The organism is Planococcus sp. 11815 (assembly GCF_051096385.1).
Taxonomy (GTDB): Bacteria; Bacillota; Bacilli; order Bacillales_A; family Planococcaceae; genus Planococcus; species Planococcus citreus.
Window position 1 is genome coordinate 1 of record NZ_CP096991.1, and the last position, 57671, is coordinate 57671.

The following is a 57671-nucleotide window of genomic DNA, read 5'->3' on the forward strand; positions in this document are numbered from 1 at the left end:
TTGGAACACTTAGACGAAATTTGGTCGAGTGTCTTAGCCCAAGTCGAGAAAAGAATCTCCAAGCCCAGTTTTGAAACTTGGCTCAAATCTACCAAGCTCTTGTCCTATAAAGAAGATACTGTGACCATTTCAGCCCCAAATTCATTTGCGCGCGACTGGCTTGAAAACCATTATGTGCACTTGATCACCGGCATTTTGACAGATCTGACAGGGGACGAAGCGCTTATTAAATTTGTGGTGCCAAAAGATCAGGATATGGATGATTTCCAGCTTCCCGCTCCCCGTGTCAAACCGGGGCAGGCGGAGCAGCAAGAGTTTTTGCCGGGCATGCTGAACCCGAAATATACCTTTGACACATTCGTCATCGGTTCCGGCAACCGCTTTGCGCACGCTGCATCGCTGGCTGTCGCCGAAGCACCGGCAAAAGCTTATAACCCGCTTTTCATCTATGGAGGCGTAGGACTTGGCAAGACCCACCTTATGCACGCAATCGGACATTATGTCATTGAACACAACCCAGACGCCAAAGTGGTTTATTTGTCGTCGGAAAAATTCACCAACGAGTTCATCAACTCGATCCGTGACAACCAGACCGTCGATTTCCGCAATAAATACCGCAATGTCGATATTTTGCTCATTGACGATATTCAATTTTTAGCCGGAAAAGAGCAGACACAGGAAGAATTCTTCCATACATTCAATACGCTGCACGAAGAATCCAAGCAGATCATCATCTCGAGCGACCGGCCGCCAAAAGAGATCCCGACACTCGAAGACCGCTTAAGATCGCGCTTTGAATGGGGATTGATCACCGATATCACGCCGCCGGACTTGGAAACGCGGATTGCCATTTTGCGCAAAAAAGCCAAAGCGGACGGCCTGGACATCCCGAACGATGTCATGACCTATATCGCCAATTCAATCGATTCCAACATCCGCGAGCTCGAAGGCGCCTTGATCCGCGTCGTCGCTTATTCCTCCCTGATCAACCGGGACATGAGCGCAGAGCTTGCGGCAGAAGCCTTAAAAGACATCATGCCGAACTCCAAACCGAAAGTGATCACCATTTTGGACATCCAAAACGCAGTCGGCGAACAGTTCAACGTCAAATTGGATGATTTCAAAACGAAGCGCCGCACGAAGGATATTGCGTATCCACGTCAAATCGCGATGTATTTATCGCGCGAAATGACGGATTTCTCGTTGCCGAAAATCGGCGAGGAATTCGGCGGCCGCGATCACACGACGGTCATCCATGCGCACGAAAAGATCAACACGATGCTGAAAGAGAACCAGCAGCTTCAGCAGGATATTAAAGAAATTCGATCTGCACTCGGGAAATAAGGCTGTGGATAACCCCCGATTTTCTTAAGCAGTTTATGCACAGTTTGTCTACATGTGGATAAGCTGCTTTTATTGCTCATATCGGGCTTATCCACATATTCACAGCCCCTACTACTATTACTGTCTTTAAGTACTAATAACTAAAATATATATATAAGCGAGGTTCGAGAATGAAATTCGAGATAAAACGTGAGCGATTAGTTGAAGGTTTAAACGATGTAATGAAAGCAGTCAGTTCAAAAACAACGATTCCGATTTTGACTGGGATCAAGATGGATGTTTCTACAGAAGGAATGCGCTTAACAGGAAGTGACTCAGATATCACGATCCAAACTTTCATCCCAGCAGAAGAGGATGGAAAACAATTGATCGATGTCACTGAAGGCGGAAGCATCGTCCTTCAAGCAAAAGTATTCGGGGAAATCGTCCGCAAATTGCCGACTAATGAAGTCGAAATCGAAATCAACGGCAATTTCCAGACGCATATCCGTTCAGGAAAATCCGAATTCCACTTGATCGGGCTTGACGCAATGGATTATCCACAATTGCCGGATATCCAAGACGACCGCATTTTCACGATTCCAGCGGATTTGTTGAAAACCATCAATAGAGAAACGGTATTTGCCGTGTCCAGTTCTGAAACGCGCCCGGTACTTACTGGCGTTCATTGGGAAGTAAAAGACGGGGAGCTGGTTTGTGTTGCAACCGACAGCCACCGTTTGGCACGCCGCAAAACGAAACTCGAAACTTTACCGGAAGGGGAGTACAGCGTCATCATTCCAGGGAAAAGCTTGAATGAATTGAACAAAATCCTCGATGACACGTCCGATCCGGTTGAAATCGTCATGACCAACCAGCAAGTGTTGTTCAAATCCAAGCACATCTTGTTCTTTTCCCGTCTATTGGAAGGAAACTACCCGGATACATCACGCCTCATCCCGTCTGAATACAAAACGACGGTAACGGTAAACGGCCGTTCATTGCTTCAGGCAATCGACCGTGCGTCACTACTTGCGCGTGAAGAACGCAATAACGTCGTGCGCTTCTCTACAAACGAAGGCAGCGAAGTGGAAGTCTCCTCGAATTCCCCGGAAGTCGGGAAAGTCGAAGAGCAATTGCAGGCACAAAGCGTCGACGGCGAAGAGCTGAAGATTTCCTTCAGTGCGAAGTTCATGATGGATGCTTTGAAAGCGATCGATGGCCAAGATGTCGTTATCCAGTTCACTGGAGCGATGCGCCCATTCATTTTGAAATCGGCCTTGGATGACTCAATTCTTCAGTTGATTCTTCCTGTCCGGACATATTAATTAGCATCAAAACCCTCAGGATAGCCCATAAAGGCTATCCTTTTTACTTATGAGGGCAAATAGGGTAAAATAAAGGGATAGACTACGAATCGAAGGATGAGTGCATTTTGAAGGAAATCGGTATTGAGACAGAATTTATTACATTGGGACAGCTGCTTAAAATGACAGACACAATCAGTTCAGGCGGAATGGCCAAATGGTTTTTAAGCGAACATGAAGTATTCGTGAACGGAGAAGCGGAAGACCGCAGAGGGCGCAAATTGCGTCCGGAAGATACTGTGAACATACCGGGGACGGGGGAATTCCGCATCGTTGTCGCCGAAGGCATGAGCTTCGATGCGGATTGACAACCTCGAGTTAGTCAATTACCGCAACTATGAAACGCTTAAGCTCGACTTTTCGCCGGAGATCAACGTCTTTATCGGCGAGAACGCGCAAGGCAAAACCAATATCATGGAATCGCTCTATGTTTTATCGATGGCGAAATCCCACCGGACGAGCAATGACAAAGAATTGATACGCTGGGACGCGGAATATGGTAAAATTAAAGCTGATGTGCTCCGGAAATATGGCAAACTGCCGCTTGAAATCAGCTTTTCTAAAAAAGGCAAAAAAGCGAAAGTGAACCACCTGGAGCAGAGGCGGCTGAGCGATTATATCGGCCAATTGAACGTCGTCATGTTCGCTCCTGAAGACTTGCATTTAGTCAAAGGCAGCCCACAAGTCAGGCGCCGCTTCATCGATATGGAAATTGGCCAGATTTCACCGGTCTATCTCCACGATCTCGTCAATTACCAGAAGCTGTTGAAACAGCGCAACCATATATTGAAGCAGCATTACGGCAAACAAGCGATCAATGACGTCATGTTCGAGGTGTACACCGAACAATTCATTGAAGCTGCTGTAAAAATTATACAAAAAAGATTCCAGTTCATGGAATTGCTGCAAAAATGGGCAGAGCCGATTCACCACGGTATTTCCCGTGGGCTTGAAAAACTGGAAATCCGCTACCAGCCGATTAGTGGGTTGAAGCCCGAATGGACGCCTGCTGAAATGGCGTCCTTTTTAGAGCAAAAGCTGCAGGAAGTGAAAAAGCGGGAACTCGACCGTGGCGTAACGCTAGTCGGCCCGCACCGAGACGATCTGCAGTTCATCGTCAACGGCTATGACGTCCAGACTTACGGTTCACAGGGACAGCAGCGCACGACCGCCCTGTCTTTGAAGTTGGCGGAAATTGAGCTGATCAAGCAGGAAGTCGGCGAAGCGCCGGTTCTCTTGCTCGATGACGTGCTTTCTGAACTGGACGATTACCGACAATCGCATCTGCTCAACACTATCCGCGGCTCCGTGCAGACCTTTGTCACGACCACTAGTGTCGAAGGCATCCAGCACGAGACCATTCAAAGCGCCCGTCTTTTCGAAGTATCGAAAGGAACGGTCAAGGAGTGAACATATATGTATGTCCAGATCGGAGCATCCCAATTGATTGCCGTCACGGAAATCCTTGCGGTGGTCCATCATGAACAGTATGTCCACTCTGCTTTTACGCGGCTTTTAGTTCCGCCTGAAGCAGTGAAATCCTACGTCGTCACTGATGATTTCGTCTACGGGTCCCCTTATCGGCCCCAGGCACTTTTGAATAAAATTCAGCAAAACAGGTTATAACCGGTCAATGGAAATAATGAGTTGTAAGAAAGAGCAGGTGAACGGAATGGCTATGGAAGATACGAATCTTGAGCAATCTTATGGCGCCAATCAGATTCAGGTATTGGAAGGCTTAGAAGCGGTACGGAAACGGCCGGGCATGTATATCGGTTCTACGGGATCGAGAGGACTGCACCATTTAGTGTGGGAAATCGTGGATAACAGCATCGACGAAGCCCTTGCCGGCTATTGCGATGAAATCCGCGTCACAATCGAAAAAGACAATTGGATCCGCGTGGAAGATAACGGCCGCGGTATTCCAGTCGATATGCAAGAAAAAATGGGTCGTCCGGCTGTTGAAGTTATCATGACGGTTCTTCATGCCGGCGGTAAATTCGGCGGCGGCGGTTATAAAGTATCCGGCGGCCTCCACGGCGTTGGCGCATCAGTCGTCAATGCTTTGTCCGAGACAACGGAAGTTTATGTGCACCGGGACGGCAAGCGCCACTTCATTCAATTTGAGCGCGGCGCAGTCAAAAAAGAACTTGGCGTCATCGGCGAAGCCGACAAGACCGGCACAACGATCCGTTTTAAAGCGGACGGGGAGATCTTTAAAGAAACAACGGTTTATGAATTCGATATCCTGGATCACCGCCTCCGCGAGCTCGCCTATTTGAACCGCGGCTTGAAAATCGTGGTCGCTGATGAACGGGAAGGCTTGGAGCAGGAAAAGAAATACCACTATGAAGGTGGGATCAAATCCTACGTCGAGCATTTGAATAAATCGAAAGACCCGCTTCACGAAGAAGCGATTTTCGTCGAGTCGGAGCGGGACGGCATCAATGTCGAAGTCGCGATGCAATACAACGGCGGATTTGCGGCAAATATCTTTTCATTCGCGAACAATATCAGCACCCATGAAGGCGGAACGCACGAATCCGGCTTTAAAACGGCGTTGACGCGCGTCATTAACGATTACGGCCGCAAGAATGGCTTGTTAAAAGACGCTGAAGCGAACTTGACTGGTGAAGACGTAAGGGAAGGATTGACGGCGATCATTTCCGTTAAGCATCCGGACCCTCAATTCGAAGGCCAGACCAAGACAAAGCTCGGCAATACTGAAGTATCGACCATCGTCAATAATTTATTCTCTAACGGATTTGAACGCTTCTTGCTGGAAAATCCATCAACCGCCAAGAAAATCATCGAAAAGGGCATCATGGCTTCCCATGCCCGGATGGCGGCTAAAAAAGCACGCGAATTCACGCGCCGTAAATCGGTCCTTGAAGTATCAAGTTTGCCAGGTAAACTCGCAGACTGTTCTTCGCGCGACCCGAAAATCAGCGAAATCTACATCGTAGAGGGCGATTCAGCGGGCGGATCCGCAAAATCCGGCCGAGATCGCCACTTCCAAGCGATTTTGCCCTTGCGCGGAAAAATCCTCAATGTAGAAAAAGCTCGTCTAGATAAAATTCTTGTAAACGCAGAGATCCGCAATATCATTACCGCACTCGGAACCGGCATCGGTGAAGAGTTCAATCTTGATAAAGCGCGTTACCATAAAGTCGTCATCATGACCGATGCCGATGTCGATGGCGCCCATATCCGGACCTTACTGCTGACTTTCCTATTCCGCTACATGCGTCCATTGATCGAAGCGGGCTATATTTATATCGCACAGCCGCCTCTATTCCAGATTAAACAAGGCAAGCATGTCGATTATGTTTATTCGGATGCGCAGCTGAAAGAAGCATTGGCAAAACTTCCGGGATCGCCTAAGCCGCACGTTCAGCGCTATAAAGGGCTCGGCGAGATGAATGCCACTCAATTATGGGATACGACGATGGATCCTGATTTCCGTACCTTGCTGCAAGTCACGCTTGAAGACGCGATGACAGCGGATGAGACCTTCCATATGTTAATGGGGGACGACGTGGAACCGCGCCGCAATTTCATTGAAGAAAACGCTAGTTATGTGAAGAACTTGGATGTATAACGCAACAAGAGTTGAGAGGAGGCTGCGGATATGGCGGAACGGCCAGGCAGCGGAGTAGAAGAAATAAATATCAGCACGGAGATGCGCACATCATTCCTTGACTATGCAATGAGTGTCATCGTTTCACGTGCGTTGCCAGATGTCCGGGACGGCTTGAAGCCGGTGCATCGGCGTATTTTATATGCCATGCATGACCTCGGGATCACAGCGGATAAAGGCTATAAAAAGTCAGCACGTATTGTCGGTGACGTAATCGGTAAATATCACCCGCACGGTGATAGCGCAGTTTATGAAACGATGGTACGGATGGCTCAGGATTTCAGCTATCGCTATATGCTCGTCGACGGCCACGGGAACTTCGGTTCTGTCGATGGCGACGCAGCAGCAGCAATGCGCTACACAGAATCCAAAATGTCAAAAATTTCCATGGAACTTTTGCGTGATTTAAATAAAAACACGGTTGATTACAAGGAAAACTATGACGGTCAGGAAAAAGAACCGATTGTCCTCCCAAGTAGATTCCCGAACTTGCTTGTCAACGGGACTTCCGGAATCGCGGTCGGGATGGCTACCAATATCCCACCTCATAATCTGGGCGAGACGATCGATGCGGTTCTGGCTTTGGCTGAAAATCCGGCTATTACGACAGAAGAATTGCTTGAGTTCCTTCCAGGGCCCGATTTCCCGACCGGAGGCATCATCCTCGGACGGAGCGGCATCCGCCGTGCTTACGAAACCGGAAAAGGTTCGGTGTTGATCCGTGCGGTCGTTGAAATCGAAACGAAGCCGAACGGCAAGGAAGTAATCCTCATCCACGAACTTCCTTATCAAGTCAATAAAGCGCGTCTGATCGAGAAAATCGCAGAATTGGTGCGCGATAAAAAAATCGACGGTATTACCGACTTGCGCGACGAATCCGACCGTAACGGAATGCGCGTCGTCATCGAAGTGCGCAGAGACGCGAGTGCTAATGTCCTATTGAACAATTTGTACAAACAGACAGCGATGCAGACAAGCTTCGGCATCAATATGCTCGCGCTCGTCGACGGCCAACCGAAAGTTCTTGGCTTGAAAGATGTTCTTTATCATTACCTGGAGCATCAGAAAGTCATTATCCGCCGCCGCACAGAATTTGACCTGCAAAAAGCGGAAGACCGCGCGCATATTCTTGAAGGCTTGCGCATCGCACTAGATCATATCGATGCCATCATTGCTTTGATCCGTGGGTCGCAAACGACTGAAGAAGCACGCAACGGTTTGATGAATGATTTCAATTTGTCCGAGCGTCAATCCCAAGCCATCTTGGACATGCGCCTTCAACGTTTGACCGGTCTCGAACGGGATAAGATTGAAGAGGAATACCAAGGGCTCATCGCACTCATCAACGAGTTGCGTGCAATTCTTGCGGACGAATCGAAGATCCTCGAGATCATCCGTGAAGAAATCCTTGAAATCAAAGAGCGCTTCAACGATCCCCGCAGAACGGAAATCACTGTTGGCGGCTCTGAGATGATCGAAGATGAAGACCTTATCCCACGTGAAGCTTCCGTATTGACGCTCACGCACAACGGCTACATCAAACGTTTGCCTGCCAATACGTACCGCAGCCAGAAACGTGGCGGACGTGGTGTACAAGGAATGGGAACCAACGATGATGATTTCGTTGAACATCTTCTATATACATCAACACACGATACGATCCTATTCTTCACAAGTGAAGGGAAAGTCTATCGCAAGAAAGGCTATCAGGTTCCTGAGTACGGCCGGACTGCGAAAGGTTTGCCATTAGTGAACTTATTGGAAATCGGCAAAAACGAAAAAGTAACAGCCGTGATCCGTGTTGAAGAATTCAGAGAAGATGATTTCTTCTTCTTCACTACACGCGGTGGCCTGAGCAAGCGGACTCCGGTGAGCAACTATGCGAATATCCGACAAAACGGGTTAATTGCCATCAACTTGCGTGAAGACGATGAATTGATTTCAGTCAAGATGACTGACGGCAACAAAGAAATTGTTATCGGAACCCGTGATGGTGCATTGATCCGATTCCCAGAGACGGATATCCGCAGTATGGGACGCGCAGCAAGCGGTGTCCGGGGCATCCGTCTACGTGAAGGCGATCAAGTCGTCGGGATGGAGACATTAGAGACGGATGATAAAATCCTGGTCATCACGGAAAATGGTTATGGCAAGCGAACAAAAGAATCCGAATACCGTGTCCAATCCAGAGGCGGTATGGGAATCAAGACCTGCCACATTACAGAAAAGAACGGGCCGCTAGTAGCTGTCCGTGCTGTAAATGGAACAGAAGACATCATGCTGATTACACAACATGGCGTGCTGATTCGTATGGATGTAGAAGATATTTCAACGACTGGAAGAAACACGCAAGGGGTCCGATTGATCCGTCTTGGAGACGAAGAGGTTGTGGCTACCGTTACCAAAGTGAAAAAAGATTTGGATGATGCAGAAGCAGCAGAAGTTGATGAAGAGACAGAACCAGTTTCAGAAGATAACGTAGAAGCACTCATCGAAGAAAGTGTAGAAGCAGATGTCTATACAGAGGATGAGGTTGTTGAAGATGAAACGGCGGATAGTATAGAAGAAGATCCGAAAGAAGAGTAATTTTGTAAGAGCTTGCCGATGGTTCGGCAAGCTCTTTTCTTTCTATTGAGAAAGAAAATTTCAGAAAGGAAAAGTTTTTTCTTAAAACTGTTGACGTGAATAATAAGGCGTGGTATATTTATCAAGTCGCCAAAACAAGGCGCACAACATGAACCTTGAAAACTGAACAGCAAAACGTCAACAATACAGTCGCGAGTGATCGCGGCAAACGTACTGATCAGCTTCGGCAGATCAAGCGAATCGCGCGTCTTTCGGGACGGCGATACGCCAGCAACTATTGAGCAATCAATACTACTCTATAATGGAGAGTTTGATCCTGGCTCAGGACGAACGCTGGCGGCGTGCCTAATACATGCAAGTCGAGCGGAGATAGTGGAGCTTGCTCCATTATCTTAGCGGCGGACGGGTGAGTAACACGTGGGCAACCTGCCCTGCAGATCGGGATAACTCCGGGAAACCGGTGCTAATACCGAATAGTTTGCGGCCTCTCATGAGGCTGCACGGAAAGACGGTTTCGGCTGTCACTGCAGGATGGGCCCGCGGCGCATTAGCTAGTTGGTGAGGTAACGGCTCACCAAGGCCACGATGCGTAGCCGACCTGAGAGGGTGATCGGCCACACTGGGACTGAGACACGGCCCAGACTCCTACGGGAGGCAGCAGTAGGGAATCTTCCGCAATGGACGAAAGTCTGACGGAGCAACGCCGCGTGAGTGAAGAAGGTTTTCGGATCGTAAAACTCTGTTGTGAGGGAAGAACAAGTACCAAGTAACTACTGGTACCTTGACGGTACCTCACCAGAAAGCCACGGCTAACTACGTGCCAGCAGCCGCGGTAATACGTAGGTGGCAAGCGTTGTCCGGAATTATTGGGCGTAAAGCGCGCGCAGGCGGTCCTTTAAGTCTGATGTGAAAGCCCACGGCTCAACCGTGGAGGGTCATTGGAAACTGGGGGACTTGAGTGCAGAAGAGGAAAGTGGAATTCCACGTGTAGCGGTGAAATGCGTAGAGATGTGGAGGAACACCAGTGGCGAAGGCGACTTTCTGGTCTGTAACTGACGCTGAGGCGCGAAAGCGTGGGGAGCAAACAGGATTAGATACCCTGGTAGTCCACGCCGTAAACGATGAGTGCTAAGTGTTAGGGGGTTTCCGCCCCTTAGTGCTGCAGCTAACGCATTAAGCACTCCGCCTGGGGAGTACGGCCGCAAGGCTGAAACTCAAAGGAATTGACGGGGGCCCGCACAAGCGGTGGAGCATGTGGTTTAATTCGAAGCAACGCGAAGAACCTTACCAGGTCTTGACATCCCGCTGACCGCCTAGGAGACTAGGCTTTCCCTTCGGGGACAGCGGTGACAGGTGGTGCATGGTTGTCGTCAGCTCGTGTCGTGAGATGTTGGGTTAAGTCCCGCAACGAGCGCAACCCTTGATCTTAGTTGCCAGCATTCAGTTGGGCACTCTAAGGTGACTGCCGGTGACAAACCGGAGGAAGGTGGGGATGACGTCAAATCATCATGCCCCTTATGACCTGGGCTACACACGTGCTACAATGGACGGTACAAAGGGCTGCAAACCCGCGAGGGGGAGCCAATCCCAGAAAACCGTTCTCAGTTCGGATTGCAGGCTGCAACTCGCCTGCATGAAGCCGGAATCGCTAGTAATCGCGGATCAGCATGCCGCGGTGAATACGTTCCCGGGCCTTGTACACACCGCCCGTCACACCACGAGAGTTTGTAACACCCGAAGTCGGTGGGGTAACCCTTACGGGAGCCAGCCGCCGAAGGTGGGACAGATGATTGGGGTGAAGTCGTAACAAGGTAGCCGTATCGGAAGGTGCGGCTGGATCACCTCCTTTCTAAGGATAATATCGGAACCGATTCTCACGAATCGGGTTGACGTTTTGCGTTCAGTTTTGAAGGTTCACTCCGCAAGGATTGACTTTCAAACTTGTTCTTTGAAAACTGGATAGATCGACATTGATTAAGAAACAAGCATCAAGTAGCGTGATCGCTTTGCGATCAACTTATTTTTTTTGACCATTCAGTGGTTAAGTTAATAAGGGCGCACGGTGGATGCCTTGGCACTAGGAGCCGAAGAAGGACGGCACTAACACCGATATGCCTCGGGGAGCTGTAAGTGAGCTGTGATCCGGGGATTTCCGAATGGGGAAACCCACTGTTCGTAATGGAGCAGTATCCATGTGTGAATACATAGCACATGAGAAGGCAGACTCAGGGAACTGAAACATCTAAGTACCTGAAGGAAGAGAAAGCAAATGCGATTCCCCAAGTAGCGGCGAGCGAAACGGGATCAGCCCAAACCAGAAGGCTTGCCTTCTGGGGTTGTAGGACACTCTATACGGAGTTACAAAGGAACGGATTAAGCGAAGCGACCTGGAACGGTCCGCAAGATAGGGTAATAGCCCCGTAGCTGAAAGTTCGTTCCCTCCAGAGTGGATCCTGAGTACGGCGGAACACGAGAAATTCCGTCGGAATCCGGGAGGACCATCTCCCAAGGCTAAATACTCCCTAGTGACCGATAGTGAACCAGTACCGTGAGGGAAAGGTGAAAAGCACCCCGGAAGGGGAGTGAAATAGATCCTGAAACCGTGTGCCTACAAGTAGTTAGAGCCCGTTAATGGGTGATAGCGTGCCTTTTGTAGAATGAACCGGCGAGTTACGATTGCATGCAAGGTTAAGGTGAGAAGCCGGAGCCGCAGCGAAAGCGAGTCTGAATAGGGCGAGTGAGTATGCAGTTGTAGACCCGAAACCAGGTGATCTACCCATGTCCAGGGTGAAGGTAAGGTAACACTTACTGGAGGCCCGAACCCACGCACGTTGAAAAGTGCGGGGATGAGGTGTGGGTAGCGGAGAAATTCCAATCGAACCTGGAGATAGCTGGTTCTCTCCGAAATAGCTTTAGGGCTAGCCTCAAGAAGAGAATCCTGGAGGTAGAGCACTGTTTGGACTAGGGGCCCATCCCGGGTTACCGAATTCAGACAAACTCCGAATGCCAGTGATTTATGCTTGGGAGTCAGACTGCGAGTGATAAGATCCGTAGTCAAGAGGGAAACAGCCCAGACCACCAGCTAAGGTCCCCAAATATCCGTTAAGTGGAAAAGGATGTGGCGTTGCTTAGACAACCAGGATGTTGGCTTAGAAGCAGCCATCATTTAAAGAGTGCGTAATAGCTCACTGGTCGAGTGACACTGCGCCGAAAATGTACCGGGGCTAAACGGATTACCGAAGCTGTGGATGGACATCGTAGATGTCCGTGGTAGGAGAGCGTTCTAAGGGCGTTGAAGTCAGACCGGAAGGACTGGTGGAGCGCTTAGAAGTGAGAATGCCGGTATGAGTAACGAAAGACGGGTGAGAATCCCGTCCACCGAATGCCTAAGGTTTCCTGAGGAAGGCTCGTCCGCTCAGGGTTAGTCGGGACCTAAGTCGAGGCCGATAGGCGTAGACGATGGACAACAGGTTGATATTCCTGTACCACCTCCCCGCCGTTTGAGTAATGGGGGGACGCAGAAGGATAGGGTGAGCGTGCCGTTGGTTGTGCACGTCCAAGTTGTGAGATGAGAAACGAGGCAAATCCCGTTTCTATGTACATCAAGCAGTGATGGCAAGAGGTTTAACCTCAGAGTCCCTGATTTCACACTGCCAAGAAAAGCCTCTAGCGAGGCGGGAGGTGCCCGTACCGCAAACCGACACAGGTAGGCGAGAAGAGAATTCTAAGGTGAGCGAGTGAACTCTCGTTAAGGAACTCGGCAAAATGACCCCGTAACTTCGGGAGAAGGGGTGCTCTGGTAGGGTGAATAGCCCGAGAGAGCCGCAGTGAATAGGCCCAGGCGACTGTTTAGCAAAAACACAGGTCTCTGCAAAACCGTAAGGTGACGTATAGGGGCTGACGCCTGCCCGGTGCTGGAAGGTTAAGGGGAGTGCTTAGCGCAAGCGAAGGTGCGAACCGAAGCCCCAGTAAACGGCGGCCGTAACTATAACGGTCCTAAGGTAGCGAAATTCCTTGTCGGGTAAGTTCCGACCCGCACGAAAGGCGTAACGATCTGGGCACTGTCTCAACGAGAGACTCGGTGAAATTATAGTACCTGTGAAGATGCAGGTTACCCGCGACAGGACGGAAAGACCCCGTGGAGCTTTACTGTAGCCTGATATTGAATTTTGGTGCAACTTGTACAGGATAGGTAGGAGCCAGAGAACCCGGAGCGCCAGCTTCGGGGGAGGCGTCGGTGGGATACTACCCTGGTTGTATTGAACTTCTAACCCACAAGCCTTAGCGGCTTGGGAGACAGTGTCAGGCGGGCAGTTTGACTGGGGCGGTCGCCTCCTAAAGAGTAACGGAGGCGCTCAAAGGTTCCCTCAGAATGGTTGGAAATCATTCGCAGAGTGTAAAGGCACAAGGGAGCTTGACTGCGAGACGGACAGGTCGAGCAGGGTCGAAAGACGGACTTAGTGATCCGGTGGTTCCGCATGGAAGGGCCATCGCTCAACGGATAAAAGCTACCCCGGGGATAACAGGCTTATCTCCCCCAAGAGTCCACATCGACGGGGAGGTTTGGCACCTCGATGTCGGCTCATCGCATCCTGGGGCTGTAGTCGGTCCCAAGGGTTGGGCTGTTCGCCCATTAAAGCGGTACGCGAGCTGGGTTCAGAACGTCGTGAGACAGTTCGGTCCCTATCCGTCGCGGGCGCAGGAAATTTGAGAGGAGCTGTCCTTAGTACGAGAGGACCGGGATGGACACACCGCTGGTGTACCAGTTGTTCTGCCAAGAGCATCGCTGGGTAGCTATGTGTGGCCGGGATAAGTGCTGAAAGCATCTAAGCACGAAGCCCCCCTCAAGATGAGATTTCCCATTGCGCAAGCAAGTAAGATCCCTCAAAGACGATGAGGTAGATAGGTTCGGGGTGGAAGCGTGGCGACACGTGCAGCTGACGAATACTAATCGATCGAGGACTTAACCAACAAACTGAAACGCAAGTTTCCCCAATGTCGATTTATCCAGTTTTGAGCGAACAAGCTCAAGAGTCCAGTGATGATGGCAAAGAGGCCACACCCGTTCCCATCCCGAACACGGAAGTTAAGCTCTTTTGCGCCGATGGTAGTTGGGGGTTTCCCCCTGTGAGAGTAGGACGTCGCTGGGCAAGTAGAAAGGCCGTTACCGGTTCATTCCGGTAGCGGTCTTTTTTGTATGAAAGTTTTTCTTATTTCTTGTGAAGATAGTTTTTCAAAGGTAGGCTAAAGATAAGGAGAGGTGGAATGAAGATGAGTAATTTATATACTTATGAAGTAAAGCAAGCGGATGGCAACATGGAACAACTAGAAAATTTTAAGGGGAAGCCATTGGTTATTGTCAACACGGCAAGCAAATGCGGGCTAACTCCGCAGTTTGAGGGTTTACAGCATCTGTATGAGAAATATAAAGATCAAGGTTTAGAAATTCTCGGGTTTCCTAGCGGTCAATTCAATGATCAGGAATTCCACACGCAAAAGGAAACACAGGAGTTTTGTCGTAAGAATTACGGAGTGAGCTTTCCCGTCTTTTCTAAAATAGACGTAAATGGAGAACTTGCTGATCCACTTTTTAAGTATTTGACTTCCTGGGGTACAAATGACGTAAGTGAAGAGATTAAATGGAACTTTACTAAGTTTCTAATTGATCGCCAAGGAACTATTATTCAACGTTACGAACCTCAAGTTGAACCGGAACAAATGGAGAAAGATATACAGAAAATTTTATGATCCATTAGTCGGAATAGTTTTACTTTTGTCAGTTTCTTGACACCCCCTGAAACCGCTGATAACCTTACAATAATATTCAAAAGGAAGCAGGAGGCGTGTCAATTATGTGGGAATCAAAATTTCTTAAAGAAGGGTTAACCTTCGATGATGTATTGCTAGTGCCAGCTCATTCAGAAGTGTTGCCGAAGGATATTGATTTGTCAGTTGAACTGACGCCGAAAATCAAGTTGAACATTCCAATTATTAGTGCTGGGATGGACACTGTGACGGAAGCAAAAATGGCTATTTCAATGGCGCGTCAAGGCGGTCTTGGAGTCATTCATAAAAACATGAGCATTGAAGAGCAGGCTGAACAAGTAGTGACTGTCAAACGTTCGGAAAATGGAGTCATTACAGATCCTTTCTACCTGACTCCTCAACATCAGGTATATGATGCTGAACATTTGATGGGTAAATACCGTATTTCAGGTGTACCGATTGTACAGAGCGAAGATGACCTGACTTTAGTGGGTATCATTACAAACCGCGATCTCCGCTTTATCCAGGACTACTCTTTAGAGATTAAAGATGTAATGACAAAAGAGAAATTAGTAACTGCTCCTGTTGGAACGACTCTAGAAGATGCAGAGAAGATTCTCCAACAATATAAGATCGAGAAATTGCCGATTGTGGACCAAAATGGCATGCTAAAAGGTCTCATTACCATTAAAGACATTGAGAAAGTGATTGAGTTCCCGATTGCTGCAAAAGACGAACAGGGACGTTTGCTTGCTGGCGCTGCTGTTGGGGTTACCTCAGATACAATGAAGCGTGTCGAACAGCTAGTAAAAGCTCATGTGGATGTTATTGTTATTGATACGGCTCATGGCCATTCAGCAGGCGTACTGAACATGGTCAGCCAAATCCGTGAAGCATACCCTGAACTGACGATTGTGGCAGGGAATGTGGCTACTGCAAGTGGAACGAAAGCTTTGATTGAAGCTGGTGCTGATATCGTAAAAGTGGGCATTGGACCAGGTTCTATTTGTACGACACGCGTTGTTGCCGGTGTAGGAGTTCCGCAAATTACAGCGGTTTACGATTGCGCTACAGAAGCTCGCAAACACGGCAAGTCCATCATTGCAGACGGCGGCATTAAGTTCTCTGGAGATATCATCAAAGCGCTGGCAGCAGGCGGACATGTTGTCATGCTAGGCAGCTTGCTTGCAGGAACTACTGAAAGTCCAGGAGATACTGAAATCTTCCAGGGACGCCGCTTCAAAACTTATCGCGGCATGGGTTCAATTGCTTCTATGGAAAAAGGTTCGAAAGACCGTTATTTCCAAGATGAAGCAAAAAAATTGGTGCCAGAAGGAATTGAAGGGCGCTTGCCTTATAAAGGGCCGCTTACGGATACGATCCATCAATTGCTTGGAGGCATTCGCGCAGGCATGGGCTATTGTGGAACAAAAGACTTGCGGTCACTTCGTGAAGACGCACAGTTTATCCGCATGACCGGTGCTGGGTTAATCGAAAGCCACCCGCATGACGTACAAATTACAAAAGAATCACCGAATTATTCAATGTAAGATCAGACGCCTCCCTAGGTATTCCTAGGGAGGTATTTTTCGTTTTGCTTCCAGAGAATATGCTAAAATAGCAGAAGGAATGAATTGATGGAGGACAATCGAGTGAAAAGTTTAGTGAAATGGGTTCAAGTATTAATGATAATGGCTGTAGTTCTCATGATCGTGATGCCGAATCGCGTGCAGGCGGAAGAAACTGTTCCTGTATTGGCGGATGCAGCGATTGTGGTAGATTCAGAGACCGGACAGATTTTATACGGACAAAATGATAAAGCCGTGCTTGGCATCGCTTCTATGAGCAAAATGATGAGTGAATACCTCTTGTTTGAAGCGATCGAGGAAGGTGTCGTCAGTTGGGACGATGAATATGAAGTGACAGATTATAGCCACCGGATTTCGCAGGATTTACGCTTGAGCAATGTGCCACTGCGCCGGGATGGTTCCTATACAATGAAAGAGTTATATGAAGCAATGGCAATTTATTCGGCAAATGCAGCGACGATTGGCATTGCCGAAACGATTGCGGGTACTGAGAAAGAGTTCGTCCAAATGATGAATGATAAGGCGAAGGAAATGGGTATTGAAGATGCACATTTCGTCAATTCAACTGGCCTTAATAATTCATTTCTATTGGGCATGCACCCTGAGGGGACGGGAGAAGATGAAGAAAATACGATGTCTGCCCGTTCGGTTGCCATACTGACTAAAGCCTTGCTGGATGATTACCCCGAAATTCTGGATACTGCTAAAATTCCGGAATTGATGTTCCGGAAAGGAACGCCTGACCAGATCCGCATGGTCAATTGGAATACGATGCTTCCTGGGATGGACCATGAGTATGACGGAATGGATGGATTGAAAACAGGTACGACAGATTTTGCGGGCCATTCCTTCGCAGGAACTGCCAAACGTGACGGAATACGGTTGATTGCGGTAGTGATGAAAGCGGTCGATGCTGAAGGGGAGGGTTCCTACGATGCGCGTTTTAACGCAACGCGTGCATTGTTGGATTACGGCTTTGGATTTCAAGAAACGGAGATCATGAAAGCAGGTCAACAGTTTATGGGGCAGGAATCCCTCCCTGTAGCGAAAGGTGAAAAAGATCACGTCGCGGTCGCGGTTAAAGAACCGGTTCGTTTGCTGGTCCCATCCGCTCAGCAAGAAGCATACCGGACTGAGCTTGAATTAACAGCAGGAGCACCACTTGAGGCAGCTGTAGAGGAAGGCCAACTTGTAGGTAAGGTAAGAGTTTTGGATTCTGAAAACAATGAAGTGGAGTACTTGAAAGGCGAAAAGCCCGCTGCGGATGTAGCAGCGACAGAAACGGTAGAGCGCGCCAATTGGTTTGCCATTTCCATGAAAAGTGCTGCGGATTTCATTAAGGGGTTATTTTGAGAAAAACCAGCTCATCTTTTAGCAGATGAGCTGGTTTTTGTTATATTCCAGCATGCCATCAATTGGGTGATGCCTTGCTGGATTTCGCTTTCATCTAAACCTCCAAAACCGAGAACGATTTTTGATGAAGCCGATTTTCGCTTAAGCAGGTCGTAATTCTGCATCGCGAATACACGGATTCCGGCATCACTTGCCAAGGAAACTAAGTTTTGTTCCGTGCGTTCGGTATCGATGGTCAACACGACATGCATGCCTGCTTGCTCGCCGGAAACAGTCACTAGTGGTTGATAAGGGACAAGTGCTTGTGTCAGACATTCGAGCTTTTTCCGGTACAGTTTGCGCATGCGGTTTAAATGTCTGGAGAAATGGCCTTTTTGCATGAATGTCGCGACGATTTGTTGGTCGATGCGTGGCACGGTGGACGTGTAATGCAAAAAGGTCTTTCGGTAGGCGTTCAACAGCCTTGGCGGCAGCACGAGATAGGCAATGCGCAACGAGGGCATGATTGATTTGGAGAAAGTACTGATATAGATGACCCGACCGCCGACGTCCATGCTTTGGAGGGCAGGAATCGGCTGGCTCGTGTAGCGGAATTCACTGTCGTAATCGTCTTCGATGATATAGCGTTCGGGACTTGCGGCTGCCCAGTTCAATAGCTGTGCGCGGCGTGTGGCGCTTAAAATCGAGCCTGTCGGGAATTGGTGGGACGGGGTGACGTAGGCGATGTCGACGCCGGTTTTGTCGAGTTCCTGCACATCGATGCCGTCTTCATCGACTGCAATCGGGAAGGCCTGTCTGTCATCGTGTTCGAAAATGCTATGGGTTAAGGCATATCCAGGGTTTTCAAAGCCGAAGCTCAAGTTTTTATCGAAGAGCCGGATCAGCAATGGCATCAATTGTTCGGTCCCGGATCCGACGATGATTTGTTCGGGTTTGCACACGACACCGCGGGATTGGTATAAATAACGGGCGATTTCAGCGCGCAGCGACTCGTCTCCCTGCGGATGGCCAGCGAGCAGGAGTTCATGGTTTTCTTCATCGATCACTTCGCGTGCCGTTTTGCGCCATGTCGGGAATGGGAATGAACGGGTATCGATGCGCGCTGGGTTAAAGTCATATACATAAGTGGGTTTTGGTACATCGCGGATAGCTGTTTCTTCTTGAGGCAGATCCAAATAAGCCAGTTCTTCCACCGGCATCGTGAAAAATCCTTTTCGAGGGCGTGGTTCAATAAAACCTTCTGCGACTAATTGGGAATAGGCCAGTTCGACGGTGGTCTGGCTGATCTGCAGATAATCCGCCAGTTTGCGCTTGCTCGGCAGCTTGGTATCGACCGCAATTTTACCGGCCGTGATGGCGGTGCGGATTTCTCGATAAAGCTGCTTATATAGTGGTGTGGTTGATTGTTTTTGTAATTGGAACATGAGCATATCCATTGGGGTTCCTCCAACTGACCTTTTAAATTAACGTAAACTGAGTCTTTTTATATGGTCACAGTTTATTATACTGGAAACAACCAACAAAAGGGAGGAATTTTCAGATGAGTGAAAAAGGCACAGATCGAGTGAAGCGTGGAATGGCAGAAATGCAAAAAGGCGGCGTTATCATGGACGTGGTCAATGCAGAACAGGCGAAAATTGCAGAAGCGGCAGGGGCGACGGCTGTCATGGCGCTTGAGCGCGTTCCATCCGATATCCGCAAAGAAGGCGGCGTTGCCCGTATGGCGGACCCGCGCATCACGGAAGAAGTGATGAATGCCGTATCAATTCCGGTCATGGCAAAAGCGCGTATCGGCCACATTACAGAAGCACGCGTGCTAGAAGCGATGGGCGTCGATTATATCGACGAAAGCGAAGTGCTGACACCGGCGGATGAGGAATTTCACTTGCTGAAAAATGATTACACGGTGCCGTTCGTCTGTGGCTGCCGCAATATCGGGGAAGCGGCACGACGCATCGGAGAAGGGGCATCGATGCTGCGCACGAAAGGCGAACCGGGCACAGGAAATATCGTCGAAGCAGTGCGCCATTTGCGCCAAGTGAATGCCGAAGTGCGCAATATTGTTGCAATGGGCGAAGACGAACTGATGACAGCCGCGAGAGACTTAGGTGCGTCTTATGATTTTTTGAGAGAAGTGAAATTGCTCGGCCGTTTGCCGGTCGTCAACTTTGCTGCAGGGGGCATCGCGACGCCAGCGGATGCAGCGCTCATGATGGAACTTGGGGCGGATGGCGTTTTTGTCGGATCCGGCATCTTTAAATCCGACCAGCCGGAACGTTTTGCGCGTGCCATCGTAGAAGCGACGGCTCATTATCAGGATTATGCGTTGATCGCGAAACTGTCGAAAGATCTTGGGCCGGCAATGAAAGGCTTGGAAATGGCGACAATCGGTGCGGCGGACCGCATGCAGGAAAGAAGCTGGTAATTATGAAAATCGGTGTATTGGCACTGCAAGGAGCGGTGCGTGAACATGTACAGGCGATTCAGGCATGCGGCGCGGAAGCTGTCGTGGTGAAGAAAGCAGCTGAGTTGGCGGAACTTGATGGGTTGGTGCTGCCGGGAGGCGAAAGCACGGCGATGCGCCGTTTAATTGACCGTGCGGAGTTGATGGAACCATTAAGAGAATTTGCTGATTCTGGAAAGCCGATGTTCGGCACTTGTGCAGGGCTCGTGCTGCTGGCAAAAGAAATTGATGGGCATGAAGCTGCGCATCTCGGTGTCATGGACATGACCGTGGCGCGCAATTCATTCGGCAGGCAAGTGGACAGTTTTGAAGCGGATCTGGATATTGTGGGAATTGACGCGCCGTTTCCAGCAGTGTTTATCCGTGCGCCGCATATCGTGCGTGCTAGTAAGGATGTGGAAGTCTTGTGTGAATATGAAGGGCGCATTGTGTTGGCTCGGAGCGGGCCGTTCCTTGGCTGTTCATTCCATCCGGAACTGACCGGTGACCACCGGCTGATGCAGCTGTTTTTGGACATGGTGGAAAACAGGGAACTCTTGCCAACCGCAGCGCACTATAGTAAAATATGAATAATTTCAAAGAAGAAACGTTGATGGGAATAGTAAAGCGCAGTTTTTCTAGAAGAGAGCCGGTGGTTGGTGCAAACCGGCGTCAAACGCGTTTGAATCCACCCCGGAGTTGCATGGCGATGAGCCAGTGCCGGTTTTAATGCCGTTATGTGATGAAGAGGATTGGCCTTTTGCCGATCAATCAGGGTGGCAACGCGGGTAGCTCTCGTCCCTTTACCAGGGGACGGGGGCTATTTTTGCGTTGTTTTTTCTTATTTGACGAATACTTAAGGAGGAATTTCTATGTTGGATATCCGTTTTGTACGGGAAAATTTTGAACAAGTGAAAACGAAGCTCGGAAAGCGCGGGGAAGACATTTCCGTACTCGATGATTTCGGGGCGCTCGACCAGAAGCGTCGTGAACTGATCGTCCAGACCGAGAAATTGAAAGCGGAGCGCAACGAAGCGTCCCAGCAGATCGCTGTCATGAAGCGCAACAAGGAAAATGCGGACGAGGCGATCGCGAAAACACGCGAAGTCGGCGACCAGATCAAAGCGATCGACGATGAGCTGCGCGAAGTGGAAGAAAAACTTGACTACATCATGATGCGCGTGCCGAACATTCCGCACGACAGCGTGCCGTTCGGCGATTCTGAAGACGATAATGAAGAAATCCGTACATGGGGCGAAAAGCCGGAGTTTGGCTTTGAAGCGAAGCCGCATTGGGACATCGCGACCGATTTGAACATCGTCGATTTCGAGCGTGCCGCGAAAGTGACGGGCAGCCGTTTCGTGTTCTACCGCGGGCTTGGCGCACGCCTTGAGCGTGCACTCATCAATTTCATGATGGACCTTCACCAGGAGGAGCATGGCTACGAGGAAATGCTGCCGCCATATATGGTCAACCGCGAAAGCTTGACGGGCACCGGGCAATTGCCGAAATTCGAGGAAGATGCGTTCTTGATCGAGAAGGAAGATTATTTCCTCATCCCGACTTCTGAAGTGCCGGTGACGAACTTCTACCGTGATGATATTTTAACGGCGGATATGCTGCCGCAAGCTTTCGCTTCTTACAGCGCGAATTTCCGCTCTGAAGCGGGTTCTGCAGGACGCGATACGCGTGGCTTGATCCGTCAGCATCAATTCAATAAAGTTGAGCTGGTGCGCTTTGTGAAACCGGAAGATTCTTATGACGAGCTTGAGAAACTGACGGGCCATGCAGAAAAAGTGTTGCAGCTGTTGGGCCTTCCATACCGCGTCTTGAAGATGTGCACGGCAGACCTTGGCTTTACTGCAGCGAAGAAGTACGATATTGAAGTATGGATTCCGACGCAGGAGACGTACCGTGAAATTTCTTCTTGCTCAAACTTTGAAGATTTCCAGGCGCGCCGCGCGAACATCAAGTTCCGCCGCGAAGCGAAAGGCAAGCCGGAATTCGTCCATACGCTAAACGGCAGCGGACTCGCTGTCGGGCGGACTGTGGCGGCATTGCTTGAGAACTACCAGCAGGAAGATGGCTCTGTTGCCATTCCTGAAGTCTTGCAACCTTATATGGGCGGAAAAACGACGATCCGCTGAACGAAAAGACCCGAATGGATTTCGGGTCTTTTTTTTTGCAGTAAACGGGTAAACAATAAGAAACGTGAAAGGAGCGGTTCAAATGCAAGAAGTGGAATTTCACTTGATTGAAACCAATGGCATTCGCCTGCACGCAGCGGTAGCAGGACCGGAAGATGGGGAACTTGTGGTATTGCTTCACGGATTTCCGGAATTTTCCTATGGCTTCCATCACCAAATGGAAGAATTGGCCGCCTCGGGTTATCGAGTCGTCGTACCGGATCAGCGCGGCTATCATTTGAGCGATAAGCCGGAACAAATAGAAGACTACACGATTAATAAGCTAAGCGATGATATTGCCGGTTTGATTGAAGCATTCGGGGAAACTTCGGCGATTGTGATCGGCCATGATTGGGGAGGGGCGGTCGCCTGGCATTTGGCAGCAAGCAAGCCGGAATATGTTAAAAAGCTGATCGCTATCAATATTCCCCATCCGACAGCCATGCCACGTGTTTTCATGAAAAACCCGCTGCAATGGCTGAAAAGTTCATACATGGCGTTTTTCCAGCTCCCGGAAGTGCCGGAGAAGCTGATGGCTGCAAACGATTTTGAATCGATGAAACAGGCGATGAAAGGGACTGCAAGGCCGGATGCATTCACAGACCAAGAACTTGAACGGTACAAAGATGCGTGGAGCCAGCCAGGCGCTTTAACGGGCATGCTCAATTGGTACCGGGCAATCCGAAAAGGGAGTCTCCTGCAAATGCCAAAAGCCCCGCTGCGCATGTCGGTGCGCATCATCTGGGGTCTCGGCGACCAGTTTCTGTCGCCGATGCTTGCAACTGAAAGCTTGAAATTCTGTGAGAACGCCGAACTTGTTTGGGTCGGCGAGGCGACGCATTGGGTGCATCATGAGCAGCCGGAGATTGTGAATCGGTTGATTAAGGAATTTTTGACATAGAAAAACGGAAAACCCTAGGCTTGGGTTTTCCGTTTATTTTTATTGCGTGCGCGCAAATCGCGGAAGAACTGGGTAAGCAATCCGCCGCACTCATCCGCCATGACGTTTTCGGTCACTTCGCATTGATGGTTGAAGCGCTCGTCGTTCAGCAGGCGGTACAGCGAATCGACGCAGCCTGCCTTGCTATCGCGCGCGCCGTAGACAATATGCGGGATGCGCGATTGCAGAATGGCGCCGGCGCACATCGGGCAAGGCTCTAACGTAACGTAAAGCTTTGTGTCTTCAAGCCGCCAATTGTCGAGTGCTTCACAGGCTTGCTGGATGGCGAGCAATTCGGCGTGTGTCACTGCATTTCGCGTCGTTTCACGTAAATTATGGGCACGTGCGATGATGCGGTCGCCTTGCACGATGACCGCGCCGATCGGCACCTCGCCTTTTTGGGCTGCTTTTTGGGCTTCTTCAATCGCCAGCCCCATAAAATAATGGTCTTTTTCCATTCCGTTCATGATTCATCGCTCCTCGACTTTCAGTGTATCATCTTTTCGTCCTGACAAAGCACTACAAAGCCGTACACAATTTGGAACGCCATTTGGCTCTACTTTTACTTTTGGAGATATGGTAAAATAAATGGCATTGCATTTTACTTGAATCGAAGAAGGGGGACTTCTTGTGCCGGTGCCATTTATCACCGTAGAAGGTCCGATCGGAGTGGGGAAAACCTCGCTGACGAAAGCACTTTCGGAGCAACACCAGTTTCAATTGCTGAAGGAAATCGTGGATGAAAATCCGTTTTTGAATAAATTTTACGAAGATATCGAGGAATGGAGCTTCCAGACGGAAATGTTCTTCCTGTGCAATCGCTATAAGCAATTGAGCGATATCCAAAAGAAATTCATCTCCAACCAGGAGCCGGTCGTTGCGGACTATCATATCTTCAAAAACTTGATTTTCGCCAAACGGACGCTGCCTGAAGAAGAGTATGCCAAATACGAAGCGATCTATAAAATCTTGACGGCAGATATGCCGAAGCCGAATATGGTCATTTATTTGCACGCGAGCCTCGACACCTTGATGAAGCGCATTAAATTGCGCGGCCGTGAATTCGAACAGATGATCACGCCTGATTACATGGAGCAATTGTCTGCAGACTACCATGAATTTATCGAACGTTTCGAACGCGAGCATCCGGAAATTCCGGTATTGCGCTTTAACGGAGACAAACTTGATTTTGTGCAAAACCGTTCCGACCTCGAAGTGATTCTCACTCATGTGGAAGGCACGCTTGAAAAAAGGAGCTTATCAATATGAATGAAAATTTACGAGACAAGTACGGCATTCCGAAAGATGCCGTCATCACCATCGCCGGAACGGTCGGCGTTGGCAAATCGACAATGACCAAAGCACTTGCAGATTCACTGCAATTCCGTACATCTTTTGAAAATGTAGACGGTAACCCGTATCTTGATTTGTTTTACGACGATTTCGAGAAATGGAGCTTCCATCTGCAAATCTATTTCCTGGCAGAGCGTTTTAAAGAGCAAAAGCGGATGTTTGAATACGGCGGCGGCTTTATCCAAGACCGCTCGATATACGAAGACACCGGCATTTTTGCAAAGATGCATCAGGAAAAAGGCACGATGAATGAAGTCGACTACGAGACCTATACCAACTTATTCGATGCGATGGTCATGACGCCTTATTTCCCGCATCCGGATTTATTGATTTACTTAGAAGGCTCGATTGACGATATTCTCGGACGCATCCAAGAGCGTGGCCGCGCAATGGAACAGCAGACGCCTGTTGAATACTGGCTGGAAATGCACGAACGCTACGAACGCTGGATCGACTCGTTCAACGCTTGTCCTGTGCTGCGCCTCAACATCAATGACTATGATTTGATGAACGATCCGGATTGTTCAGAGCAAATCGTGGAACGCATCGGCAAATTCATGCAGCAGACCGCTGTATTGAAACGCTAAAAAAGCGGAGACAATTGTCTCCGCTTTTTTTATTTCCCAGGAAATAAGGACAACAAAAAAACTCACAGAATTGATCTGTGAGTTTTTTATAATATTCAGACACACGATTGTTAAGAAAAATTCGTTACCGAAGCAACGAATCAATCTCTATCTACATGCGCGTAGTATTCAAAAATGGAGGAGGAAGAGGGATTCGAACCCCCGCGGGATTTGACTCCCCTGTCGGTTTTCAAGACCGATCCCTTCAGCCAAACTTGGGTATTCCTCCGTGTTGGACAAGATATAATTTATCACGGATTTAAAAACCCGTCAACAGTTTTGAAAGAAAAAATTATGTTTTTTACAGAAAGCGATAGAAAGGCCGGTTCATGAAGATAATCGCCGCCTGTTTTACGCGCTATTAACTTTATGTTTGATTTTTCCTCCAGCACTCCGTATACTAGTAAATGCCGTGCTAGGTGGGAAGGTAGCGGTGTCCTGTAACCTGCAATCCGCTCTAGCAGGACTGAATTCCTTTCTGAGGCTGTTTGTATGCAAGGTCTGCCTCATGCACGTAGTGTTGACATCTGGGTCCTGCGCAATGGAAACCCATGAACCATGTCAGGTCCGGAAGGAAGCAGCATTAAGTGGTACTTTCTATGTGCCGCGGGGTTGCCTAGATCGAGCCAACGACATGAGTAACGCTTGTGTACAGCAGTCGAAGAAAGGTGCACGGCTTAACCTAAATGATCCAAACCTGTCCGCAGCTTGCGGGCAGGTTTTTTTCTGTCCAGAATGTGTGGCGCCCGGTGAAATGATTCGGGAACAAGGCCCTTTTATGGTATAATGAAAGGACGGAACAAAGACTTTTTAAAAGGGGAGAACAAGGTGGCGTATCAAGCTTTTTACCGTGTGTACAGACCGCGGACTTTCTCGGAAATGACCGGCCAGACGCATGTCAAACAAACCCTTCAGAATGCTCTCCTTTATGATAAAACGACCCACGCGTATTTATTCTCAGGCCCTCGGGGTACCGGGAAGACGAGTGCGGCGAAAATTTTCGCTAAAGCGCTGAATTGCGAACAAGCCCCAGCAGCGGAACCGTGCAATGAATGTTCTTCTTGCCGGAGCATCGACGAAGGCTCGAATACAGACGTCATCGAATTCGATGCGGCTTCCAATTCACGGGTTGAGGAAATGCGGGAAATTATCGAGAAAGTTCGTTTTTCTCCAGCTAACTCCCGGTTCAAAGTTTATATCATTGATGAAGTGCATATGTTGTCGAACAGCGCCTTCAACGCATTGTTGAAAACATTGGAAGAACCGCCGGAACACGTCGTCTTCATTTTGGCGACGACCGAGCCGCATAAATTGCCGCTGACGATCATTTCCCGTTGCCAGCGGTTCGATTTCAAATCGCATACACAAGCGGACATCGTCGCGCGAATGATCACCGTCTTGGAAGATGCTAAGATTCCTTATAATGAGCAAGTGTTGAAAATCATCGCCCAGGCAGCAGCGGGTGGCATGCGTGATGCGCTCAGCCTGCTCGACCAAGTTGTATCGTTCAGCGGAGATGAAATGACCATTGAAGATGCGCTTCTGGTTACGGGTTCCATCAGCCAGGATATGTTTTACGGCATTGCCGAAGCGTTGTTGAAGAAAGACGTCGGCCAAGCGTTGACCTTACTTGAGCAATTGGTGCGCGACGGCAAAGATCCGGTCCGCTTAGTGGAGGATTTCATTACCTTCTTCCGCGATCTATTGCTGATCCAAACAGCGCCGGGGCTACGCGATATGCTGGAGCTTGCCGCTTTCGAACCGCGTTTTGAAGAGCTGGCGGAACAGTTTGAAGCGTTGACACTCTATAACTGGATTGATATTTTAACAAAGACCCAGCAAGAGATGCGCTTCTCGAACCATACGAAAATCTATATGGAAACGGCCCTCTTGAAGATGGTGCAGGCAGACGCACCCGTCCAAACCATAGGTGCAGGGGCGCCATCTCCTGAACTTGAAGCGAAAGTCGCGAGCCTCGAGCAATTGGTGCGCGAATTGCAACAACAAATGAAAGAAGGCGGCGGCTCGAATAATGCGGCGCCTCAAGCCGAACAGAAAAAGCGCCAGCGTTCACAAAGCGCCTTTAAAATCCCAACCGGCCGCATTCAGGAAGTGCTGAAGAATGCGACGAAACCAGATATCCAGGCGATCAAAACCAATTGGGCGACCGTGATGGGACAATTGCAGCGCTCGCATTCGGCATTGCTCAACGATGCCGAGCCGGTAGCGGCATCCCCAGATGCTTTTGTGTTAAAATTCAAGTATGATATTCATTGCCAGATGGCTTCTGAAAATCAGACTTTTGCTGCAGCGTTCAGCCAATTGCTTGAGCAGTACACGGGCAAGGCTTACACGCCGGTTTATGTGCCGGACGCCAATTGGCTGAAAATCCGTGAAGAGTTTATCCGCAACGGCGGCTTGAAAAATGAAGGCGACGCGCAGGAACCGGAAGGACAGGAAGAGAATCCGTTTTCCGGTGACGGCGCAAGCCCTGAAGAAGATCCATTCGTCTCTGAGGCGGAGCGGCTCTTCGGCAAGGATTTCGTTGAAGTCCATGATGATTAACGAATACAAAATTTGAGGAGGAACCAATTATGCGTGGTGGAGGAAATATGCAAGGCATGATGAAGCAAATGCAAAAAATGCAAAAACAAATGGCGGAGGCTCAAGAAGAGCTCGGCACATTGAAATTTGAAGGAACAGCAGGCGGCGGAATGGTCAAAGTAACTGTTTCCGGCCATAAAGAAGTTCTTGATATCGCATTGGATCCGGCAATCGTAGACCCGGAAGATGTTGAAATGCTGCAAGATACATTGATCGTTGCAACAAACGAAGCGTTTAAAAAAGCGGACGAGCATGCGAATTCCACAATGGGGAAATTCACGAAAGGCTTGAATATCCCAGGCATGTTCTAGGAGGTAAGCGATAATGCACTACCCGGAACCTATTTCCAAATTGATGGAGAGTTTTATGAAGTTGCCAGGGATCGGGCCGAAAACAGCGGCCCGGCTGGCATTTTTTGTGCTCGGCATGAAAGAAGACACCGTGCTTGATTTCGCGAAAGCATTGGTCGACGCCAAACGCAATTTGAGCTTTTGCTCAGTCTGCGGCCACATTACGGATGTCGACCCGTGCCAGATTTGCCAGGATACAAGCCGCGACCGTTCGATGATCTGTGTGGTCCAGGATCCGAAAGACGTCATCGCGATGGAAAAGATGCGCGATTACACGGGTCTTTATCACGTACTGCAAGGTGCCATTTCACCAATGGATGGCATCGGGCCGGAAGATATCAACGTACCATCACTTTTGACCCGTCTTCAAGACGAGCAAGTAAAAGAACTGATTTTGGCGACGAACCCGACGATCGAAGGGGAAGCGACCGCTATGTATATCTCACGGCTAGTAAGGCCATCCGGCATCCGGACTACGCGTATTGCACACGGGCTTCCAGTTGGAGGCGACTTGGAGTATGCGGATGAAGTCACATTATCCAAAGCTCTCGAAGGCCGTCGCGAACTTTCCTAAACTCTTGATAAATGGTAAATATTCTGACAAGTAATGATATTTGTATAATTGTTCCGTTTGATTTTAATGGAAGCTTATTATAGAAGGAAGTTGTTTAATCCATCTGTTTCAGAGGGGTGAACAACTTCTTTTTTTGTATGAAAAGAGTGGCGGGAATCAAGAAAGGTTTTTAAATATAATTTAATTTACCAAAAGTGTTGACTTTCTAAAGGGTGTGCTTTAATATAGTAAGAGTCGTCAGGAACGACAGCAAACATGAACCTTGAAAACTGAACAGCAAAACGTCAACAATACAGTCGCGAGTGATCGCGGCAAACGTACTGATCAGCTTCGGCAGATCAAGCGAATCGCGCGTCTTTCGGGACGGCGATACGCCAGCAACTATTGAGCAATCAATACTACTCTATAATGGAGAGTTTGATCCTGGCTCAGGACGAACGCTGGCGGCGTGCCTAATACATGCAAGTCGAGCGGAGATAGTGGAGCTTGCTCCATTATCTTAGCGGCGGACGGGTGAGTAACACGTGGGCAACCTGCCCTGCAGATCGGGATAACTCCGGGAAACCGGTGCTAATACCGAATAGTTTGCGGCCTCTCATGAGGCTGCACGGAAAGACGGTTTCGGCTGTCACTGCAGGATGGGCCCGCGGCGCATTAGCTAGTTGGTGAGGTAACGGCTCACCAAGGCCACGATGCGTAGCCGACCTGAGAGGGTGATCGGCCACACTGGGACTGAGACACGGCCCAGACTCCTACGGGAGGCAGCAGTAGGGAATCTTCCGCAATGGACGAAAGTCTGACGGAGCAACGCCGCGTGAGTGAAGAAGGTTTTCGGATCGTAAAACTCTGTTGTGAGGGAAGAACAAGTACCAACTAACTACTGGTACCTTGACGGTACCTCACCAGAAAGCCACGGCTAACTACGTGCCAGCAGCCGCGGTAATACGTAGGTGGCAAGCGTTGTCCGGAATTATTGGGCGTAAAGCGCGCGCAGGCGGTCCTTTAAGTCTGATGTGAAAGCCCACGGCTCAACCGTGGAGGGTCATTGGAAACTGGGGGACTTGAGTGCAGAAGAGGAAAGTGGAATTCCACGTGTAGCGGTGAAATGCGTAGAGATGTGGAGGAACACCAGTGGCGAAGGCGACTTTCTGGTCTGTAACTGACGCTGAGGCGCGAAAGCGTGGGGAGCAAACAGGATTAGATACCCTGGTAGTCCACGCCGTAAACGATGAGTGCTAAGTGTTAGGGGGTTTCCGCCCCTTAGTGCTGCAGCTAACGCATTAAGCACTCCGCCTGGGGAGTACGGCCGCAAGGCTGAAACTCAAAGGAATTGACGGGGGCCCGCACAAGCGGTGGAGCATGTGGTTTAATTCGAAGCAACGCGAAGAACCTTACCAGGTCTTGACATCCCGCTGACCGCCTAGGAGACTAGGCTTTCCCTTCGGGGACAGCGGTGACAGGTGGTGCATGGTTGTCGTCAGCTCGTGTCGTGAGATGTTGGGTTAAGTCCCGCAACGAGCGCAACCCTTGATCTTAGTTGCCAGCATTCAGTTGGGCACTCTAAGGTGACTGCCGGTGACAAACCGGAGGAAGGTGGGGATGACGTCAAATCATCATGCCCCTTATGACCTGGGCTACACACGTGCTACAATGGACGGTACAAAGGGCTGCAAACCCGCGAGGGGGAGCCAATCCCAGAAAACCGTTCTCAGTTCGGATTGCAGGCTGCAACTCGCCTGCATGAAGCCGGAATCGCTAGTAATCGCGGATCAGCATGCCGCGGTGAATACGTTCCCGGGCCTTGTACACACCGCCCGTCACACCACGAGAGTTTGTAACACCCGAAGTCGGTGGGGTAACCCTTACGGGAGCCAGCCGCCGAAGGTGGGACAGATGATTGGGGTGAAGTCGTAACAAGGTAGCCGTATCGGAAGGTGCGGCTGGATCACCTCCTTTCTAAGGAAAATATCGGAACCGATTCTCACGAATCGGGTTGACGTTTTGCGTTCAGTTTTGAAGGTTCACTCCGCAAGGATTGACTTTCAAACTTGTTCTTTGAAAACTGGATAGATCGACATTGATTAAGAAACAAGCATCAAGTAGCGTGATCGCTTTGCGATCAACTTATTTTTTTTGACCATTCAGTGGTTAAGTTAATAAGGGCGCACGGTGGATGCCTTGGCACTAGGAGCCGAAGAAGGACGGCACTAACACCGATATGCCTCGGGGAGCTGTAAGTGAGCTGTGATCCGGGGATTTCCGAATGGGGAAACCCACTGTTCGTAATGGAGCAGTATCCATGTGTGAATACATAGCACATGAGAAGGCAGACTCAGGGAACTGAAACATCTAAGTACCTGAAGGAAGAGAAAGCAAATGCGATTCCCCAAGTAGCGGCGAGCGAAACGGGATCAGCCCAAACCAGAAGGCTTGCCTTCTGGGGTTGTAGGACACTCTATACGGAGTTACAAAGGAACGGATTAAGCGAAGCGACCTGGAACGGTCCGCAAGATAGGGTAATAGCCCCGTAGCTGAAAGTTCGTTCCCTCCAGAGTGGATCCTGAGTACGGCGGAACACGAGAAATTCCGTCGGAATCCGGGAGGACCATCTCCCAAGGCTAAATACTCCCTAGTGACCGATAGTGAACCAGTACCGTGAGGGAAAGGTGAAAAGCACCCCGGAAGGGGAGTGAAATAGATCCTGAAACCGTGTGCCTACAAGTAGTTAGAGCCCGTTAATGGGTGATAGCGTGCCTTTTGTAGAATGAACCGGCGAGTTACGATTGCATGCAAGGTTAAGGTGAGAAGCCGGAGCCGCAGCGAAAGCGAGTCTGAATAGGGCGAGTGAGTATGCAGTTGTAGACCCGAAACCAGGTGATCTACCCATGTCCAGGGTGAAGGTAAGGTAACACTTACTGGAGGCCCGAACCCACGCACGTTGAAAAGTGCGGGGATGAGGTGTGGGTAGCGGAGAAATTCCAATCGAACCTGGAGATAGCTGGTTCTCTCCGAAATAGCTTTAGGGCTAGCCTCAAGAAGAGAATCCTGGAGGTAGAGCACTGTTTGGACTAGGGGCCCATCCCGGGTTACCGAATTCAGACAAACTCCGAATGCCAGTGATTTATGCTTGGGAGTCAGACTGCGAGTGATAAGATCCGTAGTCAAGAGGGAAACAGCCCAGACCACCAGCTAAGGTCCCCAAATATCCGTTAAGTGGAAAAGGATGTGGCGTTGCTTAGACAACCAGGATGTTGGCTTAGAAGCAGCCATCATTTAAAGAGTGCGTAATAGCTCACTGGTCGAGTGACACTGCGCCGAAAATGTACCGGGGCTAAACGGATTACCGAAGCTGTGGATGGACATCGTAGATGTCCGTGGTAGGAGAGCGTTCTAAGGGCGTTGAAGTCAGACCGGAAGGACTGGTGGAGCGCTTAGAAGTGAGAATGCCGGTATGAGTAACGAAAGACGGGTGAGAATCCCGTCCACCGAATGCCTAAGGTTTCCTGAGGAAGGCTCGTCCGCTCAGGGTTAGTCGGGACCTAAGTCGAGGCCGATAGGCGTAGACGATGGACAACAGGTTGATATTCCTGTACCACCTCCCCGCCGTTTGAGTAATGGGGGGACGCAGAAGGATAGGGTGAGCGTGCCGTTGGTTGTGCACGTCCAAGTTGTGAGATGAGAAACGAGGCAAATCCCGTTTCTATGTACATCAAGCAGTGATGGCAAGAGGTTTAACCTCAGAGTCCCTGATTTCACACTGCCAAGAAAAGCCTCTAGCGAGGCGGGAGGTGCCCGTACCGCAAACCGACACAGGTAGGCGAGAAGAGAATTCTAAGGTGAGCGAGTGAACTCTCGTTAAGGAACTCGGCAAAATGACCCCGTAACTTCGGGAGAAGGGGTGCTCTGGTAGGGTGAATAGCCCGAGAGAGCCGCAGTGAATAGGCCCAGGCGACTGTTTAGCAAAAACACAGGTCTCTGCAAAACCGTAAGGTGACGTATAGGGGCTGACGCCTGCCCGGTGCTGGAAGGTTAAGGGGAGTGCTTAGCGCAAGCGAAGGTGCGAACCGAAGCCCCAGTAAACGGCGGCCGTAACTATAACGGTCCTAAGGTAGCGAAATTCCTTGTCGGGTAAGTTCCGACCCGCACGAAAGGCGTAACGATCTGGGCACTGTCTCAACGAGAGACTCGGTGAAATTATAGTACCTGTGAAGATGCAGGTTACCCGCGACAGGACGGAAAGACCCCGTGGAGCTTTACTGTAGCCTGATATTGAATTTTGGTGCAACTTGTACAGGATAGGTAGGAGCCAGAGAACCCGGAGCGCCAGCTTCGGGGGAGGCGTCGGTGGGATACTACCCTGGTTGTATTGAACTTCTAACCCACAAGCCTTAGCGGCTTGGGAGACAGTGTCAGGCGGGCAGTTTGACTGGGGCGGTCGCCTCCTAAAGAGTAACGGAGGCGCTCAAAGGTTCCCTCAGAATGGTTGGAAATCATTCGCAGAGTGTAAAGGCACAAGGGAGCTTGACTGCGAGACGGACAGGTCGAGCAGGGTCGAAAGACGGACTTAGTGATCCGGTGGTTCCGCATGGAAGGGCCATCGCTCAACGGATAAAAGCTACCCCGGGGATAACAGGCTTATCTCCCCCAAGAGTCCACATCGACGGGGAGGTTTGGCACCTCGATGTCGGCTCATCGCATCCTGGGGCTGTAGTCGGTCCCAAGGGTTGGGCTGTTCGCCCATTAAAGCGGTACGCGAGCTGGGTTCAGAACGTCGTGAGACAGTTCGGTCCCTATCCGTCGCGGGCGCAGGAAATTTGAGAGGAGCTGTCCTTAGTACGAGAGGACCGGGATGGACACACCGCTGGTGTACCAGTTGTTCTGCCAAGAGCATCGCTGGGTAGCTATGTGTGGCCGGGATAAGTGCTGAAAGCATCTAAGCACGAAGCCCCCCTCAAGATGAGATTTCCCATTGCGCAAGCAAGTAAGATCCCTCAAAGACGATGAGGTAGATAGGTTCGGGGTGGAAGCGTGGCGACACGTGCAGCTGACGAATACTAATCGATCGAGGACTTAACCAACAAACTGAAAACTGTTTCACCCAATGTCGATTTATCCAGTTTTGAGCGAACAAGCTCAAGAGTCCAGTGATGATGGCAAAGAGGCCACACCCGTTCCCATCCCGAACACGGAAGTTAAGCTCTTTTGCGCCGATGGTAGTTGGGGGTTTCCCCCTGTGAGAGTAGGACGTCGCTGGGCAAGTAGAAAGGCCGTTACCGGTTCATTCCGGTAGCGGTCTTTTTTTATATTGTTTTTGTAAAAACACAGCCCTGCTTTTCGAAAAGATATGGCGTCCGGTATAATGGAATAAACTATGAATGAAAACGTGAGGATGCAAAGATTATGACTCAAAGACGTCCAGTAGTGGATGCATTATTGGAATTTCAGAGAAGACGGCCGATTTCTTTTCATGTCCCTGGCCATAAAAACGGCCTGCTATCGGGTTTGCCGAAAGAATTAAAAGCGGCACTTGCGTACGATATGACAGAGTTGGAGGGCCTAGACGATTTACACGCCCCTCATGCGGCGATCAAGGAAGCGGAAGATTTGCTGGCAGAGGCGTATGGTTCGAAAAAAAGCTACTTTCTGGTGAACGGTTCAACTGCAGGAAATCTTGCGATGATCCATGCGGTTTGCGGAGAAGGAGACCTGGTGATTGTGCAGCGCAATTCGCATAAATCAATCTTCCATGCGCTTGAACTTACCCATGTAAAACCCGTTTACGTTGCGCCTGAATGGGATGAGGCGTCCAAAAGCGCTGCAGCTGTCGCCCTTTCTTCAATAGTGGCTGCCATAGATGAATATCCGGAAGCGAAAGCGGTCGTTTTGACATACCCTAGTTATTACGGTGTAGCTTCTGCTGAGTTAGAGGCAATTATTGAATTTTGCCATGAACGGAATATCCCCGTACTCGTCGATGAAGCGCATGGGGCGCATTTAGCAGCGGGCGAGCCGTTCCCGGTAAGTGCATTGGCATATGGAGCCGATGTGGTGGTTCAGTCTGCGCATAAAACTTTACCGGCTATGACAATGGGCTCGTATCTTCATATAGCAGGAGAGCTGGTAGAGGAAAGAATGATCGAGAAGTATTTGCGGATTTTTCAATCGAGCAGTCCTTCCTATCCCGTTATGGCGTCTCTGGATGACGCGAGGGCATATATCCAAAATTACTCTGTTCACGATAAGCGCGATTTTCTCGAAAAACGCCTGTATTTCATTTCCAGCATCAGGCGGATTCCTTCTCTTGAAGTAGTGGAGACGGATGACCCGCTGAAATTATTGCTGCGGGTCGAAAATAGAGGGGGCTTTCAGCTGAAAGAGGCATTGGAACAGACGGGTGTTTATGTAGAATTGGCAGACCTTTTCCAGGTGCTGTTGATCTTGCCGCTGTCAAAACCTTGGCATGCTTATCCGTATGCCGAAATACGCAGCCGCATCAAAGAAGCTGTACATAGTGTGCGGCTATTGGAGAAGCATGCTCCAGAATTCCGACCTGGCTATCCAAAAGTCGTGACAGTTCCCGAGCTATCGTTTGAGGAAGTGGATTTATCTGTGCACGAATGGGTGCCTTACACGAGGGCGATTGGCCGGATCTCATCGGCTATGGTAACGCCTTATCCGCCGGGCATTCCGCTGGTAACTGCAGGGGAGAAGTGGACTGTCGAAAAAGTGGAGGAGTTGTCGGATTATCTAGGGGCTGGTGCGGAGATACAAGGGGAACACCGTTTGTCGGAAAAGCTGGTTTCCGTTATCCCATGGTGAGTAGAACGAATGCTTGGGTGGTATACAATAGCATATGCGAAAGCGAATGTGGGGGTAATAGTATGGAACAGGAAAAGTACGCAATTATTGATATTGGCTCGAATACTATCCGGTTGGTGATTTATACGCGGGATAAGAGCGGGCGTTTCTCGGAAAGTGAGAACGTTAAGGCGGTTGCCCGTCTTCGCAATTATTTAACGAACGATAATACGCTTTCCGAAGAAGGCATACAAGTATTGATTGATACTTTGAAGAGCTTTCAGGAAGTCACACGCCACCATCAGCTCGAAGCGATTAAATGCGTTGCGACGGCTGCTGTGCGGCAAGCGAAAAACCAGGATGTTATTATCGATCGAGTTGGAAAAGAGACGGATTTTACGATGCGCATCCTATCGGAATACGAAGAAGCGCATTATGGTTATTTGGCTGTGGTCAATTCAATGTCGTATAAAAGCGGCATTACGGTCGATATCGGCGGTGGCAGTACGGAACTGACTTTATTTGAAGACCGTGAACTCATTCATTTCCACAGTTTTCCGTTCGGTGCTTTATCGCTGAAGAAGCAGTTTATCGAAGGGGATACACCGAAAAACAGTGAATTGAAGGCGCTGCGGGAGTTTCTCGAAAATCAGTTTTTGACACTCGATTGGATTGAGGGGAAGAACTTGCCGTTGATCGGAATCGGGGGCAGTGCACGGAACTTGGCGCAGATTCACCAGGAAAAAATCGATTATCCGCTTTCAGGTGTCCATGAGTACACCATGAAGCGGAAAGAAGTGGAAGAAACGAATAAGTGGCTAGGATCGATGGCGTTTGACGATTTGCAGCGGGTGGAAGGCTTGTCACGCGACCGGGCGGATATTATCATTCCGGCGGTGGAAGTGTTTAATTGCCTGATGGAATTGATTGATGCGGAACTGTTTGCTTTGAGTCGAAAAGGGCTCCGGGATGGCGTATTTTATGAGGAAATGACCAAAGATTTCGAGATGCCGGTGTTTCCGAACGTCATTGAGGAGAGTTTCTACGATTTGGCGATCGACTACGACATCAATTTGACGCATGCCATCCATGTGACCAATAGCTCGCTGATGATTGTGCGGGAATTGGAAGAGCAAGGGCTTCTTGAATTGACAGAGAGGGACTATCATTGGATCCGTCTGGGCAGTTCCATGTATAATCTCGGTTCGTATATCGACTCTGAATCGAGCAATCAGCATACCTTCTATCTACTGGCGAACCGGACTATCGATGGGCTTTTGCACAAAGAGCGCATTATTGTCGCCTTGCTCGCCTCTTATAAAAACAAGAATTTGTTCAAACGCAATGCAGCGCTCTATGAAGACTGGTTTACGGAAGAAGAGCTGGATAAATTCAATATCATCGGCGCGGTCATCAAATTCGCCTATAGTTTGAATGCGACGAAACGCGATATTGTTGAAGACATCCAATTGGAATCCCAAAAAGAAGCGCTCATTTTCTCTATCCAATGCCGTGAAGACTGGAAACCGGAGCAATACCAGGTCGAGAAGCAGAAAAAGCATTTGGAGAAGCTATTAAAGAAAACGATCACCGTCCACTTTCATGAATGAATGAAACCTGAGGGGGAGTTTTGCCGTGGGAAAGAAAAAGGAAGACATGATCCAGTTGAACAATCCTTCTTATTACAATAACCGCGAACTGAGTTGGCTGGCATTCAATGAACGGGTGTTGCAAGAAGCGCTTGACCCGCGCAATCCGCTGCTCGAAAAGCTTAAGTTCTTGGCGATTTTCAGTTCCAACTTGGATGAGTTTTTCATGGTCCGTGTGGCGGGACTACAGGACCAAGTGAAGGTGGGCTTTAATAAGCCTGAGAACAAAGCCGGGATGACGCCAAAGCAGCAATTGCATGAAATTGCCTTGAAAAACCATCAATTGGTGAATTTGCAATACGACACCCTGCGTAAAATATTGTATCCCAAGCTTCAGAGAGAGCATGTCCATTTCCTGAAAGTAAGGGAATTGAGCGATTCGCAGCAAGAGGCTTTAGAGGTTTATTTTGATGAGCATATTTTTCCTGTGCTGACCCCGATGGCGATCGATGCCTACCGCCCGTTTCCGATGCTGTTGAATAAAAGTATCAATTTGGCGGTGGTCTTGGAAGACACGGCAAAAGAAGCGGATTCTGAACAACGGACGCGAACAGCCATCGTGCAATTGCCTGCGATGCTTGAGCGCTTTGTCCAATTGCCGGAAAACGGCGGATTGCGCAAGTTATTGATGCTCGAAGACGTCATCGGTTTCTTTATCGGCAAGCTGTTTCACGGCTATGAAGTCAAATCGACGACTGTGTTCCGTATCACCCGCAATGCGGATATGACAATACACGAAGAAGGCGCGCGCGATTTGCTCAAAGAAATCGAAGAAGAGTTGAGAAAGCGCAAATGGGGCGCTGCCGTTCGGCTCGAAGTGCAAAAAGATGGCTTGGATCCCGTTATTTTGGACTATTTGATGGATGAGTTGGAAGTGCATCCGAAAGACGTCTATGAAATTGATGGATTTCTGGACTTGACCGTGTTTTTCGGTTTTTACAAAAAGATGGCCCCAATATGGGAGCATTTGGTATATGAGGGCAAGATTTCGCAATTGCCGGTAGGGATGGAGAACGGCAAGGCGATTTTTGCGAAAATCGCCGATGAAGATGTTTTTTTGCATCATCCTTATGAATCGTTCGAGCCGGTCGTCGAGTTTATTTCGGAAGCGGCGGATGACCCTGATGTGCTCGCCATCAAACAGACCTTGTACCGTGTCAGCGGGGATTCCCCGGTGATCAATGCCTTGAAGCGGGCAGCAGAAAACGGCAAGCAAGTAACGGTGCTTGTCGAATTGAAGGCACGTTTTGATGAGGAAAACAACGTGCACTGGGCGAAAGAACTTGAAAAAGCGGGCTGCCACGTTATTTACGGGATGACCCATTTAAAGACCCATAGCAAGATCACTCTTGTGGTGCGGAAAAAACAAGGGCGCATCGAGCGCTTTGTCCATCTTGGGACCGGCAATTACAACGACCAGACGGCAAAAATCTATACCGATATGAGCTTATTTACCTCGAAAAAAGAAATCGGCATCGATGCGACGAATTTCTTTAATTACTTGAGCGGCTACACGGAAAAGCCAGAATTCCATTATCTATCGGTGGCGCCGTTTTCGATCAGGAAAGACATTCTTCATTTGATCGATTCCGAAATCCGTTACGAGAAGAAGTATGGCAATGGCCATATTGTGGCTAAAATGAACTCTTTGACGGATAAGATCATCATAATGAAGCTGTATGAAGCGTCGCGTGCGGGGGTGAAGATCGATTTGATCGTCCGCGGCATCTGCTGCTTGCGGCCTGGAATTCCGGAGGTGAGCGATAATATTCGCGTGCGCAGCATTGTCGGGCGCCTGCTCGAACATAGCCGTGTGTATTATTTCCACCAGAATGGAAAAGAGAAGACCTTTTTATCTTCTGCGGATATGATGACGAGAAACCTGAACAACCGCATTGAAATCCTTTTCCCGATTCTCGATAAGCGGGTGAAAGGGCAAGTGTGGGACATTCTCGAGCTTGGGCTGAGGGATAATGTCAAAGCCCGTGAACAGGACGAGGAAGGCAATTACGGTTATGTCCGGAGAATGGAAGGGCAAGCGGTGATCGATAGCCAAATGGAACTGTTCGAGCGCGCATACCAAGTGGCGGAAGACGAGGAATAAGGTCTAAAGGAAGTTGTGGAACAGCCCGTTTTTGCGTTATAGTGGGTAGTGTTTTAGTTAAAAGATAAGGGAACAGGTGAAAATATGAGTTATTTTATTACGCTAGAAGGCGGCGAAGGATCGGGTAAGACGACGGCACTGGCGAAGCTGGCAGAACGTTTGACAGCTGATGGGTTTGAAGTAGTGACGACGCGTGAACCGGGGGGCATTGAAATCGCGGAGAAAATCCGCGAAGTCATCCTGGACCGGACGCATACGGCGATGGACGCCCGTACCGAAGCGCTATTATATGCAGCGGCACGGCGCCAGCATTTGGTGGAGCGTGTGCTGCCGGCGCTTCAGGCAGGGAAAATCGTTCTTTGCGACCGTTTTGTCGACAGCAGCCTCGCTTACCAGGGCCACGCACGCGGGCTTGGCCTGGACAATGTGCTGGCGATCAATGAATTCGCTATCGAAGGGCATATGCCTGAATTGACGCTATATTTTGATGTCAATCCGAAAACGGGGCTTGCGCGCATCGACCTCGATCAAGGACGTGAATTCAATCGCCTAGACGAGGAGTCGCTGGCGTTTCATTACAAAGTGAGGGAAGGCTATTTGCTATTGCTCGGCCGCTACCCGGAACGCATGCAGTTGATCAATGCGGAAAATGAGTTGGATGAAGTGGTGGCGGATGCGTATGAAGCATTGCAGCGCTTCTTGGCTGAAAAACAATAATGGATTGCCGGCAGCCCTGTTCGTTAAGGGCTGTTTTTTCATGGACTGAATCAACGGCTTTGTGCATATAGTCATGAATTTTTCGCATTGCCTAAAGGAAAGATGTGACGGCACGTTCACCGTTCGTGTTATACTAATACATAGAGAAGCAACCAAAAAAGGAGTGAGTGCTGATGAAACTCGTCGTTGCAGTGGTACAGGATCAAGACAGTAACCGCTTATCCAATGCGTTGACGAAAAATGATTTCCGGGCTACCAAGCTTGCCAGTACGGGAGGGTTCTTGCGCTCAGGAAATACCACCTTTTTAATCGGGGTCGACGATAGCCGTGTCCCGAAATTGATGGATTTGATCCGCGACAATTGCCGTGCGCGCGAACAGATGGTGGCGCCGGTTTCCCCGATGGGCGGAAATGCGGATTCCTATATACCGTATCCGGTCGAAGTGGAAGTGGGCGGGGCAACGATTTTTGTCTTGCCGATCGAACAGTTCCAACAATTTTAAGGAGCAGCTTGGCTGTTTCTTCGTCCGCACTACCCGTGATCCATCAGGAACACGGGATTTTTTACAAAGTTTGAAGGTGGAATCATGCACAAGACCATAGAAGAATTGCACGAGATGCAGCCGGTTGTGTTAAAACGGCTGCAAGGGGCGTATGCCAATGACCGTCTGGCCCATGCGTATCTACTCGAAGGGCCATCGGGTTCCGGGAAAAAGGAACTGACGCATTTTTTTGTCAAATTATTATTATGTGAAACACCGATTGATAATGTTCCATGTGAAACATGCCGCAGCTGTAAATTGTATGAAAGCGGCAATCACCCGAATATTTTATTCATAGAACCGGATGGCCAGAATATCAAAATCGACCAGATCCGCGATTTGATTTATACAATGAACAAGACAGCGCTCAACAGCGGGCGTAAGATCTACGTGATCGAGCAGGCGGACCGGATGAATAATTCCTCTGCCAACGCCTTGCTGAAGTTTTTGGAAGAACCGGAAGCGAATGTGACCGCATTGTTGCTAACGGAGCGCTTGAATGCCATCATGAGCACGATCCGCTCACGCTGCCAGCTATTGTCATTCCAGCCGCTGTCACGACCGAAGCTGATGGAGCGCTTGATGGCGGATGGCATGACGGGGTCGATGGCGGCGACGGTGAGTATGCTGACACAAAGCGAGCAGGAAGCGAAGCGGCTCAGCGAGGAAGAGCAGTTTGCCGATGAACGGAAACTGGTGTTGAAGCTGGTCGAGACGGTCGGGGGCAATGTCCACGAGGCATTACTTTTGATCCAATCTGACTGGCTGCCCTTGTTCAAGGAGAAAGAAGATGCCGAAAGAGGGCTCGACATGTTATTATTTGCATATCGGGACATCGCGACAGTGAAAGCGGGTCTTGAAACTGCACGCACGTATCCGGACATGGAAGAAACTTGGAAGCAGATGGCGCTTCAACGTTCGTTCGATGTATTGTCCAAGCAGCTGCAGGCAGTGCTACAAGCCAAACAGCAATTGCCGCGCAATATGAACCGGACACTGTTGATGGAGCAATTAATGCTAAATCTGCAGGAGGGGTAAAAAAGTGTATAAAGTAATAGGAGTCCGCTTCAAGAAAGCGGGTAAAATATATTATTTCGATCCAGGCGAAGCACTGATCGAAAAAGACGATTATGTCATTGTGGAAACAGCACGGGGCATCGAATACGGCAAAGTGGTCGTTCCCGTGAAAGAAGTGGGCGAGAACGATGTTGTTCTGCCGCTAAAGCAAGTGGTGCGGGTCGCCACTGAACGCGACCGCCTGCAAGTGGATGAAAACCGCTCAGAAGCAGAGCGCGCATTTGAAGTCGGGACGGAGAAAATCGAATCTCACCGTTTGGACATGAAGTTAGTCGATGTGGAATACACATTTGACCGCAATAAGGTCATTTTCTATTTCACCGCAGAAGGCCGTGTCGATTTCCGTAATTTGGTGAAAGACTTGGCGTCGATTTTTCGTACGCGCATCGAACTCCGCCAGATCGGCGTGCGTGACGAGGCGAAGATGCTTGGCGGCATCGGGCCATGCGGTCGCATGCTGTGCTGTTCGACTTTCCTTGGCGATTTTGAGCCAGTATCGATCAAGATGGCGAAAGACCAGAACCTGTCGTTGAATCCGTCGAAGATTTCAGGGCTGTGCGGCCGTTTGATGTGCTGCCTGAAATACGAGAACGATGAATACGAACAGGCGAAAAAGGAAATGCCGGATATCGGCGCACGCGTCGAGACGCCAGATGGCAACGGCCGCGTCGTCAGCTTGAACTTGCTTGAAAGAGTATTGAAAATCCGCCTGGCTGAACAAGACCAGACGCTGGAATATACATTGGATGAAATCATGAACCAAGGGACGAGAGCGTGAGGTGGTGGTATCAGTGAAAGAAAAGAACTTTTTGGATACGGTCATGGATTTTGAACAGCAATTGGAATCGATGCAAGAGCAGTTCCGTGATTTGAAAACAGTAGTAGCGCGGACGATGGAAGAGCATCATGCGCTGCAATTGGAAAATCATCATTTGCGTGCCCGCCTCGATGAACTGAACGAAAAGGTGCCGGAACCTGAAAAAGTCGACCCGGTCAAATTGAAAAAAGCCGTCATGGATATCGGCGAAGGCTACGACAACTTGGCACGCCTGTACCATGAAGGCTACCACGTCTGCAATGTCCATTTCGGCAGCTCCAGAAAAGGCGACGACTGCCTGTTTTGTTTATCTTTCCTGAATAAGCAAAACTAACAAAGAAAAGCGAGGCCGCCTGTTCAGCTCTGACAGGCATAAGACAAGTTCCCGAAGCGGCGCTTTTTGCCGCACAGGGAAATGGGCTTATGACCCGAGGAGCTAGGCGTTCGAGCTAGACATTAAGAAAAGCCGAAACGCCCGTACTGGCAAGACAAGCACAACACAGAAATAGAACCAACAGGCTTCCGACACTCCGTGTGGCGGCAGCCTTTTATTATGGCAGGAGTGAACGATATGTTAACAGATGACGAACGGCTGGATTATTTGCTGGCGGAGAACTTGCGCATCATCCAAAGCCCATCGGTATTTTCCTTTTCTTTGGACGCGGTGCTGTTGGCGCGTTTTGCCTATGTGCCGAAAAAGCGCGGCCGCATTGTCGATTTATGCACGGGCAATGGGGCGATTCCGTTGTTTTTGAGCGCTCGTACCGAATCAACGATCACGGGAGTTGAACTTCAGCCCCGCCTGGCTGGCATGGCGCGCCGCAGCATCGAATTCAACGGCCTCGACGGACAGATCGACATTATCGAAGGGGACGTGAAAGAAATCCCTGCGCAGCTCGGCTACGAGAAATTCGATACGGTGACATGCAATCCGCCGTATTTCCCGGCGCATGACATGAGCGATAAAAATCTGAGTGAGCATATGGCGATTGCGCGCCACGAACTGCACCTGACATTGGACGAAGCGGTACGGTCGGCGAGCCAGTTATTGAAGCAAGGCGGCAAAGCGGCGTTTGTGCATCGTGCGGGAAGATTGATCGATATCATGGCGGCGATGCGCAACAATCGCTTGGAGCCAAAACGGATCCGGCTTGTCTACCCGAAAGCGGGCAAAGAAGCGAATACTTTATTGATTGAAGGCATCAAGGACGGCAAACCGGATTTGAAAGTATTGCCGCCTTTGATCGTTTACGGAGACGACGGCGAATACACGGAAGAAGTGCGAGGTTTGCTGTATGGAAGTGAACAATGACCATTATTTCTACGTGCTTGAATGCGGAGATGGTTCGTATTATGCGGGATATACAAATGATTTAGAGAAACGCTTGGCCAAGCATGAAAGCGGGAAAGGCGCGAAATATACGCGCTCCCGCGGCCCGTTGACGCTCCTTTACCACGAAATGTACGAAACAAAGCCGGAAGCGATGAAAGCGGAATACGCCTTCAAACAATTGAGCAAGGCGGAAAAAATCGCTTATATTCGAAATGGAAAGGCGGAGCGGACATGAAATCACAGAAGAGTTTCAGCGGCGAACAAACGACGCTTTATTTAGTGGCGACACCGATCGGAAATTTGGAAGACATGACGGTGCGTGCGCTGCGGCTGTTAAAAGAAGTGGACGTCATTGCAGCGGAAGATACGCGCAACACCAAGAAGCTTTGCAATTATTTTTCCATTGACACCCCGCTAGTCAGCTATCATGAACACAACCAGGACAGCGGGGGAGAGAAAATCCTCCGCTATTTGGCGGAAGGCAAGTCGGTTGCACTGGTCAGCGATGCCGGCATGCCGTGCATTTCCGATCCAGGGGAGGACATCGTGAAAAAAGCGGTCGAGTCAGGCTATCCGGTCGTCCCGGTGCCGGGTGCAAATGCAGCACTCAGCGCATTGATCGCTTCTGGCATCACTCCGCAGCCGTTCTTGTTTTACGGGTTCCTATCGCGCAATAAGAAAGCGCGTCAGGCGGAACTCGAAAAATTGAGCCAGAAAGAAGAAACGCTGCTGTTTTACGAAGCACCGCATCGTTTGAAAGATAGTTTGAAAAACCTGATGGCGGTGTTCGGCGGCGAGCGCCGGATTGTATTGGCCAGGGAAGTGACCAAAAAATTCGAGGAATTTCTACGCGGAAACTTAGAAGAAGCCGTCGCTTGGGTGGAGTCTAATGAAATCCGCGGCGAATTCTGCTTAGTGGTTGAAGGCAATTTGGAGCCCGACGTGCTGGAAGTAGATGAGTGGTGGAAAGAACTGACATACGTGCAGCACGTCACTCAGTTAATGGAACAAAAACAAATTTCTTCAAAAGAAGCGATCAAGGAAGCAGCGAAAGCGCGAGGCCTTCCAAAGCGTGATGTATACGAAGCATTCCATAAAGACTGAATCGAGCCTATAAAAAAAAGCCGGTGTGCATAGGCACGCCGGTTTTTTATTTCTTCAAATTGCTTTGGATTTCTTTGACAAGCTGCTCCGCGCCTTCTGGGCTGAGGATCAATTTGCCGCCAACCAATTGCATGTTCTCATCGGAAACTTCACCAGTTACCGCACATGTCATATTTGGCATATATTTTTTCAAGATAATTTTGTCGTCGTCGACATAAATCTCCAACGCATCTTTCTCTGCGATTCCTAGCGTACGGCGCAATTCAATCGGAATAACTACGCGGCCCAGTTCATCCACTTTACGTACAATACCAGTCGATTTCATAATCATTAGCCCCTTTCAATTTTAGCGGCAGAATTCGTCAAAATTCGACATTTACCACTTCTTGTCATAAATCATACCAAGTAATGTCAATTAGGTCAATAAAAAACTATGGATTTCATAATAAATTTTGGGTTATTGAGGCAAATACCCATTATTTCGTTATTTTTTTGCCAATTATTTTCCTGTAACCCTATTTTGGGAGGAAGCTCCAATTCTGTAACTCGGCTTTTCCTTGCAGGAGGAAACATTGTACAAAATTCGTGACTTCGTTAAAATAAAGGATATACAAAAAAACTGGAGGAATTTTTCGTGACTGCCAAGAACAAGACATTTTACCTGACGACTCCCATTTACTATCCGAGCGGAAAATTCCATATCGGGACGGCTTACACGACCGTTGCATCCGACGCTATGGCGCGTTATAAACGCCTGCGCGGCTTCGATGTCCGTTTTTTGACGGGCATGGACGAGCACGGCCAGAAAATCGAAGAAAAAGCCCGCGAAGCCGGCAAAGAACCACAAGTCTTTGTCGATGAGATGGCTGAGGCGGCGAAAAAAGTATGGGAAGTCATGGACATTAGCTATGACGATTTTATCCGTACGACAGAAGGCCGCCATAAGGAAGGGGTGGAGAAAATCTTCCAAACCTTCCTCGACAATGGCGATATCTACAAAGGGGAATACGAAGGCTGGTATTGCACGCCTTGCGAATCCTTCTTCACGGAATCGCAGCTCGAAGACGGCAATTGCCCGGATTGTGGACGCCCGGTGCATAAAGTGAAGGAAGAATCGTATTTCTTCAATATGAAAAAGTACGCAGACCGCTTGCTTGATTATTACGACAAGCATGTCGAATTTATCGAACCGGAATCGCGCAAAAATGAAATGGTCAATAATTTCATTAAGCCGGGCCTTGAAGATTTGTCGGTTTCGCGGACTTCATTCGACTGGGGCATCCCAGTTCCTGGAGATCCGAAACATGTCATCTATGTATGGGTCGACGCGTTGTCGAACTACATCACGTCACTCGGCTACGGTTCGAATGACGATGCCGATTTCAATAAATACTGGCCGGCGGACGTCCACGTCGTCGGAAAAGACATCGTGCGCTTCCATACGATCTATTGGCCGATCTTCCTGATGGCGCTTGACTTGCCATTGCCGAAGAAAGTCTTCGCACACGGCTTCATCATGATGAAAGACGGCAAAATGTCGAAATCGAAAGGCAATGTCGTCTATCCGGAAATGCTCGTGGAGCGCTACGGGCTCGATGCGGCGCGTTATTTCCTATTGCGCGAACTGCCATTTGGATCTGACGGCGTGTTCTCGCCGGAATCTTTTGTCGAGCGTACCAATTATGACTTGGCGAACGACCTCGGGAATTTATTGAACCGGACCGTTTCCATGATCAATAAATATTTCGACGGCGAAGTGCCGCAAGTCGACGGCCTGAAAACCGATTTTGATGAGACTTTGCAGGCCGTCGCGAAGAATACGGTCTCTGTCTACGAAGAGCATATGGAAAAAATGCAGTTCAGCCTGGTGTTGAGCGAAGTATGGACATTGATTTCCCGCACGAATAAATACATCGATGAAACGCAGCCATGGGTATTGGCGAAAGACGAAAGCGATCGAGCGCAATTGGCTTCAGTCATGGCGCATCTCGCGGAAAGCTTGCGCATGACAGCAGTTATGCTGCAGCCGTTCTTGCCAAATGCACCAAAGCAGATCATCGAACAGCTCGGCCTTACGCCAGAATTCCTCGAATGGCAGACATTAGAGTCATTCGGCGCGATTCCTTCAGGTACGACCGTCGTGAAAAAAGGCACGCCGATTTTCCCGCGTCTCGAAGTGGAGCCGGAAGTGGCCTATATTCGCGACCAAATGCGCGGAGGGGCAGCGCCGAAAGAAGAGCCTGCCCAAACCGTTCCTGAAAAGCCGGACACCCCTGAGATTACGATCGATGATTTCATGAAAGTGGATTTGCGCGTAGCGACGGTTACGGCATGCGAACCGGTGAAGAAGACCGATAAGCTTTTGAAGCTGCAAGTGGACATGGGCTATGAAACACGCCAAGTCGTCTCCGGCATCGCTGAGCATTACAAGCCGGATGAACTTGTCGGCCAAAAAGTGATCATTGTCGCCAACTTGAAACCAGTCAAGCTGCGCGGTGAATTATCGCAAGGCATGATTCTCGCCGGACAGCAAAATGGCTACTTGACCATCGCTTCCGTAGACCAAAAGTTACCGAATGGCACACAAGTTAAGTAAATATTCATGTGACAGCCTGCTCAGTTGAGTAGGCTGTTTTTTTACGTTTAAGGACTTAATGACTATGAAAACAGCTAAAAATGATGAAATGACTTCAAAACATCATGTTTTGTAATCCAAATGTAATATGGCTGTGAAGAAAGAAATGGCCTCAACCCGTACAATGTAACCTATGTGAAGGAGACTGATGAAGATGTATATCGATACCCATGTTCATTTAAACGCCGATCAATACGACGAAGATTTGCAGGAAGTCATTGATCGCGCGCTAAACAGCAAGGTGGAGAAAATGGTTGTCATCGGTTTTGACCGGAAAACGATCAAACGCGCCATTGAATTGGTTGAGCAATATGACTTTATCTATGCCGTCGTCGGCTGGCATCCTGTCGATGCGATCGATTGCACGGACGAAGACCTCGAATGGATCGAACAATTGGCCGCACACGAAAAAGTAGTCGGCATTGGCGAAACCGGCCTCGATTACCATTGGGATAAATCACCGAGAGATATCCAACAACAAATATTCCGCAAGCAGATCCAACTCGCGAAACGCGTCAAGTTGCCAATCATCATCCATAACCGGGAAGCGACAGAAGACGTGCTGACAATCTTGCGCGAGGAAGATGCACAAGAAGTCGGCGGTGTCATGCATTGCTTCGGCGGCAGCGTCGAAACGGCGCAAGAGAGTATCAAAATGAATTTCATGATTTCACTCGGTGGGCCGGTAACATTCAAAAACGCCAAAAAGCCGAAAGAAGTGGCTGCTGAAATTCCACTGGAACATTTGATGATCGAAACCGACGCCCCTTATCTCGCACCGCATCCTTACCGCGGCAAGCGCAATGAACCTTCCTACGTGCCACTCGTGGCGGAAGAGATCGCCCGTTTGAAAGAACTGCCGGTCGAAACGGTAGCGGAAGCCACAACTGAAAATGCAAAACGATTCTACAAATTATCATAAATGCTGGTTAATTAAGAAAACATATGCGTTGACACGGAAGTGGGACGCGCCTATAATCACTCAGGTGTACAAAGGAGGAGTTATTTTTGACAAAAGAGGCAAATAATACCAACAACAATAAATCATTTAAAGGGAAGTCGGTCGCGATCAGCATTGCAACGGTTCTGTTGTTCGCAGCTGTATTGGCTTTCGCAATTTTCGAAGGCACTAAAAATACGGTGACAATTACAGCGAACGGGGAAACCGAAGAAATCCGCACCCACGCTGAAACGGTTGGCGATGTATTGGACGAAAAGGCGATTGAAGTCGGGAAAGACGATTTCCTCAGCCATTCAGCCGATACGAAGATCGAAGGCGATGCCGCGATCGAATGGGATGAAGCTGAACAATACGCAGTAACGGTTGACGGAGAAACCCGTTCAGCGTGGACGACTGAGAACACCGTTGCCGCTATTTTGGAAAAAGCGGAAATTGAAGTAACAAAGCACGACAAAGTTAGTCCTGCATTAGATGAGACTGTCGATGAAGATACAATGATCGACGTAGAGAAAGCGTATGAAGTAACCATCGTGGATGGCGGAAAAGACAAAAAAGTCTGGTCCACTTCGACTACGGTCGCTGACTTTTTAAAACAGCATAGTGTTGAACTAAGCAAACTTGACCGTGTAGAACAGGATATGGATGAACTCGTTCTTCCTAACTCGAAAGTCGAGGTCGTGCGTGTAGAAAAAGTCACCGATGTAGTGGAAGACGCTGTGAAGTATGCAGTGGAAACGAGAAAAGATTCTTCCCTTTTGAAAGGCAGCGAAAAGCTTGTCCAAAAAGGGCAGAACGGATTGGTTAAGAAAACTTACGAAGTCGTGAAAGAAAACGGCAAAGAAGTAAAACGTGAATTGAAAAAAGAAAAAGTCGTCAAAGAACCGAAACAGCAGATCTTGGCTGTCGGCACGAAAACAGTCGTAGCGAGCGTTTCGCGCGGCACAGCGAAAAAAGAAACAGTTGCGCCTAAACAGGCATCAGCGAAACAAGAAGCGGCGCCAGTGAAAAAAGCTTCGGCACCGGCGAAGAAAGCTGCAGCTCCAAAAGCGGTAGCAAAAGCTCCTGCAAAAGCGAAAGCCGCACCACAGCCAGCGAAAAAAGAAGCTGCTTCTGAACCTACAGGCGGCAAAGAATTTTATGTCTCGGCAACAGCTTACACGGCTAGCTGCACAGGCTGCTCTGGCATTACGGCAACGGGCATCAACTTGAAAGCGAACCCGGGCCTTAAAGTGATCGCAGTTGACCCAAGCGTCATTCCGCTAGGTTCAAAAGTGTGGGTAGAAGGCTACGGCAATGCCATTGCAGGCGATACAGGCGGCGCGATCAAAGGCAACAAGATCGATTTGTTCATGCCGAACCGTTCCGATGCCATCGCATTCGGGCGCAAGCAAGTGAAAGTTAAAATCCTCAACTAATCGAATACAGTATTATATAGAAGGAAAAGCTTTCCCGGAGTGTCGGGAAAGCTTTTTACATGTTTGCCGGAAGCGCGGTAAACTGGATGAGATCTGCAGAAACGAGGGATAGGCCATGAAGATACAAGAAGTGATTGTAGTCGAAGGAAAAGATGATACAGTGGCGATTAAGCGGGCTGTGGGCGCCGATACGATCGAAACGAACGGTTCCGCCATCTCCAGCGAGACTTTGCGGCGCATTATGCATGCCCAGGAGAAGCGGGGCGTCATCGTCTTCACCGATCCCGATTATCCGGGAAGGCGGATTCGTGCTATTATTGAAGAACACGTGCCGCATGCCAAGCACGCCTTTTTGGCGAAAGAAAAAACCATCGCCAAAAACGGAAAAGGGCTCGGCATTGAACATGCCAGTGATGAAGATATCCGCCAGGCATTAGAGGCGGTCTATACGCCGCTGGCAGCAGAGCGGCCGGTGGAGATCACCCTAGAGGATTTGATCGACGCCCGGCTGATTGCCCATCCGTCAGCGAAAGCCCGCAGGACAGAGCTCGGCGAAGTGCTCAACATTGGCTATACGAACGGCAAGCAGCTGCATAAGCGCCTGCATGTGTTCGGCATTACCAAACAGCAGTTTATCGACGCAGTGCAAGCGTTAACCCAGGAGGACAGAACATGACCAAAGATATAGCAACACCGATCCGTACGCAAGAGATCATGGCCAAACACGGCCTGACGTTCAAGAAAAGCCTCGGCCAGAACTTTTTGATCGACCCGAATATTTTACGCAAAATCGTCTCGCAAGCGGGTCTCACAAAAGATTCGGCCGCCATTGAAATCGGCCCGGGCATCGGTGCATTAACCGAACACCTGGCGAGAGACGCAGGGAAAGTATTGGCGTTTGAAATCGACCAGCGATTATTGCCGGTACTCGCGGACACACTGTCGCCCTATGATAACGTCAAAGTGATCCATTCCGATATTTTGAAAGCGGACGTCGAAAGAGCGATTCAAGAAGAATTGGCCGGTTTTGAAGACATCATGGTCGTCGCCAACTTGCCTTATTACGTGACAACGCCGATCATCCTCAAATTATTGCTTGAGAAACTGCCGATTCGCGGAATGGTCGTCATGCTGCAAAAAGAAGTAGCAGAGCGCATCACGGCGAAACCCGGCACGAAAGCATACGGCTCCTTGTCGATCGCCATCCAGTATTATACGGAAGCCGACTACGCCATGACGGTGCCGAAATCGGTATTCATGCCCCAGCCAAATGTCGACTCTGCGGTCATCCGCATGATCAAACGAACGGAACCGATCGTGCAAGTTATTGACGAAGACTTTTTCTTCTTGGTGACACGCGGGTCATTCGTCCAGCGCCGCAAGACGATTCTCAACAACCTGCAAAGCGCCATGCCGAACGGGAAAGCGAAAAAAGACCTCATTCTGCAGGCGCTCGAAGAAGCCGGCATCGACCCAGCGCGGCGTGGCGAAACGCTCAGCATCAAGGAATTCGGGCTGCTTTCCGATAAATTATATCCGCATTTTCATTAAACCGTGAAACTGTAACAGTTTTGGCACAGTTTTTTTCGGAACTAGAATATTTCGGATAAATAACTGTTGCAATTCCTGAAAAGCATTGGTAAAATTAAAAATTTATTTGACTCCGCGGTCATTTTATGCTAGACTTTAGACTATAGTGAGGTGTAGACAAAATGCCCAAAACTTTGGCGGAGATTAAAAAGTCATTAGACCTGCATTTAGGGAAAAGGTTGCTGTTAAAAGCAAACGGAGGTCGCAAAAAGACGGTAGAACGTGCCGGAATTCTGCGTGAAACCTATCACTCCGTGTTCGTGATTGAATTGGATCAAGATGAACATGCATTTGAACGTGTATCTTATAGCTACGCGGACATCTTAACTGAAGCAGTGGAAATCACTGTCTTTGAAGGAACAGAAGACGCACTAGTCGTTAAATAATTGAACTCTATTTCATACTTACTTTACAACCCGCTTCGGTGATTTCGCCGGAAGCGGGTTTTTTCTATTGTTCCGGTTCTTCGGAAGCCATGCGTCTGTGTTAAAATAGTTTTCATCAGAACAGAAAAGGAGGCAGTGGAATGCTCTATATAAAAGCGCCTGCCAAAATCAATTTGACGCTGGATGTCTTGTATAAGCGTCCGGATAACTACCACGAAATCGAAATGATCATGACCACCGTCGACTTGGCGGACCGGATCGGCCTGCAAGGAACAGCGAAAGGCATACATATCCAGTCAGCGGACCGCTTCGTGCCGAATGACTCGCGCAATCTGGCATACCAGGCTGCGCAATTGATCAAAGATACATTCAATATCAAGACAGGCGTCATCATCTCGCTCGATAAGCAAATCCCGGTAGCTGCGGGACTTGCCGGCGGCAGCAGCGACGCAGCGGCCACCTTGAAAGGGCTCAACCAGCTATGGCAATTGAATCTGTCGCTCGATGAGCTGGCAGAACTGGGCGCGAAAATCGGCTCTGACGTATCATTTTGCGTATACGGCGGCACAGCGCTCGCGACTGGGCGCGGCGAGGTGATCGAAGAACTGCCGGCGCCTCCGCATTGCTGGGTCATCCTCGCCAAACCATCGCTCGGCGTTTCGACAGCGGATGTATACGGAGCATTCAATCCAGACAAAGCGGATCATCCGGATACGCAAGCGATGATCGCAGCACTCCGTGAAGGGGATTACGAAGCGATGTGCGCTAATCTCGGCAATGCACTCGAGAGCGTCACGATGAACCTCCACCCCGAAGTTGGGCAGATCAAGGAGCAAATGATTAAATTCGGTGCCGATGCGGTGCTCATGAGCGGCAGCGGTCCGACCGTTTTCGGCCTGGTCAACCAGGAAGCGCGCATTCCGCGCATCTATAACGGCCTGCGCGGCTTCTGCTCCGAAGTATATGCGGTGCGCTTGCTTGGCGACCGGGAGCCTCTTGCTTAAATACGTATATTTATGGTAAGTTTTCATTAGAATATTCGTGTTTAGGAGAGGGTAGTAGTGAAATGGAAGCGCAGTGAACGCTTGGTCGACATGACGCATTATCTATTGGAACATCCGCATCAATTGATTCCGTTGACATATTTCTCGGATTTGTATCAGTCAGCGAAATCATCGATCAGCGAGGACCTAGGCATCGTCAAGGAAACCTTTGAAGAAAAAGGCATCGGCCTGTTGATGACCGTGCCGGGTGCTTCGGGCGGCGTCAAATATGTACCGAAGATGAAAGATGCCGAGATTCGTCAAGTCATGGACGGATTGATTACGGAATTGAGCCAATCGGACCGGCTATTGCCGGGCGGTTATTTGTATATGACCGATGTGCTCGGCAACCCCCAAATGATGAACCGCGTCGGTAAAGTGTTTGCCAGCGCATTTGCAGGCGAGAAAATCGATGCCATCATGACAGTCGCGACAAAAGGCATCCCAATTGCCCAAGCCATCGCGCGCCACTTGAATGTACCGGTCGTCATCGTCCGCCGCGACAGCAAAGTGACAGAAGGCTCCACGGTCAGCATCAATTACGTCTCGGGTTCCACGCGCCGCATCCAGACGATGGTGTTATCCAAACGCAGCATGAAGAGCGGCCAGCGCGTGCTCATCACCGATGATTTCATGAAAGTCGGGGGCACGATGAACGGCATGAAGAACTTATTGGAAGAATTCGATTGCACATTGGCCGGTGTTGCGGTGCTCGTGGAAGCGGAGCATGCAGACGAACGCCTCGTGGAAAAATATCTCTCCCTCGTCAAATTGGACGAAGTCAGTGAAAAAGACCGGACCATTACGTTGAGAGCCGGAAATTATTTTGAAGGAGCGGATTAATATGAAATACGTAGCGACAGACAAAGCAGCAGCGGCGATCGGGCCGTATTCCCAAGGCGTCATTTCAGGCGATATGTTCTACAGCTCGGGGCAAATCCCGTTGAAAGCAGACGGAGAGCTCGCACAAGGCGGCATAGCGGAACAAACGCATCAAGTGTTCGCCAATCTTCAGGCTGTCTTGGAAGAAGCGGGATCGTCGCTTCAGCAGGTTATCAAGACGACTGTGTTCATCAAAGACATGAACGATTTTGCGGAACTGAACTCTATTTATGCTTCTTATTTCGGCGAGCATAAGCCAGCGCGCTCCACAGTCGAAGTGGCACGCCTGCCAAAAGATGTGAAAGTAGAAATTGAAGTCATTGCGAAAGTTGCACAATAAAACCACCTTTTGGGTGGTTTTTGTTTTATTTTCATTTATTAAGTAAATTTTCTAATAAATTCTGTAATTTTTGAAGGAATTTAGTCCTCTCCCCCGAATACAAATAAAAGCGCCAAAAAATTACAGCAAGAGAAGGGGAGATTTGAGAATGGAAGTAACTGATGTAAGATTGCGCCGCGTTCAGACTGACGGACGCATGCGGGCAATCGCTTCAATCACGCTCGACAATGAATTCGTGGTACACGACATCCGTGTCATCGATGGCAACGATGGGTTATTTGTCGCCATGCCAAGCAAGCGGACGCCGGACGGGGAGTTCCGCGACATTGCACATCCGATCAATTCTGGCACCCGCAATAAATTGCAGGAAGCCGTGCTTGTTGCCTATGAACAAAGTGAAGAGCAGGCAGTTCTAGAGAATGCTGGCATCTGATACGTCAAAGAACCTTCCACTTCAAGAGAAGGTTCTTTTTTATGGGTAAAATTCCATCGATAAGAAATCCCTCTCGTACCAGTCTTGCTCAGAAGGTGAAAAAGCGCGCAATTGCGCTCACTTCGGGCTTTGTCATGGGATTGTCATGTCCTGTAACCTTGAAAATCAAGGGTTTTTCAGCTATAGTCAATAAGGAAACGTGAAAGTGGCATTTTTTTGCCTAGACCAGGTAGCCCTTTCGCCAGACAATCATTTTTCAGTTAATCAATTTAAATACAGGAAACGGAGGGATTCGACCGATGGACCATACATATGCGGTAATTTTGGCGGCCGGGCAAGGCACGCGCATGAAATCGAAATTGTATAAAGTACTCCACCCTGTATGCGGCATGCCGATGGTAGAGCACGTAACGGGGAATATCCACCAGCTTGGCGTCGAGAAAATCGTCACGATCGTCGGGCACGGAGCGGAGAAAGTAAAAGACCAGCTGGGGGACATGAGTGAATACGCACTCCAGGAAGAGCAGCTCGGCACAGCCCACGCCGTGCAGCAAGCAGCGCCACTGATCGAAGGGAAAGCCGGGACGACAATCGTCGTATGCGGCGACACGCCTTTGATCCGCGCGGAAACGATGGAGGCACTCATCAGCCATCATAAAGAAACCGGCGCCAAAGCGACCATCCTGACGGCCATCGCTGAAGATCCGACAGGCTACGGGCGCATCATCCGGGACGCTTCTGAAAGCGTCGAGAAGATCGTCGAGCAAAAAGACGCATCGACTGCAGAGCAAGCCGTGAAAGAAATCAATACCGGAACCTATTGCTTTGATAACGAAGCTTTGTTCGACGCGTTGAAAAACGTTTCGAATGATAATGTACAAGGCGAATATTATTTGCCGGACGTCATCGAGATCCTGCAAAAACAAGGGGAAATCGTGGCGGCCTTTGCGACCGACAGCTTTGAAGAGACGCTCGGCGTCAATGACCGCGTCGCGCTGAGCCAAGCGGAGACTTTCCTTCGCCGCCGCATCGCTGAACAGCATATGCGTGCGGGTGTGTCGATCATCGACCCGGCGACCGCGTATATTAGCGCACAGGCAAAAATCGGGGCTGATACGATCATCCACCCGAATGTCACCATTGAAGGCGATACAGTCATCGGCGAAGATTGCGTCATCACATCGAATACGCGCATCGTCTCGAGCACAATCGGCGATCGCACGGAAATCCGCAGCTCCGAAGTGTATGACAGCACGATCGGCAACGATACCGCTGTCGGGCCATTCGCCCATATCCGCCCGCAATCTGCGCTCGGAAATGAAGTGAAGATCGGCAATTTCGTGGAAGTGAAAAAATCCGAGATCGGCGTAGGCAGTAAAGTTTCCCATCTGAGCTATATCGGGGATGCGGCAGTCGGAACTGGCGTTAATATCGGCTGTGGCACGATCACGGTCAATTACGACGGCAAGAACAAGCACCTCACGACCATTGAAGATGATTCGTTCATCGGCTGCAACTCGAATTTGATTGCACCGGTGACGATCGGCAAAGGCTCTTATGTCGCAGCAGGATCGACCATCTCGAAAGATGTGCCTAGCGACGCCTTGGCGATTGGCAGAGCGCGCCAAGAAAATAAAGAAGGCTACGCAAGCAAACTAAACCGCAAATAATAGGAGGGTTCCCCCCAATGGGCATTCAAAATACTAACTCGAAGTTGAAAATCTTTTCGTTGAACTCGAACAAAGAACTCGCTGAGCAAATTGCTGAGCAAGTGGGCTTGCCGCTTGGCAAAAGCTCGGTAACACATTTTAGCGACGGAGAAATCCAGATTAACATCGAAGAAAGCATCCGTGGCTGCGATGTGTTCATCGTCCAATCGACTTCACAGCCGGTCAACGAAAACTTGATGGAGCTATTGATCATGATCGATGCCGTCAAGCGTGCATCTGCGCGTACCGTGAACGTAGTCATCCCATACTACGGCTATGCACGCCAGGACCGTAAAGCACGTTCACGCGAGCCGATCACGGCCAAACTTGTTGCCAACTTGCTTGAAACAGCCGGCGCGACGCGTGTCGTCGTCTTGGATCTCCACGCTCCGCAAATCCAAGGGTTCTTTGATATTTTGATTGACCATCTGGTAGCTGTGCCACTCCTATCCGATCATTTCCTGAACGATCCGAACATCGATCTCGAGAACGCGATCATCGTGTCGCCTGACCACGGCGGGGTTACGCGTGCCCGTAAAATGGCGGACCGCCTGAAAGCGCCGATTGCGATCATCGATAAGCGCCGCCCGCGACCGAACGTTGCCGAAGTGATGAACATCGTCGGGAACGTTGAAGGTAAAACAGCGATCATCATCGATGACATCATCGACACGGCTGGAACGATTTCGATTGCAGCTAGCGCATTGATCGAAAGCGGAGCGAAAGAAGTTTACGCTTGCTGTACGCATCCGGTGCTTTCCGGCCCTGCCGTTCAGCGCATCCAGGATTCCGTCATCAAGGAATTGGTCGTGACCAACTCGATCGCTCTTGCAGATGAGAAGAAAATCGACAAGATCAAACAATTGACGGTTGCACCGCTTCTTGCTGAAACCATCATCCGCGTACACGAACAGAAATCAGTCAGCACTTTATTTGATTGATGGCGCTGGGGTATCCCAGAGTCTTCCAGGTTTCAGCTTTATATGAACAGGGTAGTTATAAACTATGCGTTTAATATAACTGGAGGTTGAAATTATATGGCTATCAAAATGACAGCAGCGAAACGAGAAACAGGAAAGCCGCATTCGGCATTAACCGATTTGCGGGGCGAAGGCCACGTGCCTGGCGTCGTATACGGCTACAAAATGGAAACAACACCAATTGCGGTATCCGAAATCGACTTGATCAAAACTTTGCGTGAATCTGGACGTAATGGCGTCATCAGCTTGGAAATCGGCGGCAAGAGCACGAACGTCGTATTGAGCGATTACCAAATGGATTCATTGAAAGGCAGCTTCAAGCACGTCGACTTCTTGGCGATCAACATGTCTGAAGAAATCGATGTTGATGCAACTGTTCACTTGATCGGCGAATCACCAGGCGAAAAAGAAGGCGGTGTCGTCACGCAGCCGAACCGCGAAGTTCACATTCGCGTC

46 protein-coding genes, 1 tRNA gene, 6 rRNA genes, 1 other RNA gene and 1 other annotated feature (1 of these 55 running past the window's edge) are annotated in these 57671 nt (G+C 49.4%); of the genes, 50 read left to right on the forward strand and 4 right to left on the reverse strand.

Translation table 11 applies throughout. The features are described 5' to 3' along the window. The 13 genes from dnaA (at position 1) to M1Q06_RS00065 (ending at position 17624) form a co-directional block, all read left to right on the forward strand. Positions 1-1344 carry a chromosomal replication initiator protein DnaA gene (gene dnaA / locus M1Q06_RS00005; RefSeq protein ID WP_058382267.1) on the forward strand — a complete coding sequence of 448 codons (1344 nt, stop codon included), beginning with the start codon at positions 1-3 and terminating at the stop codon, positions 1342-1344. 170 nt (positions 1345-1514) lie between these two features. Then, complete coding sequence (gene dnaN / locus M1Q06_RS00010; protein WP_434400855.1) at positions 1515-2651, forward strand: DNA polymerase III subunit beta; 1137 nt, start codon at positions 1515-1517, stop codon at positions 2649-2651. A 107-nt stretch (positions 2652-2758) separates the two neighbouring features. Further along, a complete protein-coding gene (gene yaaA / locus M1Q06_RS00015; RefSeq protein ID WP_058382265.1) occupies positions 2759-2998 on the forward strand; it encodes a S4 domain-containing protein YaaA in 240 nt (79 codons plus the stop codon). Beyond that, a complete protein-coding gene (recF, locus tag M1Q06_RS00020) occupies positions 2988-4100 on the forward strand; it encodes a DNA replication/repair protein RecF (protein ID WP_121299407.1) in 1113 nt (370 codons plus the stop codon). The genes yaaA and recF overlap by 11 nt, the downstream gene beginning before the upstream one ends. A gap of 6 nt (positions 4101-4106) precedes the next feature. Then, positions 4107-4316, forward strand: a complete 210-nt coding sequence (locus M1Q06_RS00025) for a hypothetical protein (protein ID WP_121299409.1) — start codon at positions 4107-4109, stop codon at positions 4314-4316. A 46-nt stretch (positions 4317-4362) separates the two neighbouring features. Next, positions 4363-6291 carry a DNA topoisomerase (ATP-hydrolyzing) subunit B gene (gene gyrB / locus M1Q06_RS00030; RefSeq protein WP_058382262.1) on the forward strand — a complete coding sequence of 643 codons (1929 nt, stop codon included), beginning with the start codon at positions 4363-4365 and terminating at the stop codon, positions 6289-6291. Positions 6292-6321: 30 nt separating this feature from the next. Then, positions 6322-8916: a DNA gyrase subunit A gene (gene gyrA, locus M1Q06_RS00035; protein ID WP_434400857.1), complete on the forward strand. Its 2595-nt coding sequence runs from the start codon at positions 6322-6324 to the stop codon at positions 8914-8916. Positions 8917-9214: 298 nt separating this feature from the next. Then, positions 9215-10765, forward strand: a 16S ribosomal RNA gene (locus M1Q06_RS00040). Positions 10766-10955: 190 nt separating this feature from the next. Then, positions 10956-13887, forward strand: a 23S ribosomal RNA gene (locus M1Q06_RS00045). A gap of 63 nt (positions 13888-13950) precedes the next feature. Then, positions 13951-14066: ribosomal RNA gene (gene rrf / locus M1Q06_RS00050) — 5S ribosomal RNA — on the forward strand. The 16S, 23S and 5S rRNA genes sit together here, the layout of an rRNA operon. 115 nt (positions 14067-14181) lie before the next feature. Beyond that, the gene (locus tag M1Q06_RS00055) at positions 14182-14664 is read left to right on the forward strand and encodes a glutathione peroxidase (protein WP_434400859.1); all 483 of its coding nucleotides are present in this window, start codon (positions 14182-14184) and stop codon (positions 14662-14664) included. Between the two features lie 104 nt (positions 14665-14768). Then, positions 14769-16232, forward strand: a complete 1464-nt coding sequence (guaB, locus tag M1Q06_RS00060; protein WP_372870023.1) for an IMP dehydrogenase — start codon at positions 14769-14771, stop codon at positions 16230-16232. A 102-nt stretch (positions 16233-16334) separates the two neighbouring features. Then, the gene (locus M1Q06_RS00065) at positions 16335-17624 is read left to right on the forward strand and encodes a D-alanyl-D-alanine carboxypeptidase family protein (protein ID WP_244201663.1); all 1290 of its coding nucleotides are present in this window, start codon (positions 16335-16337) and stop codon (positions 17622-17624) included. Between the two features lie 11 nt (positions 17625-17635). On the opposite strand, the gene M1Q06_RS00070 is transcribed toward M1Q06_RS00065, so the two are convergent. Next, the gene (locus tag M1Q06_RS00070; RefSeq protein ID WP_434400862.1) at positions 17636-19060 is read right to left on the reverse strand and encodes a PLP-dependent aminotransferase family protein; all 1425 of its coding nucleotides are present in this window, start codon (positions 19058-19060) and stop codon (positions 17636-17638) included. A 104-nt stretch (positions 19061-19164) separates the two neighbouring features. Here M1Q06_RS00070 and pdxS point away from each other — a divergent pair, with 104 nt between their 5' ends. From pdxS to M1Q06_RS00090, 4 genes are all read left to right on the forward strand, one after another. Next, positions 19165-20049, forward strand: a complete 885-nt coding sequence (gene pdxS, locus M1Q06_RS00075) for a pyridoxal 5'-phosphate synthase lyase subunit PdxS (RefSeq protein WP_434400864.1) — start codon at positions 19165-19167, stop codon at positions 20047-20049. A gap of 2 nt (positions 20050-20051) precedes the next feature. Then, positions 20052-20657, forward strand: a complete 606-nt coding sequence (gene pdxT, locus M1Q06_RS00080) for a pyridoxal 5'-phosphate synthase glutaminase subunit PdxT (RefSeq protein ID WP_434400866.1) — start codon at positions 20052-20054, stop codon at positions 20655-20657. A gap of 11 nt (positions 20658-20668) precedes the next feature. Beyond that, positions 20669-20873, forward strand: a binding site (T-box leader). 66 nt (positions 20874-20939) lie between these two features. Then, positions 20940-22214, forward strand: a complete 1275-nt coding sequence (serS, locus tag M1Q06_RS00085; RefSeq protein ID WP_121301403.1) for a serine--tRNA ligase — start codon at positions 20940-20942, stop codon at positions 22212-22214. Positions 22215-22296: 82 nt separating this feature from the next. After that, positions 22297-23154 (forward strand): alpha/beta fold hydrolase, encoded by an 858-nt coding sequence (locus M1Q06_RS00090; RefSeq protein ID WP_434400868.1) that lies wholly within the window; start codon positions 22297-22299, stop codon positions 23152-23154. A gap of 14 nt (positions 23155-23168) precedes the next feature. Here the strand turns inward: M1Q06_RS00090 and tadA are convergent, their stop codons facing one another. Continuing rightward, positions 23169-23660, reverse strand: coding sequence for a tRNA adenosine(34) deaminase TadA (gene tadA, locus M1Q06_RS00095; RefSeq protein ID WP_404467004.1), 492 nt, complete (start codon positions 23658-23660; stop codon positions 23169-23171). 163 nt (positions 23661-23823) lie between these two features. On the opposite strand from tadA, the gene M1Q06_RS00100 reads away from it, so the two are divergent. Both M1Q06_RS00100 and M1Q06_RS00105 read left to right on the forward strand, forming a co-directional pair. Further along, positions 23824-24462 carry a deoxynucleoside kinase gene (locus M1Q06_RS00100; RefSeq protein ID WP_112234005.1) on the forward strand — a complete coding sequence of 213 codons (639 nt, stop codon included), beginning with the start codon at positions 23824-23826 and terminating at the stop codon, positions 24460-24462. Continuing rightward, complete coding sequence (locus M1Q06_RS00105) at positions 24459-25133, forward strand: deoxynucleoside kinase (RefSeq protein ID WP_121301400.1); 675 nt, start codon at positions 24459-24461, stop codon at positions 25131-25133. The genes M1Q06_RS00100 and M1Q06_RS00105 overlap by 4 nt, the downstream gene beginning before the upstream one ends. Positions 25134-25308: 175 nt before the next feature. Here M1Q06_RS00105 and M1Q06_RS00110 read toward each other — a convergent pair. Continuing rightward, positions 25309-25401 (reverse strand) — tRNA-Ser (locus M1Q06_RS00110). A 181-nt stretch (positions 25402-25582) separates the two neighbouring features. On the opposite strand from M1Q06_RS00110, the gene ffs reads away from it, so the two are divergent. From ffs to rsmI, 18 genes are all read left to right on the forward strand, one after another. Beyond that, an RNA gene (gene ffs / locus M1Q06_RS00115) (signal recognition particle sRNA large type) lies at positions 25583-25848 on the forward strand. Positions 25849-26000: 152 nt separating this feature from the next. Beyond that, the gene (dnaX, locus tag M1Q06_RS00120; RefSeq protein WP_434400871.1) at positions 26001-27737 is read left to right on the forward strand and encodes a DNA polymerase III subunit gamma/tau; all 1737 of its coding nucleotides are present in this window, start codon (positions 26001-26003) and stop codon (positions 27735-27737) included. 29 nt (positions 27738-27766) lie between these two features. Beyond that, complete coding sequence (locus M1Q06_RS00125; RefSeq protein WP_434400873.1) at positions 27767-28087, forward strand: YbaB/EbfC family nucleoid-associated protein; 321 nt, start codon at positions 27767-27769, stop codon at positions 28085-28087. Positions 28088-28100: 13 nt separating this feature from the next. Further along, on the forward strand, positions 28101-28700 hold the full coding sequence (gene recR, locus M1Q06_RS00130; RefSeq protein WP_058382249.1) for a recombination mediator RecR: 600 nt from the start codon (positions 28101-28103) through the stop codon (positions 28698-28700). 405 nt (positions 28701-29105) lie between these two features. Then, a 16S ribosomal RNA gene (locus M1Q06_RS00135) occupies positions 29106-30656 on the forward strand. 190 nt (positions 30657-30846) lie between these two features. Beyond that, positions 30847-33778, forward strand: a 23S ribosomal RNA gene (locus tag M1Q06_RS00140). 62 nt (positions 33779-33840) lie between these two features. Then, positions 33841-33956, forward strand: a 5S ribosomal RNA gene (gene rrf, locus M1Q06_RS00145). Between the two features lie 144 nt (positions 33957-34100). Further along, positions 34101-35519 carry an aminotransferase class I/II-fold pyridoxal phosphate-dependent enzyme gene (locus M1Q06_RS00150; RefSeq protein WP_434400876.1) on the forward strand — a complete coding sequence of 473 codons (1419 nt, stop codon included), beginning with the start codon at positions 34101-34103 and terminating at the stop codon, positions 35517-35519. A gap of 62 nt (positions 35520-35581) precedes the next feature. Then, positions 35582-37108 (forward strand): exopolyphosphatase, encoded by a 1527-nt coding sequence (ppx, locus tag M1Q06_RS00155; RefSeq protein WP_434400878.1) that lies wholly within the window; start codon positions 35582-35584, stop codon positions 37106-37108. A 25-nt stretch (positions 37109-37133) separates the two neighbouring features. Then, positions 37134-39251, forward strand: a complete 2118-nt coding sequence (locus M1Q06_RS00160) for an RNA degradosome polyphosphate kinase (RefSeq protein ID WP_277751590.1) — start codon at positions 37134-37136, stop codon at positions 39249-39251. 84 nt (positions 39252-39335) lie between these two features. Further along, on the forward strand, positions 39336-39968 hold the full coding sequence (gene tmk / locus M1Q06_RS00165; RefSeq protein WP_058382246.1) for a dTMP kinase: 633 nt from the start codon (positions 39336-39338) through the stop codon (positions 39966-39968). Between the two features lie 173 nt (positions 39969-40141). After that, positions 40142-40471 (forward strand): cyclic-di-AMP receptor, encoded by a 330-nt coding sequence (locus M1Q06_RS00170; RefSeq protein ID WP_058382245.1) that lies wholly within the window; start codon positions 40142-40144, stop codon positions 40469-40471. Positions 40472-40555: 84 nt separating this feature from the next. Beyond that, a complete protein-coding gene (gene holB, locus M1Q06_RS00175) occupies positions 40556-41548 on the forward strand; it encodes a DNA polymerase III subunit delta' (RefSeq protein WP_121301352.1) in 993 nt (330 codons plus the stop codon). Positions 41549-41552: 4 nt separating this feature from the next. Beyond that, positions 41553-42365: a PSP1 domain-containing protein gene (locus tag M1Q06_RS00180; protein ID WP_058382243.1), complete on the forward strand. Its 813-nt coding sequence runs from the start codon at positions 41553-41555 to the stop codon at positions 42363-42365. A 13-nt stretch (positions 42366-42378) separates the two neighbouring features. Beyond that, on the forward strand, positions 42379-42738 hold the full coding sequence (gene yabA, locus M1Q06_RS00185) for a DNA replication initiation control protein YabA (protein ID WP_058382242.1): 360 nt from the start codon (positions 42379-42381) through the stop codon (positions 42736-42738). A gap of 237 nt (positions 42739-42975) precedes the next feature. Further along, a complete protein-coding gene (locus M1Q06_RS00190) occupies positions 42976-43716 on the forward strand; it encodes a tRNA1(Val) (adenine(37)-N6)-methyltransferase (protein WP_058382241.1) in 741 nt (246 codons plus the stop codon). Next, positions 43700-43972 (forward strand): GIY-YIG nuclease family protein, encoded by a 273-nt coding sequence (locus M1Q06_RS00195; RefSeq protein ID WP_121301353.1) that lies wholly within the window; start codon positions 43700-43702, stop codon positions 43970-43972. The genes M1Q06_RS00190 and M1Q06_RS00195 overlap by 17 nt, the downstream gene beginning before the upstream one ends. Then, the gene (gene rsmI, locus M1Q06_RS00200) at positions 43969-44841 is read left to right on the forward strand and encodes a 16S rRNA (cytidine(1402)-2'-O)-methyltransferase (protein WP_434400883.1); all 873 of its coding nucleotides are present in this window, start codon (positions 43969-43971) and stop codon (positions 44839-44841) included. The genes M1Q06_RS00195 and rsmI overlap by 4 nt, the downstream gene beginning before the upstream one ends. A 46-nt stretch (positions 44842-44887) precedes the next feature. Here rsmI and M1Q06_RS00205 read toward each other — a convergent pair whose 3' ends face one another. Beyond that, positions 44888-45166 carry an AbrB/MazE/SpoVT family DNA-binding domain-containing protein gene (locus tag M1Q06_RS00205; protein ID WP_058382238.1) on the reverse strand — a complete coding sequence of 93 codons (279 nt, stop codon included), beginning with the start codon at positions 45164-45166 and terminating at the stop codon, positions 44888-44890. 309 nt (positions 45167-45475) lie between these two features. On the opposite strand from M1Q06_RS00205, the gene metG reads away from it, so the two are divergent. The 13 genes from metG to M1Q06_RS00270 all read left to right on the forward strand — a co-directional run. Further along, entirely contained in the window at positions 45476-47437 is a 1962-nt protein-coding gene (metG, locus tag M1Q06_RS00210; protein ID WP_121301355.1) for a methionine--tRNA ligase, read from the forward strand. A gap of 193 nt (positions 47438-47630) precedes the next feature. Continuing rightward, a complete protein-coding gene (locus M1Q06_RS00215) occupies positions 47631-48398 on the forward strand; it encodes a TatD family hydrolase (protein WP_121301356.1) in 768 nt (255 codons plus the stop codon). A gap of 86 nt (positions 48399-48484) precedes the next feature. Continuing rightward, entirely contained in the window at positions 48485-49852 is a 1368-nt protein-coding gene (locus tag M1Q06_RS00220; RefSeq protein ID WP_434400887.1) for a ubiquitin-like domain-containing protein, read from the forward strand. Positions 49853-49967: 115 nt separating this feature from the next. Beyond that, complete coding sequence (gene rnmV, locus M1Q06_RS00225; protein ID WP_434400889.1) at positions 49968-50528, forward strand: ribonuclease M5; 561 nt, start codon at positions 49968-49970, stop codon at positions 50526-50528. Next, complete coding sequence (rsmA, locus tag M1Q06_RS00230) at positions 50525-51403, forward strand: 16S rRNA (adenine(1518)-N(6)/adenine(1519)-N(6))-dimethyltransferase RsmA (protein ID WP_121301359.1); 879 nt, start codon at positions 50525-50527, stop codon at positions 51401-51403. Before rnmV ends, rsmA begins: the two co-directional genes overlap by 4 nt. A gap of 161 nt (positions 51404-51564) precedes the next feature. Then, entirely contained in the window at positions 51565-51828 is a 264-nt protein-coding gene (gene veg / locus M1Q06_RS00235; RefSeq protein WP_058382232.1) for a biofilm formation stimulator Veg, read from the forward strand. 140 nt (positions 51829-51968) lie between these two features. After that, positions 51969-52832 (forward strand): 4-(cytidine 5'-diphospho)-2-C-methyl-D-erythritol kinase, encoded by an 864-nt coding sequence (gene ispE, locus M1Q06_RS00240; RefSeq protein WP_058382231.1) that lies wholly within the window; start codon positions 51969-51971, stop codon positions 52830-52832. Positions 52833-52889: 57 nt separating this feature from the next. Then, a complete protein-coding gene (gene purR / locus M1Q06_RS00245) occupies positions 52890-53714 on the forward strand; it encodes a pur operon repressor (protein ID WP_058382230.1) in 825 nt (274 codons plus the stop codon). A gap of 1 nt (position 53715) precedes the next feature. Further along, positions 53716-54093, forward strand: a complete 378-nt coding sequence (locus M1Q06_RS00250) for a RidA family protein (protein ID WP_058382229.1) — start codon at positions 53716-53718, stop codon at positions 54091-54093. A gap of 148 nt (positions 54094-54241) precedes the next feature. Continuing rightward, positions 54242-54526 carry a septation regulator SpoVG gene (gene spoVG / locus M1Q06_RS00255; RefSeq protein WP_121301361.1) on the forward strand — a complete coding sequence of 95 codons (285 nt, stop codon included), beginning with the start codon at positions 54242-54244 and terminating at the stop codon, positions 54524-54526. Between the two features lie 299 nt (positions 54527-54825). After that, entirely contained in the window at positions 54826-56196 is a 1371-nt protein-coding gene (glmU, locus tag M1Q06_RS00260; RefSeq protein WP_434400893.1) for a bifunctional UDP-N-acetylglucosamine diphosphorylase/glucosamine-1-phosphate N-acetyltransferase GlmU, read from the forward strand. Between the two features lie 17 nt (positions 56197-56213). Then, positions 56214-57176 carry a ribose-phosphate diphosphokinase gene (locus M1Q06_RS00265; protein WP_058382226.1) on the forward strand — a complete coding sequence of 321 codons (963 nt, stop codon included), beginning with the start codon at positions 56214-56216 and terminating at the stop codon, positions 57174-57176. A gap of 96 nt (positions 57177-57272) precedes the next feature. Beyond that, positions 57273-57671 carry the 5' portion of a 50S ribosomal protein L25/general stress protein Ctc gene (locus M1Q06_RS00270; RefSeq protein WP_434400895.1) on the forward strand. It continues 252 nt past the right edge of the window, so 399 of the gene's 651 nt are visible here — the first part of the coding sequence; it begins with the start codon at positions 57273-57275; its stop codon lies off the right edge, out of view.

Bases quoted from the DNA above. Each gene is read 5' to 3' on its own strand.
- dnaN (WP_434400855.1), top strand. From the start codon at position 1,515: ATGAAATTCGAGATAAAACGTGAGCGATTAGTTGAAGGTTTAAACGAT.
- recF (WP_121299407.1), top strand. From the start codon at position 2,988: ATGCGGATTGACAACCTCGAGTTAGTCAATTACCGCAACTATGAAACG.
- M1Q06_RS00025 (WP_121299409.1), top strand. From the start codon at position 4,107: ATGTATGTCCAGATCGGAGCATCCCAATTGATTGCCGTCACGGAAATC.
- gyrB (WP_058382262.1), top strand. From the start codon at position 4,363: ATGGCTATGGAAGATACGAATCTTGAGCAATCTTATGGCGCCAATCAG.
- gyrA (WP_434400857.1), top strand. From the start codon at position 6,322: ATGGCGGAACGGCCAGGCAGCGGAGTAGAAGAAATAAATATCAGCACG.
- M1Q06_RS00055 (WP_434400859.1), top strand. From the start codon at position 14,182: ATGAAGATGAGTAATTTATATACTTATGAAGTAAAGCAAGCGGATGGC.
- guaB (WP_372870023.1), top strand. From the start codon at position 14,769: ATGTGGGAATCAAAATTTCTTAAAGAAGGGTTAACCTTCGATGATGTA.
- M1Q06_RS00070 (WP_434400862.1), bottom strand. From the start codon at position 19,060: ATGGATATGCTCATGTTCCAATTACAAAAACAATCAACCACACCACTA.
- pdxS (WP_434400864.1), top strand. From the start codon at position 19,165: ATGAGTGAAAAAGGCACAGATCGAGTGAAGCGTGGAATGGCAGAAATG.
- pdxT (WP_434400866.1), top strand. From the start codon at position 20,052: ATGAAAATCGGTGTATTGGCACTGCAAGGAGCGGTGCGTGAACATGTA.
- serS (WP_121301403.1), top strand. From the start codon at position 20,940: ATGTTGGATATCCGTTTTGTACGGGAAAATTTTGAACAAGTGAAAACG.
- M1Q06_RS00090 (WP_434400868.1), top strand. From the start codon at position 22,297: ATGCAAGAAGTGGAATTTCACTTGATTGAAACCAATGGCATTCGCCTG.
- tadA (WP_404467004.1), bottom strand. From the start codon at position 23,660: ATGAACGGAATGGAAAAAGACCATTATTTTATGGGGCTGGCGATTGAA.
- M1Q06_RS00105 (WP_121301400.1), top strand. From the start codon at position 24,459: ATGAATGAAAATTTACGAGACAAGTACGGCATTCCGAAAGATGCCGTC.
- M1Q06_RS00125 (WP_434400873.1), top strand. From the start codon at position 27,767: ATGCGTGGTGGAGGAAATATGCAAGGCATGATGAAGCAAATGCAAAAA.
- recR (WP_058382249.1), top strand. From the start codon at position 28,101: ATGCACTACCCGGAACCTATTTCCAAATTGATGGAGAGTTTTATGAAG.
- M1Q06_RS00150 (WP_434400876.1), top strand. From the start codon at position 34,101: ATGACTCAAAGACGTCCAGTAGTGGATGCATTATTGGAATTTCAGAGA.
- ppx (WP_434400878.1), top strand. From the start codon at position 35,582: ATGGAACAGGAAAAGTACGCAATTATTGATATTGGCTCGAATACTATC.
- tmk (WP_058382246.1), top strand. From the start codon at position 39,336: ATGAGTTATTTTATTACGCTAGAAGGCGGCGAAGGATCGGGTAAGACG.
- M1Q06_RS00170 (WP_058382245.1), top strand. From the start codon at position 40,142: ATGAAACTCGTCGTTGCAGTGGTACAGGATCAAGACAGTAACCGCTTA.
- holB (WP_121301352.1), top strand. From the start codon at position 40,556: ATGCACAAGACCATAGAAGAATTGCACGAGATGCAGCCGGTTGTGTTA.
- M1Q06_RS00190 (WP_058382241.1), top strand. From the start codon at position 42,976: ATGTTAACAGATGACGAACGGCTGGATTATTTGCTGGCGGAGAACTTG.
- M1Q06_RS00195 (WP_121301353.1), top strand. From the start codon at position 43,700: ATGGAAGTGAACAATGACCATTATTTCTACGTGCTTGAATGCGGAGAT.
- rsmI (WP_434400883.1), top strand. From the start codon at position 43,969: ATGAAATCACAGAAGAGTTTCAGCGGCGAACAAACGACGCTTTATTTA.
- M1Q06_RS00205 (WP_058382238.1), bottom strand. From the start codon at position 45,166: ATGAAATCGACTGGTATTGTACGTAAAGTGGATGAACTGGGCCGCGTA.
- M1Q06_RS00215 (WP_121301356.1), top strand. From the start codon at position 47,631: ATGTATATCGATACCCATGTTCATTTAAACGCCGATCAATACGACGAA.
- rnmV (WP_434400889.1), top strand. From the start codon at position 49,968: ATGAAGATACAAGAAGTGATTGTAGTCGAAGGAAAAGATGATACAGTG.
- rsmA (WP_121301359.1), top strand. From the start codon at position 50,525: ATGACCAAAGATATAGCAACACCGATCCGTACGCAAGAGATCATGGCC.
- veg (WP_058382232.1), top strand. From the start codon at position 51,565: ATGCCCAAAACTTTGGCGGAGATTAAAAAGTCATTAGACCTGCATTTA.
- ispE (WP_058382231.1), top strand. From the start codon at position 51,969: ATGCTCTATATAAAAGCGCCTGCCAAAATCAATTTGACGCTGGATGTC.
- M1Q06_RS00250 (WP_058382229.1), top strand. From the start codon at position 53,716: ATGAAATACGTAGCGACAGACAAAGCAGCAGCGGCGATCGGGCCGTAT.
- spoVG (WP_121301361.1), top strand. From the start codon at position 54,242: ATGGAAGTAACTGATGTAAGATTGCGCCGCGTTCAGACTGACGGACGC.
- glmU (WP_434400893.1), top strand. From the start codon at position 54,826: ATGGACCATACATATGCGGTAATTTTGGCGGCCGGGCAAGGCACGCGC.
- M1Q06_RS00265 (WP_058382226.1), top strand. From the start codon at position 56,214: ATGGGCATTCAAAATACTAACTCGAAGTTGAAAATCTTTTCGTTGAAC.